We start from the raw sequence: 57026 nt of genomic DNA on the forward strand, positions 1-57026 counted from the left end.
GGGCGAAGAACATCGCGTCATATCGCTCGCGAAACTCATGGGCATAATGGGCGCGGACATCGGGATGCTGGATCGCGTCGGACAGTGCCCTCAGCCGCTGCCTCAGCGCGGCTTTCTGCTCGGGCGTGTCGAGTGGCGAGGCCGTCACCTCATGATGCCACAGCCTGTCGATCAGCGATTGCGCGCCCGCCAGCACATCCTCCATCGCCCGGGGGCCGCTGGCGCGGATCAGGTCGTCGGGATCCTGCCCCGCCGGCAGCGTGGCGAAGCAGAGGCTGTGGCCGGGGCGGAGCAGGGGCAGGGCGCGATTGGCGGCGCGAATGGCGGCCTTCTGCCCCGCTGCGTCGCCGTCGAAGCAGAGGATCGGCACCTCCACCATTTTCCACAGCCGTTCGATCTGATGTTCGGTCAGCGCGGTGCCGAGTGGCGCAACCGCTTCGGGGAAGCCCGCCTGCGCCAGCGCGATCACGTCCATATAGCCTTCGACCACGATGACGCGGCCCTGCCGGCTTGCGGGTGACGCCTTGTCGATATTGTAGAGCGTGCGGCCCTTGTCGAAGAGCGGCGTGTCGGGGGAGTTCAGATATTTGGGCTCCCCCTGTCCGAGGATGCGCCCGCCAAAGGCGATCACCCGCCCGCGAATGTCCCGGATCGGGAACATCAGCCGGCCCCGGAACCGATCATAGCTGTCCCGCCTGGCCTTGCCGCCCTCCGGCTCGGCGCCGTCCGGGTCAATCAGCAGGCCAGCCTCGACCAGCATCGGTTCCCCGAAATCCTTAAGCGCGCCCTTCAATTTTCCACGCGAATCCGGGGAATAGCCGAAACCGAACGCGCGCCGGATCGCATCGCTGATCCCGCGTTTCGCCAGATAGGCGCGCGCCTCGCCACCCTCGATCCCCGCCAACTGATCCTCGAAGAAGCTCTGCGCCGCCGCCATCGCATCGTGCAGGCCCTTCGCCTGCTCGGCCCGTTTCGCCGCACGCGGATCGGCGGCGGGGACGTCCATGCCCGCGCTTGCCGCCAGTTCCTTCACCGCCTCCATGAAGGGCAGGCCGCGATGGTCGGTCATCCACCGGATCGCGTCGCCATGCGCGCCGCAGCCGAAGCAGTGATAGAAGCCCTTTTCGTCGTTGATCGTGAAACTGGGCGTCTTCTCGTTATGGAATGGGCAGCAGGCCTTATATTCGCGCCCTGCCTTCTGCACCTTCACCGTCTTCCCGATCAGGGTCGACAGCGACGTGCGCGCGCGCAGTTCGTCCAGCCATTGCGGGGTGAGGCTCATGAGGCTTCGCGTGCCATAATCGAACGTGCCGCAAAATCCCAGATGAAGGGACCGATGGGCACTTGCCGGTCGAACCAGACGCCGGCGCCCCTTCGGCCACTGATCGCGCGCCACAAGGTTCGCTCGGCTTCCATCGCATCGTAGCGCAGGGCGCGCGCTTTTGCTGTCGGGCGGGCGTAGCCTTTATCCATTGGCCTTGAACATGCCCTCCCCCGACCCCTCCCGCAAGCAGGAGGGGTGCTCATTTGTCAGCCCAAAGCCGCCTTCACCAACCCGCTCGCCTTGCTCATGTCGATGACGCTGCCATGGCGTTCCTTCAGCACGGCCATCACCTTGCCCATGTCCTTGACGCTGGTCGCGCCGACCTCGGCCTTGATGCTCTCGATCGCGGCCCTGGTCTCTTCCTCGCTCATCTGGGCGGGGAGGAAGCTTTCGATCACGTCCAGCTCGGCCTGTTCCTTCGCCGCCAGCTCTTCGCGCCCGCCGCTCTTGAACATGTCGATCGATTCGCGGCGCTGCTTCACCATCTTCTGCAGCACGTCGACCACCACGGCGTCGTCGTCCGGCACGGTCGATGCGGTGCGCAGTTCGATGTCGCGGTCCTTCAGCTTGGCCAGGATCAGGCGTACTGCGGCCAGCCGATCCTTGTCGCCGGCCTTCATCGCACTCACCTGGGCGCTTTTAATCGTGTCGCGAATCATGGCGAACTAATCCTGTGTCTTGCGGAAAGAAGCAGATATAGCGGCAAAAGAGATTTTTAACAGACGTTGACCTTCGTGGCCTGCGGGCATAGGTGACCGGCCGTTTAACCCGCATCAGACGGGTTCCCGCAAAAGCATAAAGGAACCGCAACCATGGCTGACGCCAAGACCCTCACCGTGCCCAAAGGAGCGACAGGGGTCGTGGTTTTCGCCGATGGTTCCGCCGTGTTCGGCCGCGGCTTCGGCGCTGTGGGCGAGGCGGTGGGCGAACTCTGCTTCAACACATCGATCACCGGCTATCAGGAGATCATGACCGATCCCAGCTATGCCGGTCAGATCATCAACTTCACCTTCCCCCATATCGGCAATGTCGGCACGAACCTGGACGATGTGGAGGCGGACAATCCCTACGCGCTTGGCTGCATCGTCCGGCAGGACGTGACCGCGCCCAGCAATTTCCGCAATGTCGAACCCTTCGACCAGTGGATGCGCGAACATGGCCGCATCGGCCTGGCGGGCGTGGACACGCGCGCGCTCACTCGCCTGATCCGGGTGAAGGGCGCACCCAACGTCGTCATCGCCCACGATCCCGAAGGCGCGTTCGATCTCGAAGCGCTGGCGGCCACGGCGGCAAGCTGGCCCGGCCTTGAAGGCATGGACCTTGCCATCGAAGTGACGGGCAAGGAAAGCCGCCTGTGGAAGGACGGCGTGTGGAAGCTCGGCTTCGGCTATGGGGCAGGGGAGGCGACGGAGGAGCGCCCCCATGTCGTCGCGATCGACTATGGCGCGAAGAACAATATCTTCCGCAACCTCGTGAAGGCCGGGGCGCGCGTCACTGTGCTGCCAGCCACCGCCACTTATGAACAGGTGATGGAGCAGAAGCCCGACGGCGTGTTCCTGTCCAACGGTCCCGGCGATCCTGCCGCGACCGGGGCCTATGCCGTCCCCGTGATCGCGGCGCTGCTGACCGAGAATGTGCCTATGTTCGGCATCTGCCTTGGCCATCAGCTGCTGGGGCTGGCCGTGGGCGCGAAGACGATCAAGATGCATCAGGGCCACAGAGGCGCGAACCATCCGGTCAAGCGGCTGAGCGACGGGCTGGTCGAAATCACCAGCATGAACCACGGCTTCGCGGTCGATGTCGACACGCTGCCCGCCAATGCGCGGGCGACCCATGTGTCGCTGTTCGACGGCAGCAATTGCGGCATCGAACTGATCGACAAAAACGCTTTCTCGGTACAGTACCACCCCGAAGCCTCGCCGGGTCCGCAGGACAGCTTCTACCTGTTCAAGCGGTTCGTGGACGGCCTTAAAGGCCCGGTCGCGGCGTGAGCCAGAACCTGCCCCCCGTCGATGAAGCGCGCCTCGCCGCCGAGTGGGAGGCGGACAGGCAAGTGCTCGCCAACCTCGCCGCCAATGGCGATGTCGCGCGGGTCGCGCGGCCCGTGGATGTCAGCTTCCGGGGCAGCGAGCAGGATTTCGAGCGCGTCCTGACCATCGCGAGCCAGTTCGGCATGGTCGAACTGGACCGGGAGGAAGATGAGGAGGGCGACCTGTTCCTGTTCCTCGAATGCGTGCAGCCGGTCGACGAAGCTTCAATCCGTGCGTTGACCAGGAAATGCCTCCAGATCGAAATCCTCTGCGGCGTCGAATATGACGGCTGGGGCTGCGAAGCGCAGGCGGGGGGCGTGCATTGATGGTCGGATCGACCTTCTCTGATCATACCAAGGGCCATATGCTGGGGCCAGTTTTGCGTCATTGGAGCGCGTTGTCTGTTCTGACACTGTCTGCCTGTTTTTTCAGTCCTTCAGATGCCGATATTGCCGCCAAATGCGGAGTGTCTGAAAAGGAATTTGTCGACGGCCAAGCAAATGCGTTGTCGAAGCCGACAGGCGAGTTTGCCAGCATTGGGAAATGCCGGCTGATGAAGACCAAAGACAATACAGTCGTTCTCGCAACGATCGAACAATTTGGATCAAAAAAATAATGCCCAAACGCACCGACATCTCCTCCATCCTCATCATCGGCGCGGGGCCGATCATTATCGGCCAGGCGTGTGAGTTCGATTATTCGGGCACGCAGGCGGTGAAGGCGCTCAAGGAAGAGGGCTATCGCATCATCCTGGTCAATTCCAACCCGGCCACGATCATGACCGACCCGGAATTTGCCGACGCAACCTATGTCGAGCCGATCACGCCCGAAATCGTCGCGAAGATCATCGAGAAGGAGCGGCCGGATGCGGTGCTCCCCACCATGGGCGGGCAGACGGCGCTCAACACGGCGCTGGCGCTGTTCAATGACGGCACGCTGGAGAAATATGGCGTCAAGATGATCGGCGCGGATGCCGAAGCCATCGACAAGGCGGAGGATCGCCTGAAGTTCCGCGACGCAATGGACAAGATCGGGTTGGAGAGCGCCCGCTCCCGCATCGCACATACTATGGAAGAAGCGCTGGAAGCGCTTGAATTTACTGGCCTGCCTTCCATCATCCGCCCCAGCTTCACGCTGGGCGGAACCGGCGGCGGCGTCGCCTACAACCGGGAAGAGTTCAAGCGGATCGTCGCTGAAGGGCTGGACGCGTCCCCCACGACCGAAGTGCTGATCGAGGAATCGCTGCTCGGCTGGAAAGAATATGAGATGGAGGTCGTGCGGGACCGCAACGACAATTGCATCATCATCTGCTCGATCGAGAATGTCGATCCGATGGGCGTCCATACGGGCGATTCCATCACCGTCGCGCCCGCGCTGACGCTGACCGACAAGGAATATCAGATCATGCGCAACGCATCCATCGCGGTGCTGCGCGAAATCGGCGTGGAAACAGGTGGTTCCAACGTGCAGTTCGCGGTCAATCCGAAGGACGGCCGCCTCATCGTGATCGAGATGAACCCGCGCGTGTCGCGCTCGTCGGCGCTGGCGTCGAAGGCGACGGGCTTCCCCATCGCCAAGGTCGCGGCGAAGCTGGCCGTCGGCTACACGCTCGACGAGATCGAGAATGACATCACCGGCGCGACCCCGGCGTCTTTCGAGCCGACCATCGACTATATCGTGACGAAGATCCCGCGCTTCGCCTTTGAAAAGTTCAAGGGCTCCGAACCGCTGCTCGGCACCGCGATGAAGTCCGTGGGCGAAGTGATGGCGATCGGCCGCAACATCCATGAATCGATGCAGAAGGCGCTGCGGGGGCTGGAGACGGGCCTGTCGGGCTTCAACGACGTCGATCATCTGGTCGGCGCGCCGCGGGACGACATCATCGCTGCCCTGGCGACCCCCACGCCCGACCGGCTGCTGATCGCGGCGCAGGCGCTGCGCGAAGGGCTGACCGTCGCGGAAATCCACACCATCGCCAAGTTCGACCCCTGGTTCCTGGACCGGCTCAAGGAAATCGTGGACGCGGAGGGCGAAGTGCTCGCCAACGGCCTGCCGCAGGATGCGGATGGGATGCGTCGCCTGAAATCCATGGGCTTTTCGGACAAGCGGCTCGCCTATCTCGCGCTCAAGTCCGCCAATCTGCGCGGCATGGAACGGGGAATCGCGCGCGGCTCCGGCCTGATCCACGAAGCGGTCAAGGCGATGACCGGCGGCGTCACCGAAGAGGAAGTGCGCAAGCTGCGGCACAAGCTGGGCGTCCGCCCGGTCTTCAAGCGCATCGACACCTGCGCCGCCGAATTCGAGGCGAAGACGCCTTACATGTATTCCACCTACGAAGCGCCCATCTTTGGCGAGGCGGAAAATGAGGCGCAGCCGAGCGCGGCCAGGAAGGTCGTGATCTTGGGGGGCGGCCCCAACCGGATCGGGCAGGGGATCGAGTTCGACTATTGCTGCGTCCACGCCTGCTTCGCGCTCAGCGAAGCGGGCTATGAGACGATCATGGTCAACTGCAACCCCGAAACGGTCTCGACCGACTATGACACGTCCGACCGCCTCTATTTCGAGCCGCTGACGGCCGAGGATGTGCTGGAAATCCTGAGCGTCGAAATGTCGAACGGCACGCTGGCGGGCGTCATCGTGCAGTTCGGTGGCCAGACCCCGCTCAAGCTGGCGCAGGCGCTGGAGGATGCGGGCGTGCCGATCCTGGGCACGTCGCCCGACGCCATCGACCTGGCCGAGGACCGCGAGCGCTTCGCCGCGCTGATCGACAGGCTGAAACTGCGCCAGCCCGCCAACGGCATCGCCCGCAGCCGGGAAGAGGCGATCGCCGTCGCCAACCGCATTGGCTATCCGGTGCTGATGCGCCCCAGCTATGTGCTCGGCGGCCGCGCAATGGAGATCGTGGACGGCCAGGCTCAGCTGGAGGAATATATCGCCACCGCCGTTCAGGTGTCGGGCGATTCGCCGGTCCTGATCGACCAGTATCTTCGCGACGCGGTCGAAGTGGACGTGGACGCCCTCTGCGACGGCGACGATGTCGTCGTGGCCGGTGTGCTTCAGCATATCGAGGAGGCGGGCGTCCATTCGGGCGACAGCGCCTGCTCGCTCCCGCCCTACAGCCTTTCTCCCGATGTCGTTGCCGAGATCGAACGGCAGGCCGACATTCTGGCGCGGGCGCTGTCCGTTCGCGGCCTCATGAACATCCAGTTCGCGGTGAAGGACGGCCCGGAAGGCCAGATAGTCTATCTTATCGAGGTCAATCCTCGCGCCAGCCGCACCGTCCCCTTCGTTGCCAAGGCGATCGGCACGCCCATCGCCAAGATCGCAAGCCGCGTGATGGCGGGCGAAAAGCTGAAAGATCTGCCGAAGATCGACCGCAATGCCATTTCGCATATCGCGGTCAAGGAAGCGGTATTCCCCTTCGCGCGCTTCCCCGGAGTTGATCCTGTCCTTTCACCAGAAATGAAGAGCACGGGCGAAGTCATGGGAATCGATAGCGATTTCGCGACCGCCTTCGCCAAGGCGCAGATCGGGGCGGGCACCATCCTGCCAACCGGCGGCACCGTCTTCATTTCCGTCAAGGACAGCGACAAGCCCGTGATCCTGCCGGCCGCGCGCAAGCTTGCCGGTCTGGGTTTCACCATCATCGCTACCGGCGGCACCGCGACCTATCTGGAACGGCAGGGCATCGGCATCCAGCGCATCAACAAGGTGGCGGAAGGCCGGCCGCACATCGTCGACAAGATCACCGACGGCGAAGTGCAGCTGATCTTCAACACGACCGAAGGCTGGCAGTCGCTGAAAGACAGCAAGGCCATCCGCACGTCTGCGCTGAGGGCCAAGATCGCCAGTTTCACTACAGCGGCGGCAAGCGTGGCCGCGGCTGACGCCATAGAGGCGTTGCGGGGTCATGCCCTTGAAGTGCGGGCGTTGCAGTCCTATTATCCTCAGTCGCACGCTTGATCCCCCGCACAGGAATGAGGTTGCGGACGGCTCCTTGGACGGGGCCGTCAGAGGGAAGTTTTGACGAAGGATTTAGGGAATGGCGACCGTCGAGAAGATGCCGATGTTGCAGGTGGGCTATGACAAGCTCAACGCGCAGCTTCGCGAGCTGAAGGCGGAACGTCCGCTGATCGTGGACGCCATCGAGGAAGCGCGGGCACACGGCGATCTGTCGGAAAACGCCGAATATCACGCCGCCAAGGAACGGCAGGGCCAGGTGGAGGCGACCATCGCCGACCTGGAGGACAAGCTTTCGCGCGCGCAGATCATCGACCCTAAGACCCTTTCGGGTGACCGGATCGTTTTCGGCGCTACCGTCACGCTGCTGGACGAGGATGACAAGCCGATCCGTTATCAGATCGTTGGCCAGGCGGAAGCCGACGCCAAGCTGGGCATGATCAGCTATAATAGTCCGCTCGGCCGCGCGCTCATCGGCCGCGAGGTCGGCGACGAGGTCGAAGTGTCGGTGCCGTCCGGGGACAAATTCTACCTGGTCGACAAGATCGAATTCATCTGATCCCGTGAAACTGCCGTCCGGCCGCACGACCAACAGCATCGCGGCGACCAATGTCGCCATCTTCCTGCTATTGTCCCTTGCCGGACGGATTGACGACGCGGCCATCGTGGGTGGTTTCATCCCGGCGCGATGGGGCGCGCCTGGCTTGCTGGATGGAATGGCGGCGGTGCCTTTCTGGCTGACTCCGGTCAGTTCCGCCTTCATCCATGCGGGCTGGCTTCACATCGGCTTCAATATGCTGATGCTGCTCTTCTGCGGTCGGCAGATCGAACATGTGCTGGGATGGAGCGGGACGCTGATCCTGTATGCAGTGGGCGCGTACGCGGCCTGCCTCGCTCAGTGGATCGCCTATCCGCTGTCCAGCAATCCGATGGTGGGCGCGAGCGGCGCGATCTCCGCGGTGGTCGCCACCTATTCGCTGCTCTACAGCCAGCAACAGGTGCGGCGCATAGGACCGCTATCGTCCAACCTTGTCCGGATGCTGTGGCTGGCGGCAGCGTGGATCGTCATGCAGCTCATGATCGGCTACGCGTCTGGCAGCGACCTGGCCGGCATCGGCCAGATCGCGGTCGCGGCGCACATTGGCGGCTTCATCGCGGGTCTGGTGCTGACCCGCCCGCTGCTCCGCTGGCGCTTTCGCAAACGGCCGCAGGTCATCAACTGACGTCAGATGACCCGGCATCCCCGCATAAGGCAGGATGCCGGGTTCGCTGAAGGCTCAGTCAGGCTTGCGCGTTAATCCTGAGGCAGTTCCGGTTCCAGCAAGCGGTGCAGATGCACGATGACATAGCGCATCTCCGCATCGTCCACCGTGCGCTGGGCCGCCCCGCGCCATGCTTTTTCCGCAGACGCATAATCGGGATAAACCCCGACCAGATCGACGGCGTTCAGATCCTGAAACTCCAGCGTCTGCGGATTGGTAACGCGACCACCCATCACCAGATGCAGCTTGCTCATGGCGTTTTCTATTCTCCTTTGGATGAATGGCAACCCTTAGCAGGGCGCCCACCGGGGTCAAAGGGGATCGAGGATGGGTCTCGATTGCGTTTGACGCAATTGCGATTAACTTTTGTGCAATCGTGCTTTGATCGCCTCGCTCAGCGCATCGACCTTTGCCGCGACGAGCGTGGTGACTTCGTCCGCGATCTTGGACGCCTTTTCCGGCAGATGCGCACTCGCCACGCTGTCCTTTGCATTGGCGGCGGCATCGCCAGCGGCGTTGAGGGCGTTGCTCGCGCTGTTCTTCACCGTTTCCGCGCCATCGGCGGCGACGGCGCGCGCGGCGATCGCCGCTTCGACCAGCTTCGCGCCTGCGGTGGAAGCGATTGCGGGCAACGCCTTCATCGCGCGGCGGCTCTTGGGGAACATCCACGCCACAACGGCCCCGATCGCGACGGCGCCCGCCACTGCGGCGATGGGATGCTCCTGAACGATCTCGTTGGCGCGGGTGGCGGCCCGCTGCGTCCGGTCGCGCACGTCGCCATAGGCGTCACTGGCCTTCTCCCGGCTTGTCTGGATCAGATCGCTGGCGCTTTCGCGGGCTTTTTCAGTACCATCCTTGATCCGGTCGGTCGTGCTGATCGCCACATCATTGGCGGCGTCGCGGACGCGGGTCAGTTGAGCGCGGATATCAGCCATCTTGATTCTCCGATTTCTGTCTATGGGAGTCATGCAACCGAACGTATAGCCGGCCGAAAAGTGCCGCCAGAGGCCGACGGCACAGATAGAGGAGAAATGCGCCAGCCGCCGCGCCTGTCGCGACCGGTCGTTGACGCGCCTTCGCCGTCAGGTTCGTCGCTGCATTGCGCGCCGCATCGACGATCCCGTCTTTCGCGTCCTGTTTGAGCGCTGCGGGGGACAGCCGTTCCTTGACCCGGTTCGCGCTGTCCACCAACTGCTGGCGGGCGGCGTCCGCCCTGTCGCAGGCGGCGCGATAAGCGGTATCGCTCATCGGCTGATCCTTTCCCTCATGCGGGTGATGCTTGCCTTTGCAAGCAGCAGCAGCAGCAGCGCGACGATCAGCGCGCCGCCGACCACGATAAGGGTCGCCCAGAGCGGACCGACATGCACGGCCAGGCCGAACGTCAACCCCACCAGCAGGGCCACGATGGCCCCGAAGACCAGCATGAGAGCGATGAGACCCAGGATCGCGGCGTTGCGGATGCCCGCCGCGACGATGCCGGCGCGCACTTTCTGCCTGTCCATCTCGGCGTTCGCATAGGCACGCCCATCCGCGTAGAGACGGGCCAGCACGTCGCGCACGCTTTGCGCGCGCACATCGTCTTCCTGCCCATCGGCCTCCGGCGTCACCGCCGTTTCCGCTGGCTTATCTATCACTCTTGGCCTCCGCCCCGCCTTGCGGGCCTGCGCATCGGTATGTCGGTAAAGGCGGTGTCAGGCCTTGTCGTCGGAACCCTTGGCAAGCCGCATCAGCACATAGCCCACAACGGCGGCAGCGCCGATCGCCACCGCCGGGCTCTTGCGCACGAAATCGCGCGCTTCGGTCAGCAGTTGATCGACATCCTTGCTGTCAAGCGAATCGGCCGCGCCGGCCACGGTTTCGGCCGCTTGCCGCGCATAATCGCCATATTGCGGACCCAGCTTAGCATCGACCGTGCCCGCCGTGTCGGCGATCAGCTTCGCCAGGCTTTGCATCGCCGTCCCGGTCTTTTCCTTGGCGATGCCGGCCGCTGACAGGGCGGTCTTTCCGGCCTGCTCCTTGATCGGGTCGATCTGCGCCTTCCAGTCGACGGCATTGATCTTGTCCACAGCGGCGCGTGCGGCCTTTTCCGCCTGTTGCTTGAGCGGCGCGACCTGCGCGGTCCAGCTGTGGTCCGACGCGCCGTTGCCGGCCTTGCGCGTGGCGGCGGTCTTTACCGGCGGGCTTTTCACCGGGGCGGGCGCAACCGCGCCAGCAGCCGCGCCCTTCACCGGCTTGGCCTTCGCGGGCTTGTCGGCGGCGGGCTTGCGGCCACGCTTGGCGGGCGGGGTTTCCGGTGTGTCGGCCATCGTCCTAGTCTCCCTTTGTCAAAGGCAATGTCACTGCCTTCCACGGCGAATGTCCTGCTGCCCCCAATGCTTTGGGGCGGGTGCAGTTCCGTTGCCGTTCCATTTAGACCATCGGCATTTTTCGTGCCCGCGCAAGCCCCGCATTGCCAAGGGCAGGGGGGCTGGTTAAGCGGGGCGCGTTTCCGAGGGGCCAGAGGGGCCGCACGTTACGACGCCAAGCGCAGGGAGCGATCATGACCGCCATTCTCGATATTCACGCTCGCCAGATACTCGACAGCCGGGGCAACCCTACGGTCGAGGTCGATGTCATGCTGGAAGACGGCAGTTTCGGCCGCGCCGCCGTCCCGTCGGGCGCCTCCACCGGCGCCTATGAAGCAGTGGAAAAGCGGGACGGGGACAAGGCCAAATATCTTGGCAAGGGCGTGCTTCAGGCGGTCGCCGCCGTGAATGACGAGATTGCAGAGCAGATCATCGGCCTTGATGCAGAGGACCAGGCCGAAGTCGACGCAGCGATGATCGATCTTGACGGCACGGAAAACAAGTCGCGCCTTGGCGCCAACGCCATTCTGGGTGTCTCGCTCGCTGTCGCGAAAGCGGCTGCGGACGCCCGCGGCCTGCCGCTTTACCGCTATGTCGGGGGCGTGTCGGCGCATGTTCTGCCGGTGCCGATGATGAACATCATCAATGGCGGTGAACATGCCGATAATCCCATCGATTTCCAGGAATTCATGGTCATGCCCGTCGGCGCGGAAAGCATCGCCGACGCGGTGCGGATCGGATCGGAAATCTTCCATACGCTCAAGAAGGGTCTGCACGACAAGGGGCTTGCCACCTCGGTCGGCGACGAAGGCGGCTTCGCGCCCAACATCGCCTCCACCCGCGACGCGCTCGACTTCATCCTCGCCAGCATCGAGAAGGCGGGCTACAAGCCGGGCGACGACGTCGTGCTGGCGCTGGATTGCGCCGCGACCGAATTCTTCAAGAACGGCAAATATGAGATTTCGGGCGAGGGCCTGTCGCTCTCCCCGGTCGAGATGGCCGACTATCTTGCCGCGCTGTGCGCCGACTATCCGATCAAGTCGATCGAGGACGGCATGAGCGAGGATGATTTCGAGGGCTGGAAGGCGCTGACCGACAAGATCGGCGGGCAGGTGCAACTGGTGGGGGACGACCTGTTCGTCACCAACCCCGCGCGTCTCGCCATGGGCATCGGCAAGGGGCTCGCCAACTCCCTGCTGGTGAAGGTCAACCAGATCGGCACGCTCACCGAAACGCTGGCCGCCGTCGATCTGGCGCACCGGTCGCGCTACACTGCGGTCATGTCGCACCGTTCGGGCGAAACCGAGGACGCGACCATCGCCGACCTCGCCGTCGCCACCAATTGCGGACAGATCAAGACCGGGTCGCTGGCACGTTCCGACCGGCTTGCCAAATATAACCAGCTCATCCGCATCGAGGAGGAATTGGGTGACGTGGCCGTTTATGCGGGTCGCTCCATTTTTCGCTGAGTCCGTAACGATCTAGCCGGCCGCAAAAAGGCGATTTTTCGCTTGCGGCCGGCCTCTGCCTGTGATTCATCTGGTCCATGGCGCATATTGCGAAATTACGTCTTCTGCTCTTTTCGGCCTTTGGACCCGCGATCGCGCTGCTTCTGCTGCTCTTCTTCGCGGGCTATGTCGTGCTGGGATCGAACGGAGTGCTGGCATGGGGCGATTATTCGCGCCAGCTCCACGCCGCCAAGGGTGAGCTCAAGAAGACCCAGGAGGCGCGCGCGGAGCTCAAGAACCGGGTCGATGCGCTGGATCCCCGCCGTGTCGATCCCGACCTGGCCGACGAACTGATTCGCCGCCAACTGGGCGTCATTCATCATGATGAAGTGGTCGTTCCCCTGAATTAGGGTGAAGGGCGCGTAAGCATGTTTCGCGTGGAAAATGCGGGAAGCAATTTTGCTACGCGATAATGGCAGATCGTTTTTGACCGACAAGATCGGCCTCGTGCAGCCCGGCCAAAACCGCTGATTTTCGTGGCTCCATCGGCCCTGCCCAGTTGCAATATATGCAACAGGGCGGCTATATCGGGCTTCCTTCCATCCTACCCCACGCAAAAGGATAACAGCCTTGGCGAAACCAACGACGCCGCGTCCGACGCGCGCAAAGGCACAGGCGGCTGCACCCGCCGCCGGCGCGGACCATAACCGGCCTCGCCCCGAGACACCTTCCGACTACAAGGCCAGCAAGGAAGAGCTGCTGGAATTCTACCGGCAGATGGTCCTGATCCGCCGTTTCGAGGAAAAGGCGGGCCAGCTTTACGGCCTCGGCCTGATCGGCGGTTTCTGCCACCTTTATATCGGTCAGGAAGCGGTTGCGGTCGGCATCCAGTCGGCTTTGAAGCCCGGCAAGGACAGCGTTATCACGGGCTATCGCGATCATGGCCACATGCTCGCCTATGGCATCGATCCCAAGGTCATCATGGCGGAACTGACCGGCCGCGAAGCCGGCATTTCCCGCGGCAAGGGCGGTTCGATGCACATGTTCAGCGTCGAACATAAATTCTACGGCGGACACGGCATCGTCGGCGCGCAGGTGTCGCTGGGCGCGGGCCTTGGCTTCGCGCACAAATATAATGACGATGGCGGTGTGTGCGTCGCCTATTTCGGCGACGGCGCGGCCAACCAGGGCCAGGTCTATGAAAGCTTCAACATGGCCGAGCTTTGGAAGCTGCCGATCATCTTCGTGATCGAAAACAATCAATATGCCATGGGCACCAGCGTCAACCGCGCTTCGTCGGAGGACCAGCTCTACCGTCGCGGCGAAAGCTTCCGCATTCCGGGGCTTCAGGTCGACGGCATGGACGTGCTCGCGGTGCGCGGCGCGACCGAAGAGGCGCTCAAATGGGTGCAGGACGGCAACGGCCCCATTCTTCTGGAAATGAAGACCTATCGCTATCGCGGCCATTCCATGTCGGACCCGGCGAAATATCGCTCGCGTGAGGAAGTGCAGACCATGCGCGAAAAATCCGACCCGATCGAAGGCGCGAAGAAATATCTCACGGACGCCGGCGTCAGCGAGGAAGAGATCAAGCAGATCGACCAGGACATTCGCAAGATCGTGGCCGAAGCGGCGGACTTCGCCGAAACCTCGCCAGAACCTGAAGCGCATGAACTCTATACCGACGTGCTGGTGGAGCAATATTGATGGGTATCGCAATCAAGATGCCGGCGCTCTCGCCGACGATGGAAGAAGGCACGCTGGCCAAGTGGCTGGTGAAGGAAGGCGATGAGGTGAAGTCCGGCGACATCCTGGCCGAGATCGAGACCGACAAGGCGACGATGGAATTCGAAGCCGTGGACGAAGGCAAGATCGGCAAGATCGTGATCGCCGAAGGCACTGAGGGCGTGAAGGTCGGCACCGTCATCGCGGAAATGGCGGGCGAAGGCGGCGAGGCTGCCGCGCCAGCGCCCAAGGCCGAGGAAAGCGCGCCGCCCGCTGCCCCCGAAGCCGCGCCCAAGAAGGCGGAAAGCGGGACCTCCAAACTGGCCGCCGAAACCAGGGCGTCGGTCAAGGATCCCGCCGTTCCCGAAGGCACCGCCTATGTAAAGACGACCGTGCGCGAGGCATTGCGCGATGCCATGGCGGAAGAAATGCGCAAGGATCCGCGCGTCTTCGTGATGGGCGAGGAAGTTGCGGAATATCAGGGCGCGTACAAGGTGACGCAGGGCCTGCTCGATGAATTCGGTCCCAAGCGCGTCATTGACACGCCGATTACCGAATATGGCTTTGCGGGCGTCGGCACGGGCGCGGCGATGGGCGGCCTGCGCCCGATCATCGAGTTCATGACTTTCAACTTCGCCATGCAGGCGATCGACCACATCATCAACTCGGCCGCCAAGACCAACTATATGTCCGGTGGCCAGATGCGTTGCCCGATCGTCTTCCGCGGTCCCAACGGCGCGGCGAGCCGCGTGGCGGCTCAGCATTCGCAGAACTACGGTCCCTGGTACGCGTCCGTCCCCGGCCTGATCGTTATCGCGCCCTATGATTCGGCGGATGCCAAGGGGCTGCTCAAGGCCGCGATCCGGTCGGAAGACCCGGTCGTGTTCCTGGAAAACGAGCTCGTCTATGGCCGCAGCTTCGACGTGCCGCAGCTGGACGATTATGTCCTGCCCATCGGCAAGGCGCGGATCGTGCGCGAAGGCAAGGACGTGACGCTTGTCAGCTATTCGATCGGCGTGGGCATCGCGCTGGAAGCTGCCGAAGCGCTGGCGGGCGAGGGCATCGACGCGGAGGTCATCGACCTGCGCACGCTGCGCCCGCTCGACACCGACACGGTTCTGGAAAGCCTCAAGAAGACCAACCGCATCGTGGTGGTGGAAGAAGGCTGGCCGACCTGCTCGATCGCGTCGGAAATTGCCGCCGTGGTGATGGAAAAGGGCTTCGACGACCTCGACGCCCCGGTGCTGCGCGTCACCAACGAGGATGTGCCGCTTCCCTATGCCGCAAACCTGGAAAAAGCCGCCCTGATCGACGCGGCCCGCGTCGTCGAGGCAGCGAAGAAGGTCTGCTACAAGTAAGAAAGAAAGGGCGGCTCAGTGGAGCCGCCCTTTTTCGTCCAGGCCTGCCGGATCGGCATTTTATTGCACCAGCCGAGCGGTCTGCAGCGCGGTAGAAAACAGCAGTTGCAGGGCCGTGGTGATGTTGTCATCGGCCGTCACGGTCTGCACCAGCGGGGTCCCGTTGGTTCCGGCGGATGCGCAACTCTTGAGTGCAGTAAGAACCTGATCGGAACTTCCTGCCTTGCCAGCCGGATAGGGGGAGGGCGGAGCGGGCAGAAGCGGAGCTACGTTGTTCTGCGACCAGCTATCGCCGGCCAATGATTCCGGCAGATATTGTGTGTAGAGGATGGCGATCTTGATCCCCTTGGCCTTGATGGCCGTGCATTCCGTAATCTCATTGCTCCGCATCGGTCCGAAATAGCGGCCGCCGCCATTCGGCTGATCCAGCATTCCGTCCGTAATGATGAACAATATCTTTTGCGGCGTTGCCCCCGGTGCGCCCGTTCCCGCCGTGGGAATGAGGTTTTTCATCGTCGTAAGCATGTTCGTGACTTCGGTTGCTTTATCGTCGATGTTCGTGCTGCTGGTGGGCATGGAATTCTTCCACCAATAATCGTCGGCCGGGAACAGGGAGGCAGCCGAAAAACCGCTGCCATAGGACGTGACATCGGTCAGGCTATTGAGTGTCCTCACGGGCGAAGTGTTGCCGGACCGCGTCCAGTCGAACGAAAACATCTGCGCCTGATAGGTCACATGATATTGGGCAGCCTGAGCGGAGGCGAAGGGGATCAATTGCGACGCGGCGGAAACAACGTCGTCCTTGCGCAGCACAAGGCTCGTCGGGCTTCCGTAAATCTGCCCATAATTATGTGTCAGCCAATAACCATCCGCCCAGTATCCGGTGTCGAAATTCACCGTCTGCGCCGCGGCCGATCCCACTTTGGTGGTTTTTTGTATAACAATGGCACCATCCCTATAATCCCAATTAGGGAGTGAATATGTTACAGTTGTCGTGACGCCATTATTTGTTGTTGAGGTATTCATGGAAACGCCGGCGCTATTATAAAGAATTTTCGCCGATTGATCCCACAGATAAAAAACATTCTTGTTGGACGAACTGGAATTATAATATCCTTCGGACAGCAGCACGTGGCGACCGAGCTTGTCCTTGACGTATATATTGTCGCTATGCGGCACCTGCGCATGGCATGCGAAGGCGCAGCCGTTCGCGTTCTCGGACGTCTTGGTGGCCGCGATGATCTTGCTGATGCCGTCCGACGTTGCGGGCAGCAGCATAGAGGGTGAATTGTCCATCGCCAGGTAGAAATCCACATTGGGTGGTTGCGCGGCGCTCGCTGTGGAGGTGCCGCTCACGGTCAGCGTGTCCGCCCCCAGCACGCCACCAAATACGTTGATCGACTTGACCGTGTAGCTGATGCTAACTTTGCGGAAACGGCCTAGAGCACCGCTGCCGCCGCCGGAGGTGCTGCTCGTAACCGTGGGCGTCACCTGGAGATCCTGGTAGCCTGTCAGCAGGGCGGCTTGCGCATTGAACATTTTGGTCGCGGCTGCGCTCGCTTCGCTGTCCGATTGAAGGATCATCGAGGGCGCGACGGCGGCCAGCGCGGCGGCGTCGGCGGCGGCGTTCAATTGCGTCTGGAGGCTCATGGCGCGGGAATAATCGACGCCGAAACCGACCAGGAAGGTCATTGGAACGATCGCTAATCCGGCGATCATCATGAGTCCGCCTTTCTGATCAGCTTTTAACTGGCCAGCAAGCTTGAACAATCCGGCTGAGGGCCTGAACGAGAGGGGCTTCTGCATCATATAATCACCTAGTAAAGGCGAGGGGCCATATAGATAGTGTGGGTCAATGCTTTAGTGCCGATCGGGATAAAGCTAACCGTCGGTGTGAAGTTGTAAGTAATCTTGCTCATGTACAGCCAACCGCCGGCCGTACCGACCTGAGTCTTGTTGTTTGTACCCGGGGCAAGATTTGAACATACGTTGGAGCCGTCCGGCGATGTTGGCACCATTGTCGTGGAGATCATGTTGCCCGGAATGGAGACGACGGTGCTGGCCGTCTGCGCCTCGTTTTTGGGAAGCGTGCCGGCGGTGTGCTCCGATGTCGTTGCGGTAACGGTGCTGCCATCGGCATTCTGCGTCTGGGCCTGGGTCCAGACGACATAGGCGTGAGTAGCATCGCACACCCTGAGCAATGAAATCTGCTCTGTCGCGTTATTGAGCTTGTAGGGCGACAGGACGACTGCACTGGCGCTGAGATATGATTTCGCGTTGACGCTTTGCGGGTCGTTGTAGATGATCGCGGGTGACGTAGTCCGGCTGACGATATCCACCAGCGATCGGGTCGCGATGATGACTTTGCGTCGGCAAGCGATCATGTCGGACAAGCAATATCCGCCCGTGTACAGAAGCAGAAACACCGGCAGGGCGAACGCGAACTCCACGATCACCGCGCCGCGATTGTTCCGTGCGAAGCGCTTCAGCATGATGTCTGCGACCCGCTGCATGAATAGTCTTCCGTCGTGAACACGGACGTCGCAACCAACATGCGGTTGGCATTGGGCTGATTGGTCAGATTCAGGCCCAGCGGTCCCTTTCCTGTCGGCCAAAGGTAGATCAGTTGCAACACGATGATGCGGTTGCTGCCCGCGCCGCCTGACTGGTAATTATATCCGGTGCCCGTTGAGGTCAGTACGCCATTGCTGTCGTAGGTGAATGTCGGCGACGATGTGCTGCCCACATTATAGCTGTTGGCGGTGGCGACATTCACCGTGAGCCGTGAGCATGTCAGCAGCGACGGCAACAGCGAGGGAATCTTGATGGTCTGGCCATTCGCGTCGGTGCCAGTGGTGCCGTTGCAGATGGCGTTCCTGAAGTCGTTCGCGGTCATGCCGACATTGCCATTGGCAAGCGTCACCGTTTGGGCCGCGCCGGTCAGGAACAGGCGCCCTGCGCCCTGGGCTGCGGTTTCCAGCATCTGTTGGGCCAGGAAAATCAGCATTGTGTACAAAATCGCCAGCACCAGCGCGATGAACGCCGGACCCACGATGGCGAACTCCAGAACGGCCATGCCCTTCCGGTCATTCCGCAGGTTCGCGCCAAATTGGCGAACCGCCCTCAACGTGGACCTTATGCTATGCAAAATCGTCACTGGGCCCCCTCCCTTGAGGCTTTTCTCCGCCACCAATGTTCAGCCTTGGCAACCGGTCACCGGTGCCGGGTGCGGGAAGGTGGAGCGCACGAAACGGCGGAGCTTCGCCGTTGCAGCCATATAGTCGCGGCCCATGTCCACCCCGGCGCAGATCAGCGCCGCGAGCGGAAGGATCGCCACGGCGACCAGGACCATGGCACTGCCTGCCAGGCTGCGAAGCAGCCGCCCCTGGAAGCCAGTTTCTTGTCCGTTCCGCTTGCCCATTTGTCCGCAATCACCCATGTCGCGCCCGACGCCCCCACATCCGGGCCGGGCAGCATTTCCACCTATGCAGGCGCACTTGTTAGAATGTGTATGAGGAAGATGGTTAAGGAACCGATAACCGGCGGAACGCGCATCGTCCGGGGAACCGCGCGATGAGCGGCGGGGGCGAGGACGGGTTGCCGCCGCTGGCGCTGCTGCTGGCCGCTCATGCCGGGAGCCGGGCGATGCGGCATCGCGCGATCTGGGCCTTTGACGCGCGGCTGGCGAAGGTTGCCCGCACCACCAGCGATCCCGCCATCGGCCAGATGCGACTGGCCTGGTGGAATGACGTGATCGAGGATGTGGACGCGCGCAAGGGGCGGGGCGAACCGGCCGTCGATGCGCTGCGGGCGACGGGCGCCTGTCGGGCACCGGGGCTGGTGGCGATGATCGACGGTTGGGAAGTGCTGGTGGTCGAGCCCGAGATCGACGCCGATGGCCTGCGGGACTATGCGGTCGGGCGCGGTGGCGGGCTGTTCCGCGCGCTGGCGCAGGCTGGCGCCGATGCGCCCGACTGGCTGACGGCGGCGGGGCAGGTCTGGGCGCTCTGGGATCTGGCCGGCCATGTCGAGGATCCTGCGCTGTCGGATGCGGCCCTGACGCTGGCGCGTGACCTGCTGCCACGGATTGAGGATGCGCGCTGGCCAAGGGCATGGAAGCCGCTGCGCATCGCCTTCACCCTCGCGCGGCAGGACGTTCTGGCGGGGCGGGGCGCGCCGCGCGGCATGCCCAGATCACTGGCTTTGCGGCTGTTGCGGATCGCGCTTGTCGGCCGTTAGCCTGTCGGGATAGGCTGGTGCCGGAAACGGGGGGCTGTGCGGCATGGGACGGATATTGGCAGGTGGCATGGCGGCGCTGTTGCTGGTCGCGGGCGGCTTGTTCTGGTGGCAGGGTCGGGCGGATCGCGCGCCGCTGGCGCAACTCGCCGCCGCAGCACCGCCGCCGCCGGCGGTCGAGGCATTGCCCGAAGGCGATCCCGATGCGGTGGGCGAAGCGCCGCCCATGCCGGGTGAAGCCAGCCCCCAGACCCGCGAGCAGAAACGCTTCGCCCGCTACGACCGGAACCGTGACGGTGTCATCACCCGCGTCGAAATGCTCGGCTCGCGGACCAGGGCTTTCAAGGCGCTGGACAGGGACGGTGACAACCTCCTGTCCTTCGAGGAATGGGCGGTGGCGACGGCGGACCGGTTCGGCGCGGCAGATGCCGACAAGGACGGAAAGCTGACGCCGGCAGAGTTCGCGGCCACCGCGCCCAAGCGAGCGGTGAAGCCGCGGTGTCGATGCTGACCTGGAAACAGCTTCAAGCGATGTTTCCCATCCATTCGCCGAAGGACGCCCGGGCGCGGGCGGTATAGGCTTCCTTCCGGCTCTTCTTCTTGACGTCCACCAGCGGCGGGAAGAGGCCGAAATTGACGTTCATCGGCTGATAGTCGGCGGTTTCGACATTGCCGGTCACATGGCCGAGCAGCGCGCCCATGGCGGTATCGGCAGGCGGCGGGGTCAGCGGCTGGCCCGCCAGCTCCGCCACGGCGAAACGCCCAGCCAGCAGCCCGATGGCCGCGCTCTCCACATAGCCCTCGCATCCGGTCATCTGGCCGGCAAAGCGGATATGCGGCGCGCTTTTCAGGCGCAGCGTGGGATCGAGCAGCTTGGGGCTCTGGATGAAGGTGTTGCGATGGAGCCCGCCCAGTCGCGCGAACTCCGCCTTCTCAAGGCCCGGAATGGTGCGGAACAATTCGACCTGCGCCCCATGTTTCAGCTTGGTCTGGAACCCCACCATGTTCCATAATGTGCCGCTGGCATTGTCCTGCCGCAACTGCACCACCGCATAGGGCCAGCGGCCGGTGCGCGGATCGTCGAGGCCCATCGGCTTCATCGGGCCATGGCGCAGCGTCTCCGGCCCGCGGGAGGCCATCACCTCGATCGGCATGCAACCCTCGAAATAGGGGGTATTCGCCTCCCATTCCTTGAACTGCGTCTTCTCGCCGTCCAGCAGTCCCTGAACGAAGGCCTGATACTGGTCCTTCGTCATCGGACAGTTGATATAGTCCTTGCCCTCGCCGCCGCCGGGGCCGACCTTGTCCCAGCGGTTCGCCATCCAGCATTTGTCCATGTCGATGCTGTCATGATGGACGACCGGAGCGATCGCGTCGAAGAAGGCGAGATGCTCCATGCCCGCCGCCTGGCCGACGCTGTGGGCCAGGGCCGGCGCGGTCAGCGGTCCGGTGGCGACGATGGTCATGCCTTGCGCGGGCAATGCGTCGATTCGCTCGCGCACGATTTCCACATTGGGATGCTGCGCCAGTGCGCGGGTCACGCCGTCGGAAAAGACATGGCGGTCGACCGCGAGCGCGGAGCCGGCGGGCACCTTGGCCGGCTCCGCCTGCGCCATGATGAGCGACCCCAGGCACCGCATTTCCTGATGCAGCAGCCCTACCGCATTCTTGTCCGCGTCATCGGAGCGGAAGCTGTTGGAGCAGACCAGTTCGGCAAGGCCGTCCGTCTGGTGCGCCGGGGTCATGTCTCCTGCGCCCCGCATCTCCGAAAGGCGCACGCGCACGCCCGCCTGCGCCAGTTGCCACGCGGCCTCCGACCCGGCGAGGCCGCCGCCGATGATATGGACCTGATGATTGGACATGGTTCGCTTAACTTCGCACTTTTTCCGCAGAATCGGCAATTTCCGTTCGCCGGTAGGATATATTGCTGCCTGACGCGAGCAGTATAGCGGCGCGCCATTGCTGTTGGACAGTGGCGCTGTTGGACAGTGGCGCTGCTGGACAGGGGCGCTGTGCTTTGGTGCAGTCACGGAACTTCGTGCCGCGCCACCCGGTTGCTTTCCGTCAGACGCAGGAGAGTGACGATGGCGAATCAGTTGAAGAAGGGCGACAAGGTCGAGTGGGATACCAGCCAGGGCACGACCAAGGGCACGGTGGAGAAGAAGCAGACCAGCACCACCCATATCAAAGGGCACAAGGTCGCCGCCACGAAGGATGATCCGCAATATATCGTGAAGAGCGACAAGTCGGGGAAGAAGGCGGCACACAAGCCTTCGGAACTCAAGAAGGCGGGCTGACGGGGCGCCGGTCGCGCGGTTCGGGGCGCGGCCGCTGCCCGCTATTCGGCGGGAACGGCCAGCGCCTCGACCGGGGTTGCGCCATAATAGGCGCTCTCGTCCAAAATCCCCTCCCGCTTGGCGACGATCACACCGACCAGCACCTGGCCCGCCACGTTGACGGCGGTGCGGCCCATGTCGAGGATGGGGTCGATCGCAAGCAACAGGCCCGCGCCTTCCAGCGGCAGGCCGAGGGTGGAGAGGGTCAGGGTCAGCATGACGGTCGCACCGGTCAGGCCAGCCGTTGCCGCCGATCCGAGCACCGATACGAAAACGATCAGCGCATAATCGATGGCGTGCAGCTGGATCCCGTAGAAGCCGGCGACGAAGATGGCGGCGAGCGCGGGATAGATGGACGCGCACCCATCCATCTTGGTCGTCGAGGCGAGGGGAATGGCGAAGGCGGCATAGCCCTTCTCGACGCCCAGCCGTTCCGTCACGCTTTCCGTGACGGGCAGGGTGCCGACCGACGAGCGCGATACGAAGCCGAGCTGGATTGCCGGCCAGGCCTTGGCAAAGAAAGCGCCCGGCTTGAGGCCGTTCGCCATCAGCAGCGTCGGATAGACCACCAGCAGGACGAGCGCGAGGCCAAGATAGACCGCCGCGGTAAAGGCGCCGAGCTGCGCCAGCGCCCCCCAGCCATAGGTGGCGATGGCGGTGCCGATCAGCGCGGCCGACCCGATCGGCGTCAGGCGAATGACCCAGCCGAGCAGCGCGCGCACCACCGCCAGCAGCGAGCGCACGAACGCCAGGAAGGGCTCCGCCCGGTCCCCGACCTTCAGCGTCGCAAGCCCCACGGCGATGGAGATGACCAGCAGTTGCAGGATGTTGAAGCTGACGCTGGTGCTTGCCGATCCATCGGTGATCTTGGTGCTGGCCGATAGCGCCAGGCTGTTCCCGGGAACCAGCCCCTTCAGGAAATCGAGCCAGCCGCCGACCGAATCCGGCGCCTTCGCCGCCAGCGCCGCGCTCGATACGCCGACGCCTGGCTGCACGACGACGCCTATGGTGATGCCGATGGCGACGGCGATCAGCGCGGTGATCGCGAACCAGAGCAGGGTTTGTCCGGCGAGGCGGGCGGCGTTGTCCAGCGCGCGCAGATTGGCGATGGACGCCACGATCGCGGCGAACACCAGCGGCGGCACGATGGCCTTCAGCAGCGACACGAAGATGGAGCCAAGGGTCTTGAGCGTTGTCGCCAGCCAGTTGAGATCGCCATCCGGCCCGGAACCGATCTGCCGCGCGACAAGCCCCAGAGCCAGGCCAACGACCATGCCGGCCAGCACCTGGAAACCGAAACTGCGATAGTTGAGGGCCATGCGTCTTCTTCCTTTGAACGACCGGCTATATCGGACTCGTCAGGTCCGAATGCGCGCAAGCAATTCTTGACGGCTGTATAACATGGATAAGGTGGCCCTCTTTCCATGGCGCATGACCAAACGGATTGGCCGCGCCGATCCACTATGCCACAGATGCCTTGCGATGCCAGCGGGGAGTATGGGCGGATGAGAATGTCGGGCGCGGCGCTGGCGATGGGAATGATGGTCCTGCCGGGGTTGGCCGGCGCGGCCGTGACCGATGCGGACGCCGGGGCGGCCAAGGCGATCCTGTTGCGCTCCATCGGCTTTCGCACGGTCGAGGGTGCGGGCCAGGTGCCGGCGCTCGCGGCCTATTATGCCGATATATTGAAGCGAGCGGGTTTCGCGGACGCGGACATCGTCATCACCCCGATCGGGGAAACCGCCACCCTGGCCGCGACCCTCCCCGGCAGTGACCCCAAGCTCAAGCCGATCGCGCTGATCGGCCATATGGATGTGGTTGCGGCCAACCGGGCGGACTGGACGCGCGATCCCTTCGCGCCGGTGGAGGAGGGCGGCTATATTTTCGGGCGCGGGTCCGAAGACAATAAATATGATGTGGCGATGATGGTCGCCACCCTTGCGCGGTTGAAGCAGGAAGGTTGGAGGCCCCGCCGCACCGTCATCCTGCTCCTGTCGGGAGACGAGGAAACTGACATGAAGACGACGAGGGCGCTGGCGGCCAAATATAAGGACGTCGAACTGCTGCTGAACGGGGATGGCGGCGGCGGGCTGCTGGACGAGGGCGGCAAGCCTGTCCTCTATCAGTTGCAGGCCGGCGAGAAGACCTATGCCGATTTCGAGATCGGCTTCACCGATCCGGGCGGCCACAGCAGCGCGCCGACGCCGGGCAATCCGATCTATCGGCTGGCGCGCGCGATCGACCGCATCGCCGCCTATCGATTCCCGCCGATGCGCAACGAACTCACCAGGGCGTCGCTGTCCCTGTCTGCCGACCGGATCGGCGGCGAGGTGGGGGACGCGATGCGGCGCTATGCTCAGAACGGCGACAGCGCAGCGGCGGAGCTGCTGTCGACCCGGCCTGAATTTGTGGGGCAAGTGCGCACCACCTGCGTCGCGACGATGGTCGCGGGCGGCCATGCGCTCAACGCCCTGCCGCAAAGCGCCAGGGTCAGCGTCAATTGCCGCATCTTCCCCGGCGTGAAGATCGAGGAGGTGAAGGCCGCGCTGTCAAAGGCGGTCGCCGACCCAGGGGCGACCGTCACCACGCTGGGCGATCCATTGGCGAGCGACGCTTCACCGCTGCGGGCCGACGTGCTGGCGGCGGTGCGCGACGCGGTGAAGGCGCGGGGCAAGGACATCGTGGTGATGCCCGCCATGTCTTCCGGCGCGACGGACAGCCTCTATTTTCGGGCGCTGGGCGTGCCCAGCTACGGGGTCTCCAGCCTGTTCATGAAGGCGGAGGACGGCTTTGCTCACGGTCTGAATGAACGGGTGCCGGTCGCCGGCATCCCGGCCTCGCTCGACCAGTGGGACCGGGTGGTGCGGAAGCTGGCGGAATAGGGCCGGGCTTTCCGTTCGTTTCGAGCGAAGTCGAGATACGGCCGATGACGCCATCCGACCAGCTCCAATGAGGTGCTGGCGCTTCTCGATCCGCTCGAAGCGAACGGCCCTTGGCCTAGCCCCGCACCGCCACTCCGTTCGCGGCGGACAGCACCGCCTTGACGGAGGCGGTCGCGACGTCGCTGTCGGTGCCGACGCCAAAGACGGTGCGGCCGTCGGGCGTGCGGCATTCGACATAGGCGGCGGCGTTCACGTTGCTGCCCGCGCCGATGGCATGTTCGCTATAGTCCGCGATCTCCAGCTCGACCCCGAACGCCTCGCGCAGCGCCGCCAGCACGGAAGAGAGCAGGCCGTTGCCGCGCCCGGACACCGACCGCTCGCTCCCCTTGTGGCCGATCTTGCCGGTGAAGATGCGGTCGCCCGCCTGGCCGCCCTCATGATAGTCGATCAGGGCGTAGGGCTGTTCGCCGGTCAGGCAATAATGACTCTCGAACGCCTCGCCGATGTCGGCGGCGTTGAGTTCGCGGCTGCTGCTGTCGGCCAGCGCCTGCACGACCTTGGAAAAATCCGCCTGCATCCGCTTGGGCAGCTTGTAACCCTTGTCCTGCTGTAGCACCCAGGCGACGCCGCCCTTGCCGGACTGCGAATTGACGCGGATCACCGCCTCATAGTCGCGGCCCAGATCCTTGGGATCGATCGGCAGATAGGGCACGTTCCAGATCTGGTCGTTGCGCGCGTCCTGCGCGGCGAAGCCCTTCTTGATCGCATCCTGATGGCTGCCGGAAAAGGCGGTGAACACCAGTTCGCCGGCATAGGGGTGGCGTGGATGGACGGGCAGCTGGTTGCAATATTCGACCGTCTGGATGACCTCGTCTATGTCGCTGAAGTCCAGGCCGGGGTTGATGCCCTGCGTGTACATGTTGAGCGCCACGGTCACGAGATCGCAATTGCCGGTGCGCTCTCCATTGCCGAACAGGCAGCCCTCGACGCGGTCCGCGCCCGCCATGATCCCCAGCTCCGCCGCCGCGACGCCGGTGCCCCGGTCGTTATGCGTATGGAGCGAAATCACCACGCTGTCGCGCTTGCTGATGTTGCGGCACATCCATTCGATCTGGTCGGCATAGATGTTGGGCGTCGCGCACTCGACCGTGGCGGGCAGGTTCAGGATCAGCGGCCGTTCGGGCGTGGGCCGGAGTATTTCCATCACCGCCTCGCAGCATTCCAGGCTGAAATCCAGTTCGGCGGTGGAGAAGGTTTCCGGCGAATATTCGAAATGCCAGTCCGTGTCCGGCTGGGCGGCGGCGTGGTCGCGCAGCAGCTTGGCGGCGTCGATGGCGATCTGACGCACCTCATGCCGTTCCATCTGGAACACGATATTCCGCCACGCCGGCGAGACGGCATTATAGACATGGACGATCGCCTGGCGCGCGCCGCGCAGCGACTCGAACGTGGTGGCGATCAGGTCCGCCCGCGCCTGGGTCAGCACCTGCGGCATCACGTCGTCGGGGATCGCGCCGTCGCGCACCAGCCCCGATATGAAGTCGAACTCGGTCGCGCCCGCGCTGGGGAAGCCGACCTCGATCTCCTTGACGCCGACTTTGACCAGCAGGTCGAAGAAGCGGCGCTTCTTTTCGGCGTTCATGGGATCGATCAACGACTGATTGCCGTCGCGCATGTCGGTCGACAGCCAGCGGGGCGGCGCTGTGATGACGCGCGACGGCCATTGCCGGTCGGGCAGGTCAACCTGCGGGAAGGGGCGATATTTCAAAGACGGTTCGGTCAGCATCATGGCATCTGTTCCTGCGCGGCGCGCGCCTGCGCGTCCGTTGGGTCGACTTGACTATGTGTAGGGTGCCCTTAGGCGGATCGACGCTGCCCTTAGCCGGAAGGCAGCCTAAATGCCACGCCTAAGGGCGTGTAAGTCGTAGCAGGGTAAGAAGCGCCTGGCTGTGCATGGACATGCCCATAACCCTAATGCGGCGGCAGGGTAAAGCCGTTTCTTTCGCACAGCCCGTCAGGAACGACGGAAAATTGCGTCCACCGACAGGTCGACCCGGTCCGCGACGAAGGGTCGGCCAAAGCCCATGCCGAACTCGCTTCGCCGCACGGACATGGTCCCGGTGAAGTGAAGCGTCGACAGGCCGGGGGCTTCGTCAGGCGTTACGCCCACCAGGCGGACGGACAAGGTCACGGGCTGCGTCTGGCCGTGCATGGTGAGCTGGCCTGCGATCTGCATTTCGCCCTGCGCGGTGGCGAGCGGCGCATCCTCGGCATTGAACCGCACGGTCGGATATTGCGCGATGTCGAAAAAGCTGCCGCCCTTCAGCATCGCGTCGGTCGAAGCGTCGCCCGTCGTCATGTTTTCGACGGGGAAGCTGATGTCTATGGCGGCGCGGCCGGGGCGCGCGGGATCGATCGTCACGGCCCCCGATGGGTCGCGAAAATCGCCTTCATATTTGCCGATCGCGGCCTTGACGTGAAAATGCACGCGCGTCGCCTGCGCATCGACGGCATAGCGGCCGGGCTGGTAGAGCGTCGGGGAGGCCGCGGCGGGCGTGAGCAGGATCACACCGATCAGCTTGCCTGCCCGCGCCGCCATGCGCATCGCGCTTACTGCTTTTCGAAGCCGGCTATCACCTTGAGCGCGATGGCGTCGCTGACCAGCGGCACGGCCATGCCCATGCCGAAATCGCTGCGCTTGATCGTGCCGGTGGCGACGAAGCCGATATTTTCCTTCTTGCTCATCGGCTGCGGACCGGCGCCATAGAATTCGGCGTCCAGCGTCACCGGCTTGGTCACGCCGTGCAGGGTGAGGTTGCCCGTAATCTCCGCGCCGGTCGCGCCTTCGGGCTTCACGCTGGTCGATACGAAGGTCGCGGTCGGAAACTTCGCGACATCGAAGAAGTCAGCCTTCATCAGATGCTCGTCCAGCTTCGCGACGCCGGTGCGCAGGTTGGCGATCTGGAAAGTGACCTCCACCTTGGAATTGGCCGGGTTGGCCTTGTCCAGCGTCAGCGTGCCGGTCGGCTCGGCGATGGTGCCGGCGTTGTTGGTGAATCCCATATGATCCCAGGCGAACACGACCTGCGTGTGACCGCCGTCCACCTTGTACGATCCGCCAGTGACCTTTGCCGGATCCTTGGTGCCGGGGGCGGCGGGCATCTGGGCGATGAGGGCGGAGCCGCCGGCAAGCGCAATGAAGGCAGCGGCGGGGATCAGGAATTTACGCATGGATTCAGAGACTCCGAAACGCTCAAGGGACGCCGCACCATAGCAGCGCGCCCCGATTGATCCAGAGCCGTAACGGCGAACGGATCGTTTCCGTTCCGTATCCGCATGGGCAGCGGGCATGGGCGGCGGAGCGCAGGCAGGACAGCCCACGCGAGTGCCGTTTTGTGCGCAATCTGCGGAGCGGGGAGGGAGCGCGCCAGGACGAAGGAGGGGTCGGCAAGACCGGTCATGCCCATGCATGACCGCCCTCCCGACCCCGCATTCAGACCTTACGGCCCATCATTTACCCACAAGGGGAGCAAAGCAAGCTCAGTTCTTTTCCTGATCCACCAGCTTGTTGGCGCTGATCCAGGGCATCATCGCCCGCAGCTTCGCGCCCGTCTCCTCAATCGGGTGACGCTGGGCGGCGATGCGGCTTGCCTTGAGTTCCGGCTGGCCGGCGCGGTTGTCGAGCACGAAGTCCTTGACGAAGCGGCCCGACTGGATGTCGGCCAGAACGCGCTTCATTTCCTTCTTGGTTTCTTCGGTGATGATGCGCGGACCGGTCTTGATGTCGCCATATTCGGCGGTGTTGCTGATCGAATAGCGCATGTTGGCGATGCCGCCTTCATACATCAGGTCGACGATCAGCTTCAGTTCGTGAAGGCATTCGAAATAGGCCATTTCCGGGGCGTAGCCTGCTTCCACCAGCGTTTCGAAGCCCGCCTGCACCAGCGCGGTCGCGCCGCCGCACAGCACCGCCTGCTCGCCGAACAGGTCGGTCTCGCACTCTTCGCGGAAATTGGTTTCAATGATGCCGCTGCGGCCGCCGCCGACGCCCGAAGCATAGGAGAGGGCGATGTCATGCGCGTTGCCGGTCGTGTCCTGATAGATCGCGATCAGGCAGGGAACGCCGCCGCCCTTCAGATATTCGCCACGCACGGTATGGCCCGGCCCCTTCGGCGCGATCATGATGACGTCGACGTCCTTGCGCGGCTCGATCAGGCCAAAATGGACGTTGAGGCCATGGGCAAAGGCCAGCGCCGCGCCGGGGCGCAGATTGTCGTGCACGTCGGCGGCGTAGATCGCCGCCTGATGCTCGTCGGGCGCCAGGATCATGAACACGTCGGCCCATGCGGCGGCTTCGGCGTTGGGCAGCACCTTGAAGCCTGCACCCTCTGCCTTCTTGGCGCTGGGCGATGCCGGGCGCAGCGCGATGGCCACTTCGGCTACGCCGCTGTCGCGCAGGTTCTGCGCATGGGCATGACCCTGCGAACCATAGCCCAGGATAGCGACCTTCTTGCCCTTGATCAGGCCGATGTCCGCATCACGATCGTAATATACTTTCATGTCTTGTCTCTTCCCTCGAACATTGTCCTCGCCCCTTCGGGGAGGATATGAAATCTTGGTTCGGCGAAGCCGGACCTAGATGAAGTTGGAGAGGAGTGCGCCGCCGCCCCCTCTCCGGCTGCGATCAGGCAGCATGCTGCCAAGTCTCGCTTCCCTCTCCCCCCAAATGGGGCGAGGGACCGTCAATTCGCCTCTTTCCCCCGCATCAGGCCGACGACCCCGGTGCGGCCGACCTCGACGAGGCCGATCTGGCGCATAAGCGCGACGAAATTGTCGACCTTTTCCGTGGTGCCGGTCAGCTCGAAAATGAAACTCTCGATCGTCGTGTCGACCACCTTGGCGCGGAACACGTCGGCCAGGCGCAGCGCCTCGATCCGGTCCTCGCCCGTGCCGGCGACCTTCACCAGCGCCAGTTCGCGCTCCACGAACGGCCCCTCGTCGGTCAGGTCCGTCACCTTGTGCACCGGCACCAGCCGGTCGAGCTGGGCGATAATCTGGTCGATCACCTTGGGCGGGCCGCTGGTGACGATGGTGATGCGGCTGACGCCATGATCCGGCGTGATGTCCGCCACGGTCAGGCTGTCGATATTATAGCCGCGCGCGGTGAACAGCCCCGCGATGCGCGCCAATATGCCCGCCTCGTTCGAAACGGTCAGCGACAGGACGTGCCGCTGGCTCAATTCTTCCTGGATATGCATCAGATGGTTCCGTGATCCTGATGGTCGTCGGCCGGCCTGTCGTCCGTTGTCGTGTCCGGGCCGGATTTTTCGTGCCGCTGCGAAATCATCGCCACGAAGGCGAAATGCCATTCGCCGTCGAGCCGATGGGCGAGCCGTACCGGGAAGCCGGCGACCGCGTCGAACATCCGTTCCAATCGCTCCCCCACATAGCGGGGACCGACCAGCAGCGTGGCGATCCTCCCCTTGTTGAAATCGAAGCCATGGTCGAGATGAACCTCCCACTCCTCATTGTCGGGATCGACATGATCGGTGGTCCATCCGGTCAGTTCGGCGGTGCCGGCGTTCCGCTCGAAATCCCATGGCTCCGTCACATGGATGCGGAGCTTCAGATGCTGCGTCACATGCCGGTCCTTACACCAGAGCCTTGGCTTCGTCCGACATCACCCCCGCGATCTGGTTGGGATCGAGCAGCATGTCGGTGTGCGCCGCGCCCGACGGGATCATGGGGAAGCAATTGGAAAGCTTGGCCACCCGGCAATCGACGATCACCGGCCCGTCTGTTTCCAGCATCTGGCGGATGCCGCTCTCCAATTCCTGCGGCCCTTCGATCCGGATGCCGGTCCAGCCATAGGCTTCGCCCAGCTTCACGAAATCGGGCAGGCTGTCGGAATAGCTGTTGGAATAGCGGCTTTCATAGGTCAGCTCCTGCCACTGGCGGACCATGCCCATATATTCATTGTTCAGGATGAAGATCTTGACCGGCAGGCGATACTGGCTGGCCGTTCCCATTTCCTGAATGTTCATCTGGATCGATGCGTCGCCCGCGATGCAGATGGCGGTGCTGTCGGGATTGCCCATCTGCGCTCCGATCGCTGCGGGAAAGCCATAGCCCATCGTGCCGAGCCCGCCGGAGGTCAGCCATTTATTCGGCGCCTCGAACCCGAAATGCTGGGCCGCCCACATCTGGTGCTGGCCGACTTCGGTGGTGATGATGACGTCCTTGCCGGTCGCCCGGCATGCCTTGTAGAGGTCGGTGATCGCGCGTTGCGGCATGATCTCGACGCCATTTTCGGCATAGTCCAGGCTGCGCTTGGCGCGCCAGCCCGCGATCCGCGCCCACCATTCGCCAAGGTCGGCCTTTTGACGGCCTCGCTGCTTCCACAGCGCGATCATATCGTCCAGTGCGCTGCCGACATCGGCGACGATGGCGACCTCGACATCGACGATCTTGTTGATCGAGCTGCGGTCGATATCGACATGGATTTTCCGCGCGTGCGGCGCGAAGGCGTCCAGCCGCCCCGTGACCCGATCGTCGAAGCGCGCGCCGACGCACAGGATCAGGTCCGCCTGGTTCATCGCCCAATTGGCCTCATAGGTGCCGTGCATCCCCAGCATCCCGAGCCACTGGTCGGACGATGCGGGGAAAGCGCCCAGGCCCATCAATGTGGACGTGACCGGCGCGCCGGTCAGCGCCGCCAGTTCGCGCAGCAGCGCGCTGGCTTCCGGCCCCGAATTGATGACGCCGCCGCCGGTATAGAGGATCGGCCGTTCCGCCGCCGCCAGCATTTCCACCGCCGCGTCGATCGCCGCTGCGTCCGCCTTGGTCTGCGGGCGATAGCTCGCATGGACCTTCAGCTCCGGCCGGGCATAGGGCGCGGTCGCGATCTGGACATTCTTGGGAATGTCGATGACGACCGGGCCGGGGCGGCCGGTGGTGGCGATATGGAACGCCTCATGGACGACCTGCGCCAGTCTGGCCGGATCTTTGACCAGATAATTATGCTTGGTGCAGTGGCGCGTGATGCCGACCGTGTCGGCTTCCTGGAAGGCGTCGGTGCCGATCAGCTGCGTCGGCACCTGTCCGGTGATGACGATCATGGGGATCGAATCCATCAGCGCGTCGGTGATGCCGGTGACCGCGTTGGTCGCGCCGGGGCCGGAGGTGACGAGCACGACGCCGGGCTTGCCGGTCGACCGCGCATAGCCCTCCGCCATGTGCGTCGCGCCCTGTTCGTGGCGGACGAGCACGTGCCGGATCGTGGGATGATTGAAGAGCGCGTCATAAATGGGCAGCACCGCGCCGCCCGGATAGCCGAACACGACTTCGACGCCCAGATCGACCAGGCATTCGACCAATATGTCCGCGCCGCTCTTTTCGGCCACGTGGGAACTCCTTCACTGTTGCAGGGTGCGGCTTTGCGCCCCTGTGCCGCCAATGGCAAGGCGCCTGCCTCTAGTGGACATAAAATGGCTGGTCAACCACTATTGTTGTAATTTAATTACTAATTCATTGATTATTTCATTATCAATCTTTCCAGCTTCGCGCGGCCACCCTGCGGGACTCTGGTTCGCGAACCAGGTATATTGCCGCTTGGCATATTGGCGGGTGGCGATGCGGCCGCGTTCGATGCAGCTGTCCACATCGCTGTCTCCCTTGATGTACGCGGCGATCTCCGGCACGCCGATCGCGCGCATCACCGGCAGAGCGGGATCGAGGTTTCGGGCCAGCAACGCCTCGACCTCGGCAACCGCCCCCTGTTCGATCATCAGCGCGAAGCGGCGGTCGCATCTGTCGATCAGCCAATCGCGCGGTGGCAGCAGGATCATCGGGCTGAGGGTGATCCGGTTGCCGATTCCGCCTTCCTTGCGCGCCTGCCAGCTTTTGAGGGTCCGCCCGGTCGACCGCACCACCTCCAGCGCCCGCGCCACCCGCGTCGTGTCTGCGGGGGCGAGGCGAGCGGCGGCATCGGGGTCTTCGCGGGCCAGCGCCGCATGCGCCGCCGCCACCGGCATGGCGCGCACGGCCGCGCGGATGTCCGGGTCGATCTCAGGCACCGGGGCGATGCCGTCCAGCAGGGTGCGGATATAAAGGCCTGTGCCACCGACCAGCACAGGCACCTTGCCTTTGTGGTGCGCCGCCTCGATCTCCGCCTTCGCTTCGGCCGCCCAGCGCGCGGCGGTGCAGGCGTCCGCACCGTCGATATGGCCGAACAGGCGGTGCGGCACGCTGCCCATCTCTGCGGCCGAGGGGCGGGCAGAAAGAATGGCGAGATCGGCGTAAACCTGGCTGGCGTCAGCATTGATGACGACGCCACCGGTGCGCTTTGCAAGCTCTATGGCGAGCGCGCTCTTGCCGCTGGCGGTCGGCCCGGCAATAAGCGCGACCCGTGGGCGGGATTCGCCGGGACTGGGTTCGGGAGTAAGCATGTTCGTCGCGACCTTAGTGGCAAGTGGCTCCATGGGGCAGGGGGATATTGCGCAGGCCACCGGCCGGCTCGCCACCGCCGGCTGCGCGCCCGTCGACGGCGTCTGGCTGGACGAGGGCAAGGCCGCCGACATCTTCTTCGCCATGGACCCCGTCACCGCCCGCGCCGTGTTGACCGAGGTGGGCGACGCCATCGACGTCATCGTCCAGCCCGCCGCCATCCGCGAAAAGGCGCTCATCATCGCTGACATGGATTCGACCATGATCACCGTCGAGTGCATCGACGAGCTGGCCGACTATGCGGGCATCAAGCCGCAGATCGCGGAAATCACCGAGCGCGCGATGCGCGGAGAGCTGGACTTCGCCGGGGCGCTCAACGAACGGGTCGCGCTGCTGAAGGGGCTTCCCGACAGCGCCATCGACCAGTGTCGTGCCGAACGCGTCAGGATCATGCCGGGCGCAAAGGCGCTGGTCCGCACGATGAAGGCGCGGGGCGCGCGCACGCTGCTGGTGTCGGGCGGCTTCACCCGCTTCACCGGTCCCGTGGCGGAAGAGATCGGCTTCGACGCCAATGTCGCCAATGTGCTGGAGATCGCAGATGGCGCATTGCTCGGCACTGTCGTCACGCCCATCGTGGACGCCGCACGCAAGCGGGCGGAGCTGGAGGCGGCGATCGACGGCGGCATCGATCGCGCGCTGACGCTGGCTGTGGGCGACGGCGCGAACGACATTCCGATGATCGAGGGAGCGGGCCTGGGCGTCGCCTATCATGCCAAGCCCAAGACACGCGCGGCCGCCGCGGCCGAGATCGTCCATGGCGACCTTTCCGCGCTGCTCTACGCGCAGGGGATCGCGCGGCGGGACTGGGCCGCTGAATAGGCGATCAGCGCTTCTTGTTCGAACGCGCCTTTTTCGCCGCAGCCTTGCACGGCCAGGCCTTGCGCGTGGCGGCAAACACCTGAGACGAGGCGGAGTTGGCGGCCCGGTCCCTGGGATTTTTGCTCAGATAATCGACCGTGGTCTTGCGCAGGTCGGCGATGGTCACGTCCGCCGGGATGCAGCTTTTGAGGCCGTTCGCTTCCCGCGTCGTATTGAACGCATCGACCGCGCCGCTGATATAGCCGACGCATTCGTAGGACCGTTCGAAATAATCCTTGCTGTCCTTGGGCGTCGAGCAGCTTTCGTACAGCGCGTCGCCGCTGTAGAAGCCGGCCTGCGCGGGCAATGGGAGGAAGGCCAGGCCCGTGACCGCCGCGCCAATGCCCGCCACCGTCGAAATCTTCATGCTTTCACTCCATTCCCGCCACCAGGCCGTCGATCGCGCCCTGAAGGATGTAGCTCGCCGCCAGCTTGTCCACCAGTTCGTCCCGCCGTGCCCGGCTGGCATCCGCCTCCAGCAATGTGCGGGTCACCGCCTGCGTCGACCATCGCTCGTCCCACAGCAGGATGGGGCGGCCAAGGTCCGCGATATTGTGGGCGAAGGCGCGGCTCGCCTGCGCGCGTGGCGAACTGCTGCCATCCAGGTTCAGCGGCAGGCCGATGACGACGCCCCTGACCTGCTGCTGGTCGATGAAGGCGGCGAGGCCGATCTTGTCCTTGCCGAACTTGCCGCGCGTCACCGTGTAGGCGGGGCTGGCGATCGTCCATGCAGCGTCGCACAGGGCAAGGCCGATCGTCTTCGTCCCCACGTCCATGCCGATCAGCCGACCGCCCTGCGGCAGGGCGGCGCGAAAGGCGGCGCGATCCGTCGTCACCAAAGTCATGGGCGCATGCCCTGTCACTTATGGAGGAACGCCGCCAATCTTTTCTGCGCGTCGTCCCGCACATCGCCCCAGAAAAGGGCATAGTCATAGACGTGGTAATTGTTGCCGGGCAGGGTGAAGGGCCCCATGTCCACCGGCTCCCCGATCATCAGCACGCCGCTGGTGTCGCAACGGGCGGGAACCACGCCCTTCAGCAGCCTGGGCGGCTTGCCTTCCTCGCGCGCGTCGAGCGTCCCCTTGTTGGCGCTCGCCGGAGCCGATCCGTTGAACGCGCCGGTGATGGGATTGGTACAGAGCATGTGCGTGCCCTTGCGCGGGCGGCCGGTATAGCCGGTCTTGCGCTCGAAACTTTCCACCACGGCGGACGGATCGGCCGGCTCGGCATAGCTTTGCCAGCTGACGATGCAATGCGCCTGATGCTGATCGGCGCAGGCGGGGAGGCCGAGCGCCGGCAGGTCCGCCTCGACCGACACCGGCCAGCCCACCGCATAGACCGCCGCCAGCCGGTCCGCCACCGGCTTGCCCGCCACCTGCTCGCGCAGCAACCGCAACAGATGGCTCGACCCCTGGCTGTGGCCTGCCAGTATCAGCGGCCCGGTCGGATTGGCTTTCAGGAAGGCGGCGAAGGCCTGCGCCACATCGCGATAGGCGGCCGCCAGCGCTTCCTCGCCCGCGGGCTTGTCGGTCAGGAAGGCGCCGTAATTGGCCTGGCGATAGCGGGGGGCCCACACCGCGCCCGCGCCGTTGAAGGCGCTTGCCTGGCTCGCGACGAAGCGACGGGCGGTGGCGTCCGCATCCTTGTCGTCCAGTCTGGCGTTCCAGTGGGCGTCGCCGAAAGTGGTGATGTAGCTTGTGGGATGGATGAAGAAGATCGCGGCCTTGGGGTCGGTCACTTTCGCCGGGGCAACGCCCTCCGGGGTCCAGAGCGCGGGATTGTTCTTCACAATGTCGGGCCGGGCGATCCACATGCTGGCGTCGGCATAGGCGTCGGCGGGAAGCGGCTGAAGCTGCGAGAAGGGCTCACGCGGCACCATCACCAAGCGGATCAGCTGCATGCCCCAGACGCGGTAAACCAGCAGCGCGGCGATCACCAGCACCACCAGCGTCGCTATGACATAAAGGAATTTCCGCGCCACCTTCCGCTCTCTCCCGGCCAAGCGGATGGACGGCCGATACGGTCCCCCATCCTGCCTTCTGTCTGGCGCATGCGTTCAGCCCGCGCAAGGCCTACGAAAGCCGCTTGAAGCAACGGTGCGCGGATGGTAGCGGCGGCCCATGTCGATAGACCTTCAGACCGTAAAAAAGATCGCCAGCCTGTCGCGCATTTCCGTGACCGAGGCTGAGGCCGAGGCGATGGTGCCCGAACTCAACAACATCCTGGGCTGGGTGGAGCAGCTGGGCGAGGTGGACGTGAGCGGCGTGGAGCCGATGACCGCCGTCATCGCCAATCACCAAAGGCTGCGCGAAGACGTCGTGACGGACGGAAATGTTCGCGACAAGGTGCTCGCGAACGCGCCGCAGGCGGAGCATGGCTTCTTCGCCGTGCCCAAGGTAATCGAATAGGGCGCTGCACCTGTCCGGGCTGAGCTTGTCGAAGCCTGGCCCCTCTAAGGAAAAGAGCAGCCTTTTGGATTGCCTGCCTGCGGCAGTCGCTCAGGACAGGTTTCGACAGGCTTAGGGCGAACGGAAGTTTTCTATGACCAATCTCACTGATCTCACCGTAGCCGAAATTCGCGACGGCTTTCGTGCCGGCGACTTTTCGGCGTGCGAAGTGGCGGAGGCGTTCAACGCCAATGTCGCCGCTGCAAAGGCGCTCAACGCCTTCATCGTGGAAACGCCGGAAAAGGCGCTGGAGGCGGCCGACGCCGCCGATAGGGCGAAGGCTGCCGGCGATCCGCTCGGGCCCCTGGCCGGTGTGCCCATCGGCATGAAGGACCTGTTCTGCACGCAGGGCGTCCAGACCACGGCCGCTTCGCACATGCTGGAAGGTTTCACGCCAACCTATGAATCCACCGTGTCCTGCAAGCTGTGGGCTGCTGGCGCGGGCATGCTGGGCAAGCTCAATCTCGACCAGTTCGCCATGGGATCGTCCAACGAGACCAGCTATTTCGGCAACGTCATATCGCCCTGGCGGCGTGGCGGCGGGGATAATGCGGCGCTGGCGCCGGGCGGGTCTTCGGGTGGTTCGTCGGCCGCCATCTCCGCGCGCCTCTGCCCGGCGGCAACCGGCACCGATACCGGCGGCTCCATCCGCCAGCCCGCCGCCTTCACCGGCATTTCGGGGATCAAGCCGACCTATGGCCGCTGCTCGCGCTGGGGCATCGTTGCCTTCGCCTCGTCGCTCGACCAGGCAGGCCCGATGGCGCGGACGGTGCGCGACAACGCCATCCTGCTGGAAGTGATGTCTGGCTTCGATCCCAAGGATTCGACGTCGCTCGACCTGCCCGTGCCGCAGTGGGAAGCGAATCTTTCCGCCGATCTCAAGGGCAAGACGGTAGGCATCCCGAAAGAATATCGTCCTGACGGCCTCAATCCGGAAATCTCCGCTTTGTGGGATCGCGGCATCGAATGGCTGAAGGACGCCGGCGCCAATGTGGTGGATGTGTCGCTGCCCCACACCAAATATGCGCTGCCGACCTATTATATCATCGCCCCCGCAGAGGCTTCGTCCAACCTCGCGCGCTATGACGGCGTGCGCTATGGCCAGCGCGACCTGCCCGATGGGGCGGGATTGCAGGACATGTATGCCGCGACCCGTGCCGCCGGTTTCGGGCCGGAGGTCAAGCGCCGCATCATGATCGGCACCTATGTGCTGTCGGCGGGCTTTTACGATGCCTATTATACCCAGGCGCAGAAGGTGCGCGCGCTCATCGCCCGCGATTTCGACCTGGCCTTCGAACAATGCGACCTGCTGCTGACGCCGACCGCGCCGAGCGCCTCCTTCGCGCTGGGCGAGAAACAGGCCGATCCGCTCGCCATGTATCTCAACGACGTCTTCACCGTGCCTGCCAGCCTTGCGGGCCTGCCGGCGATGGCGGTGCCTGGCGGGCTGGATTCGGCGGGCCTGCCGATCGGCCTCCAGGTCATCGGCAAGGCGCTGGACGAACAGACGGTGCTGAACGCCGCCCAAGCAATCGAAGAACGCGCGGGCTTCGCGGCGCGGCCGGACAAGTGGTGGTAATATGACTGAATCAACTTATCGCATCCAGGGCGCTACCGGCGAGTGGGAGGTCGTGATCGGCCTTGAGGTCCACGCGCAGGTTACGTCCAACGCAAAGCTTTTTTCCGGCGCGGCGACGGCGTTCGGCGCGGAACCGAACACGCAGGTCAGCCTGGTCGACGCGGCCATGCCCGGCATGCTGCCGGTCCCCAACCGCGAATGCATCCGTCAGGCGGTGCGCACCGGCATGGCGATCGACGCGCAGATCAACAAATGGTCGCGTTTCGACCGGAAGAATTATTTCTACGCCGACCTGCCGCAGGGATACCAGATCAGCCAGCTTTACCACCCGCTGGTGGGCGAGGGGCAGATCGACATCGTACTCGATGAAAAGAATCCCGACAGCAGCACCAAGACCATCGGCATCGAGCGTATCCATGTCGAGCAGGACGCGGGCAAGCTGATGCACGACCAGCATCCCACGCGCTCCTATGTCGATCTCAACCGCTCGGGCGTGGCGCTGATGGAGATCGTGTCGAAGCCCGACATGCGCTCTCCCGCCGAGGCGGGAGCCTATCTGGCGAAGCTGCGTACGATCCTGCGTTATGTGGGGTCGTGCGACGGCAATATGGACCAGGGGTCGATGCGCGCGGACGTGAACGTCTCCGTCCGCAAGCCCGGCGAGGCTTTCGGCACCCGGACCGAAACGAAGAACGTCAACTCCGTCCGCTTCGTAATGGCCGTGGTGGAGCATGAGGCGAACCGTCAGGTGGACGTGCTGGAGGCCGGGGGTACGGTCGTGCAGGAAACGCGCCTCTACGATCCCGACCGCAACGAAACCCGGTCCATGCGGTCCAAGGAAGACGCGCATGATTATCGCTACTTCCCGGACCCGGACCTGCTGCCGCTGGAACTGGACGACGCTTTCCTTGAGGAATGTCGTCAGTCGCTGCCCGAACTGCCGGACGCCAAGCGTCGCCGCTACGAGCAGGTGCTGGGCCTGTCCGCCTATAACGCCGCGACGCTGACCGCGGACGCGGACACCGCCCGCTGGTTCGAAGCACTGCTGGCCGAAGGCGCACGCATTCAGGGCAAGAGCGAGGGCGACGTCGCCAAGGCGTCGGCCAACTGGCTGCTGTCCGAACTTTACGGCGCGCTCAACCGGATCGGCAGGAGCCTGGAAGACAGTCCGGTCAGCCCCGAAGAAGGTGCGGAACTGCTGGCACTGGTCGCAGACGGCACGATCAGTGGTACGATCGCCAAGCAGGTGTTCGAGATCATGCTTGAGACCGGCGACAAGCCCGGCAAGATCGTCGAGGAAAAGGGGCTGAAGCAGACCAGCGACACCGGCGCGATCGAGGCGGCCGTGGCCAAGGTGCTGGCCGACAATGCGGACAAGGTCGCCCAGTATAAGGGCGGGAAGGAAGCGCTGTTCGGCTTCTTCGTCGGCCAGACGATGAAGGCGATGCAGGGCAAGGCCAATCCGCAAGTCGTCAACGAACTGGTGAAGAAGGGGCTGTCGGCCTGATCCGACACTCTGATGAAGGAAAAAGGGGAGCGCTCGGCCGGAGCGCTCCCCTTTTTCATGTCTGCCCGAAAAGGAAGAAGGGGCGCCGCCGACGCGGGTCGGCGACGCCCCTCTTTGATGCTGCGGCTCCCTTTAGGGGGAGGGGGTCGATGCCGCAGCGGGAACAGGCGGACCGGGAGGGTCTCGGGGTGTGGCTCGCCTGTCATGCCCTAGACGTCACAGGACGAAGTTAACCGTCGCACGAAATGACAGGGCGACGTGATTTTGCTGCTCCTCCGCGCCGACCTCGCCGCCGACCCGGAATGTGTCGGTGCCGCCGTAAAGGCGCGCGCGGCCGGTCCAGCCGTTCGTGCGGTCTTCGGACACCAGCGTGAACTGGTCACCGCCCTTGAAATAGGCGACGGTGTCGCCGAGCGATCCGCCGACGATCTGGCGACGGCCACCTTCCAGCTCGAGACGCACCCAGCTGTCCTCCCGGTTGAGGCTGCCGAAATCATAGCCGGCGGTGAGCGTCCCGTTGACGGTGGTTTCGTCGCTGGTGCGGCCAAGCACCGTCAGGTTGAACGCGTCGCCCCCGCCGGTTTCGCTGTAACCGTCCTCCTTCAGGCGATAATAGTCGACCCCTGCGGCGGGCCGCAGGCTGAAGCGGCCCATCTGCAACTGGTAGGACAGGCCGGCGGTCGCGGAATAGAGCTTGCCGTCCCACTCGCCGTCCGCCGTGCGGGCGACCGTGCCATTGTTGAAATGGCGCGAGCCCGAAAAGCTGATCGTCGCGGCCGAAAGGCGAGCGAAGGCCTGCAACGGCCCCCATTGTCCACGCCAATGTGTCGCCAGCTCATATTGGTCGGAATCGACCGCGTTGTCGGACTCGCCTGCAGAATCGCTGCCGTGGAGATAGGCGATGGACCCGCCAAACGCGCCCAGTTCCGACAGATATTCGACGCCGCCACCCGCGCCCCAGCCGGTGATGTCGTAGGATGCCGTGTCCCCGACGCTCTTTGCCCCGCCGAAACCGACCTGCTGCAGCCAGAAGCCCCAGCGCCCGTCCGCGGTGCGATAGATGCCGTTGGGATCGGACAGGATGCGCGCGGTTGCGCGTGACCCGGACGTCACCGCCTCGAACGTGCCGCCGGCATGATCGGGCAGCATCTGACGCAGGCTGGCGTTCAGTGTCGCGCTATCCTGCACCGCCAGATAGGCGCCCGCAACAGCCGCGTCGTTGTCCAGCGCCTGGAAGATGGCGGGATAGGCGCGGGCCAGCGATCCCTGGAGGCCGAGGTCCGACACGCTCTTGGCCGCGATCGACAGGGTTACGTCGCCCGTTGCGGCGTTGCCGCTGACGCTGCCCTTGAACATATAGGGCAGGAGCGTGGCGGTATCGAGCGTCGGCGCGCCGCTCAGCGATCCCGCGCGGACGATGACATAATCTCCGGCCGCTCCGCCGACGCGGGTCAGGTTCACCTGCACCCGCGACCCAGCGGCGAAGCTGGCGGCGCCGGCCACGTCATAGCGGGTATTGGTGCCGTTGGCGGCATCGATCGTGACCCCCAGCGTGGACGTCCCGTTCGCCGTCAGGCTGGCAAGCGCCACGCTGCCGCTGTTGGTTGCGGCCAATTTGCCACCGTTCAGCGTCACCGCGACGTTGCCGGCATTGCTGATGGAGCCGGAGAGGCCGGAAGTGCCAGCCAGCGTCAAGGTGCCCGCGCCACCGCCGAAATCGACATTGCCCGTAACCGTGGCGGTATCGGCAAGGGTCAGCGCCGACGTGCCTGCGCCGAAGGCGATATTGCCGGTCAGCGCCGAGGATCCTGCGAAGCTCACGCTGTCATTGCCCGCGCCAAGGTCGATATTGCCGGTGATCCGACCGGCCGACACGGTCATGTTGTCATTGCCCGACCCCAGATAGACCGCGCCGTTGATCGTGGGCGCAGTCGCAGTGGCCGATGCCAGCGCCTGCGTCAGCGTGACCCCGCCATTGTTGGCGCGCAGATCGATCGCGGTGTTGGCGAGGCCGCCGGTCGCGCTGATGGTGCCGCTGTTCGACAGGGTCGATACGGTTCCGCTATTGTCCAGGATCGCGACCGCCGTGCCCTTGCTGGTGTCGAGCGCCGCCGCGCCGATGCCGCCGGTCACGACGATGCTGTCCACCCGCGCGCCACTGTCGATCAGCAGCCCACGTGCTGCGGTTCCTGTGGAGGCGGACCCGGTCGCCCCGATGCTGCCGCTCACTTCGATCGCCCCGGCGGTCGCGCCGGACCCGACGCGCATCGCAGTGGCATTGCTGTCGTACGAAACCGCGGTGATGGAACCGGCGATCTTGACGCCCTTGGCGATGGACACGTTGCCGCCCAGTCCGCCGATGACCAGGCCGTTCGCGTCCACCCCATCATAGATGCCGTATCCCGCAATGCCGCCATTGACGATCAGGCCATAGCCGGTGCCGCCCGCAGCGACCGCGCCGATCACGCTGTCGCGGTTTGCCGACCCGATCTGCACCGCTGGCGCGCGGCCATAGCTGGTGACGACGGCCGACCCTTCGCTCGCATCGGTCAGTCCGTCATTGTCAACATCGGGCTTGGTCGAATCCAGCGCCGGCGGGATATCGAAGATGATGCCGCCGCTGACATTGCCGGCGATCACCACGGCCGATCCGCCCTGCAACAGGTCGTCCGCGTCCAGCTTGGTCACGTCCGTCGGGCGGGTGGTCGATCGATAGCCGGTGCTGGCGATGCTCCCCTGGATCTTCAGCGCGCCGTTGATGTCGCCCAGCAACGCCGCGCCGATGCTGTTGGCCCCGGTCGCGACCGTCGCGCCGCGCAGCGTGACGTCGCCATTGATGTCGTTGGCGCGGACGCCATAGCTGTTGTCGCCAACGACATTGGCGGACCCGCTGGTGGACAAGGCGCCATTCAGCGTGGCGTCGATGCGGATGGCGGCACTGTTGTTGCCTTCGATAGAGATGGTTCCGTTCTGGCCGATGGCGCCGCTATGGGCTGCGCCCCCTTCCATCCAGATGGCGTTGCGGCCGGTGCCCTTTGCGAAAGGACCGTCGAGGTCGCCGTCATTGTCCGTGTCGGTCGCGGTGTAGTTTTCTGTCAGCGTGATGGTGCCGCTGTTCGTGACCGCGCCGTTCCTGCCTGCCGTCACGAATATGCCGGTTGCATTGTCGGCATCGTTGATGGTGATGGTGCCGGCGTTGGAGACGGCATGGCTGCTGTCCATGGTCACGGCGGTGCCGGAGGGCAGGGTGATCGATCCGGCCGAACTGATCGTGATGCTGTCCCCCGCGCCATTTGCGGCGGTGGACGTGCGGACGGGCGTAGTGGTCGCGGTGCCGATTGTCGTTTCCGCTGCCGCGTCGGCGAGCGTCAGGGCCGCCAACGCGGGGGCGATGGCCGTGCAAGCCAGATAATATCGCATGATGTCTCCTCTGCGTCCCGCGCTGGTTCTTGACCGCGCGTTGACGAAAGGACGGCGCAGAAAGCCGGCTTCCGTGGGCAAAGCCGCAAAAAGTTGATCTAAAAGGCGAAATCGACGCCCAGCCGCACCGTGCGGGGACGCAGCGGCGTATAATAGTCCGTGTTGAGATCGAACGGGGTGCCCAGCGAGAAGCGATTGCCGTTGCTGTCGAGCAGGTTGGTGAGGGACAGGCTGTATTGAACCGCGCCCCGCCGCAAACTGGCCGCAAGGCTGGTATCGACATAGTCGCCCTGCGTCTGGCCAAGAACCGGGCCGACGCCCAGTCGGGACTTGCCCACATAGCGGGCGGCCCCCGACAGGTGCAGCATGCTTCCATCACCCATGGTGGCGCGCCAGTCGACCGCCAGCCGGCCGCCCAGATTGGCCACATTGGGCAGGTCGAGCGACCGGCCTGCAAAGGACAGGGTCCGCAGGAACGCCGCCGGCTGCGTCAGGCGGCTGTCATTGTAGATGATGCTTGCGTCCAGCGTCAGCGGTGCGGCCGGACGCAGCACGACGCGCCCCTCCACCGTGTAGATGCGGCCATCCCCGATATTGGCGGTGGTCGGCAGTCCGATCCGGTCGGTCACGTCCGCCTGGATATTGCGCCAGTCGGTCCAGGCGACATTCGCGCTGGCGGCGAACCGGTCGACGCCAGGCACGCCCTTGCGCGCGCCGACTTCGACAGTGGACACCCTGTCGTTCTGGAAACGGCGGACACGCTGATCGTCGACGGCCAGGCCGCCGGGGCGGAAACCCTGCTGGAACCGGGCGTAAAGCGTCATGTCCGCAAAGGCATCCGTCAGGATCGAGGCCGATGGCAGGAAGATCGTCTCGTTCCGGTTCGCCTGTGCCTCCGCACGGGCGAGGTCGGCGGTCGAAAGCGCCGTGACGGCGTCCAGCGCCTCGCCGGACAGGCGGCTGTTGGTCAGGCGTCCGCCAACGGTGGCGATCACACCGCTCACCGGCTCGAAGGACGCTTCGCCGAACAGGGTCGCTTCCCTGACGCTGTTGCGCACGCCGGTCGCCGCTGCGGAAATGCCCCGGCCATAGATGGGCACGCCGGGGATGATGACCGGCTCCGCCACCGCCGTCCCCAGCGTCCCGTAGCCCGTCAGCGAGCGATGGATTTTGGAACTGCTTTGAAGGTAGGACGCGCCAAGGATCCAGCCCAGGCCGTTGTCCAGATCCCGCACGATCCGGTTTTCGGTCGAAAAGATGTCGACATGATTGCGCTGGGCGAACAGCGCAGGAAATCCTTCCGGCTGCGTCGCGTCGTAACTTTCACCGAGATGATGCCGGACATAGCCGGTGGACGACACGAAGCGCAGCGTGTCCCACTGTCGCTCGATGCGCACATTGCCCAGCAGATAGTCGGACGCATAGGGCTGGGCGACGGCGGACGCGCGCTCCAGCCGGCCGACGGATCGGGACGCATATTGCGCATCGTCGCCGTCGATATGCTGATAGACGCCGTTGAGATCGATGGTCCAGTCTGCGTCCGGTGCGAAGCGTAGAGCCGCGCGACCGCCCCATGTCTGCACCCGGTTGACGTCATCCCTGTCGCGGCGCACGTCGTCGATATAGCCGCCGTCCCGCACGCCATAGCCCACGACCCGCAGCGCCAGCTTCTCCGCCACCAGCGGAATGTTGATCGTGCCGGAAAGGTCTCCGCCCGGCTCGCCATGCTGCGTGGCGCTGAGGCCCGCGGACAGCTGCCCGCCCCATTCGCCGAGGTTGGGTGCGTTGGGCATGATGCGGACGATCCCGCCCAGCGACCCTGCGCCATATAGCGTGCCTTGCGGTCCTTCCAGCACCTCCACCCGGCCGACATCGTAGAGTTTGAGGTCGGGATCGGGCGCGGCGTAGTTGAGCCGCATGTCGCCCAGATATTGGCCGGTGGTGGCCTGCGTCGGCCCGGCGACGCCGGAATCGGCGATGGCGCGGATGAACAGCTTGTTGCGGCCCGCGCCGGCATGGGTGGAACTGAGGCTCGCCACGCGGGAGAGCAGCGTCGCGGTGCCTCCGGCGGCCTCTGCGCTGCTGAACAGGTTGCTGTCCAGCGCTTCGACCACGCCAGCATAGCGCGCCAGCGGCGTGTCCCGCTTGGACGCGGTGACGATGATGTCCGCTTGCGACTGATCCGGCGCGGGTGCCATCGAGGCGGGAATCTGCGCGGGCGGGGATGGCTGCGGCCCGGAGCGCGTGCGCACGATGCGCCAGGCCCCCGCGCCGATGCGCTGCGCCCTTGCGCCTGTACCCTTCAGAAGCGCCTTGAGCGCGGATTCCGTGGAGAGCATTCCACGCACGGCGGGCGTGGGAAGCCGAACGAGAGACTGGTCGGACATGCCGATGCTTGCGCCGGTTTGACGGCCGAGCGCGATCGTCGCCTCCCCGAGCCGGCCGGGGGCGATGTCGATGGCCTGTCTGTCCGCCGCCGAAGCGGGCGTCGCTGTCGCTGCGATGATCGCGATGGCGGGGGCGGCGGCGATCAGGAAGTCAGTCGTGCGACCCATTCCCTCCTTCCAACAGCCAGCCGTCCTTCTGCCGCACGGCGTCAAGGCCCATCAGCGGCGCGGCCTGCGCGAAGAAGCGCGCCGGATCGCGGTCCAGCCGGATCGTGCCGGTAAAGCGCATCGCCGCAGCCTGCGGAGTATAGCGGATCGCGATGCCGAGCGAGCGGGACGCGTCCTGCGCCACCTGGGACACCGGGGCGTTGGCGTAGATCAACTGGCCCTGGCGCCAGCTGGCGACGGAGGCGGGCGCAACGTCCATCACGCGCAATCCGGCGGCATCTTCGGTCAGGCCGCGCCCGGCGGGCAGGGCAATCGCCTCCGCCGCGGGGTTGTAGATGACCTTGCCCTCCGACACGCCGATCCGCGTGGCTTCGCTGCTGCGTACGATGTTGAAGACGGTGCCGGCATCTTCGAATATGTCGTCGCCCACGGTTACGCGGAACGGATGGGCCGTGTCGTGCCGCACCATGAAGGCGGCTTCGCCCCGGTCGAGGGCGGCGAAGCGGGCGTCCTTGCGGTCGAAACGCATCGTCGTACCGCCGTTCATGTGGACGGTCGTGCCGTGGTCCAGCGCGATGGTGCGGGTTTCGCCCGGCCGCGTGGTCACGCTGTAGATGTCGTTGCGATTAAGGACGGAGATCGAGACGGTCGCGACGAGCGCCGCCGCCAGCGCGCCGCCCGCGATCCAGCGGAAGCGGGGACGACGATCGCCGGCGTCGTTCGCGGCTACGGGCATCGCCACCGGTTCAACGGGGATCAGGCTGTCCATGTCGCTGTCCGCCGCCATCAGCGCGTCATAGGCGGACGCATGCGCGGGGTCGGCTTCCAGCCAGGCGGTGAAGCCCGTCCAGTCCGCAAAATCGGGATCGCGGGTGCGGATCACCCAACCCAGGGCCTCCTCGTTCATCATGGTTCCAGCCCTGTTTCCTTGCCCCTTGTCAGGAATGACGCCGCGGTCGTCATCATTCCGTATCCATTTTCTGCTTGAGGGCCAGCATCGCGCGATAGGCCTTCTGCAGATCCTTTTCGACCGTCGTCAGGCTGATGCCCAGTTCTTCGGCTATGGCCCGTTGCCCCACGCCCTCCAGACGGAAGCGGCGGAACACGAATTCCACGCGCGGCCCAAGTTCGCGAAGCACCGCCTGGGCTTCTTCGAGCCGCTGGTTCAGGATCATGCGCTCATCGACCGGCACCTCATCGGTCGGATCGGCCATGACCCCGCCGGCTTCCTTGGCCCAGTCCTGCTCCCGCCGTTCGCGGCGCGACGCGGACCGGTAGCGGTCGAGCATCAGGTTGTTGGCCGTGCGATACAGATAGGGCAGGGGATCGGAGACGGGGCCGATGTCCTTTGCCTGCAGCTTCATCCAGATGTCCTGCAACAGGTCTTCTGCATCCTCGCCCGCGCCGCGCGCGCGCAGGAAGCGGAGCAGGGCGGCGCGATTGGCCATGAATATCTGGGATAGGCCTGTGGCCATGCCGGTGAAGCGTCCAGTCAAGCGGGTCTGGCGTGCGCCATAAAGAAGAGGAAGGGGCTTTGGCAATCGTCAAGCGGTTTACGCAGCCGCCTCGCTCCTCTAGCCATGACGCGCATGGCAACAGGATATGGCGGCGCAGCATGGGGCAGGTGACGGACAGGGCGGCGGCCCAAGCGGCCGGCATGGACGCCGATCGGCTGGACGCGCTGGTCGAGGAACTGGACGCCGCTTATCTCGCAAGCGGGAAACTGCCGCACATGCACATGCTGCTTTCGCGCGACGAGCATATCCTGCTCTCGGTGGTGCGCGGCCGGGCGCGGGAGGATGGCGCTCCGTTACGCGAAGACGCGCTATACCGTATCGCCTCGATGACCAAGCCGGTGACGTCCGTCGCCTTCATGATGTTGGTCGAGGAGGGGAAGGTCGCGCTGGACGATCCCGTCACCGACATCATCCCCGAACTTGCATCGCTGCGCGTGGGCACGACCGACGGCCCGGCGCTTGCCCGGCCGATGCGGATGATCGACCTGATGCGGCATACGTCGGGCTTCACCTATGGCCTTCAGCGGCAGACGCCGATCGACGCGGCCTACCGGGCACTGGGGCTGGACGAGTTCCAGCAACGGCGCACGTCCGACCAGTTCATCGCGTCGCTCGCCGCTCTTCCGCTGGAGTTTTCCCCCGGCGAGCAGTGGAATTATTCCGTTTCGACGGACGTGCTGGGCGTCGCGGTCGAGCGGTTGAGCGGCCTCGACCTCGAAGCTTTCTTTCAGCAGCGCATCTTCGGCCCGCTCGGCATGAAGGACACGACCTTCATGCTGCCGGATGCAAAGGCGGACAGGATGACCGACGCCTGGCGGCTGCAGGAGGGCGGCGGCATCGTCGTGGCGGACCATGGCGCGCGCAGCGGATGGCGGCGCACCGGCTGCTTCCATTCGGGGGGCGGCGGGCTGGTGTCCAGCGTGGCGGACTATCACCGCTTCGCCCGCATGCTGTTGCGCGAAGGCGAACTGGACGGGGCGCGGCTGTTGATGCCGGAGACGGTGCGGCAGATGCGCACCAATCAACTGCCCGGCGGGGGCGATCTTGCCCGCCTGTCCCGCGCGATGTTCAGCGAGGCGGATTATCAGGGCGTGGGTTTTGGCCTGGGCTTCGCCATGGGGCTGGGCAGCGGCGAATATTATTGGGGTGGCGTGTTTTCCACCTATTTCTGGATCGACCCGGTCCAGCGCCTGATCGGCATCTTCATGACCCAGCATCTGCCGTCCAGCACCTATCCCGTGCGCGCTCGGCTCCGGCAGGGGGTGGCCGACGCCATCGTGAAGCGCCGCTGACATAATTGGTGTTAATGGTCGGGACGGATCGAAAGCCCCCCTGACACGTTCGGTTGCTGCAGCGCAAAAATGGCGATGGCGCGGCTTGGGAGGCTGTGCCATCATCGGCCATGTTCAGCAGCAGGGGGTGATTTCGCCATGACGTTCAAGGGGCAAACCGCGCTTCCGACGCCCGTGCCGCGGCGGCTAGACCCGGACGGGATCGCCGTCGAAATCGTCGAGCGCCTGACCTATCGCCTCGGCAAGAATGCGGCGGCGGCCAAGCCGCACGACTGGCTGCACGCGGTCATCATGGAGATACGCGACCGGGTGATCGACGCCTGGATCGCATCGACGCAGAAAACCTATGAAGAACAGGGGCGGCGGGTCTATTATCTCAGCCTTGAATTTCTGATCGGCCGGCTGATGCGGGATGCAGCGTCCAACATGGAAATGCTCGACGACCTTCAGGCAGCGCTCGACAAGCTCGGGGTCGACATCGACCTCATCGCCGCGCTGGAGCCGGACGCCGCGCTTGGCAATGGCGGCCTTGGTCGCCTCGCGGCCTGCTTCATGGAAAGCATGGCGACGGTCGATGTGCCTGCTTACGGCTATGGCATCCGTTATGTGAACGGCATGTTCCGGCAGGAGATTTCCGACGGCTGGCAGGTCGAATTGCCCGAAACATGGCTCGCCCACGGCAATCCCTGGGAGTTCGAGCGGCGCGAGGCGAGCTACGAGGTCGGCTTTGGCGGACGCGTCGATCCGGCGGAGGGCGACGATGCCGGGCCGCACCAGATGCGCTGGCGACCCAATGAGCGTGTCATCGCCACCGCCTATGACACGCCGATCGCGGGCTGGCGCGGCAACCGCGTCAACACGCTGCGACTTTGGGAAGCGCAGCCCATCGACCCCATCCTGCTCGACAAGTTCAATGCGGGCGACCATCTGGGCGCGCTGGCGGAAAGCAATCGCGCCGAAGCGCTGACCCGCGTGCTTTATCCGGCCGACTCTTCGCCCGCCGGGCAGGAGTTGCGGCTGCGGCAGGAATATTTCTTCTCCTCCGCATCGCTGCAGGACATCGTGCGGCGGCATGTGCAATATTTCGGCGACGTCCGCACGCTGCCGGACAAGGCGGCGATCCAGCTCAACGACACGCACCCGGCGGTGTCGGTCGCGGAACTCATGCGCATCCTGGTCGATGACCATGGGCTCGACTTCGACGAGGCATGGGATATTACCCGCCGCACGTTCAGCTACACCAATCACACCTTGCTGCCAGAGGCGCTGGAAAGCTGGCCCGTGCCGCTGTTCGAGCGACTGCTGCCAAGGCACATGCAGATCGTCTATGCCGTCAACAGCCGCCTGCTGGGCGAGGCGCGGCGGTCGGGTCAGTTCGACGATGGCGCGATCGGCGCCATCTCCCTGATCGACGAGGGCGGCGAGCGGCGGGTGCGGATGGGCAATCTGGCCTTCGCCGGGTCGCACAGCGTCAATGGGGTGTCGGCGCTCCATACCGACCTTATGAAGGTCACGGTCTTTTCCGACCTGCACCGCCTCTATCCCGCGCGGATCAACAACAAGACCAACGGCGTCACCTTCCGCCGCTGGCTGATGCAGTGCAATCCGGGGCTGACGGGCCTGATCCGCGAGGCGATAGGCGACGGATTCCTGGACGATGCGGAAGCGCTGCGCGAGCTCGACCGCTTTGCCGACGACAGCGGATTTCAGGACAGCTTCCTTGCCGTGAAGCGCGCCAACAAGGGTGCGCTTTCGGCTCTGCTGCGGCAGCGTGTGGGGGCGCGGATCGATCCGTCGGCCTTGTTCGACATCCAGATCAAGCGCATTCACGAATATAAGCGGCAACTGCTCAACATTATCGAGGCGGTGGCGCTCTACGACCAGATCAGGTCGCATCCCGAAAAGGACTGGGTGCCGCGCGTCAAGCTGTTCGGCGGCAAGGCAGCGCCCAGCTATCACAACGCCAAGCTGATCATCAAACTGGCGAATGACGTCGCTCGCGCGGTCAATCACGACCCGGCGGTGCAGGGGCTGCTCAAGGTGCAGTTCGTGCCCAATTACAATGTCAGCATGGCGGAGGTGATGATCCCGGCGGCCGACCTTTCGGAGCAGATATCGACCGCGGGCATGGAGGCGTCCGGCACCGGCAACATGAAGTTCGCGGTCAACGGTGCGCTCACCATCGGCACGCTCGATGGCGCGAATGTCGAGATGCGCGATCATGTGGGCGAAGAAAATATCGTCATCTTCGGCCTCACCGCGCGGGAGGTGAATGCCCGGCGCATGGACGGTTATGTCCCCCGCGACGTGATCGAGGGCAGCCGGGAACTGGGACAGGCATTGCAGGCGATCGCCGGCGGCGTCTTTTCACCGGACGATCCCGATCGCTACAAGGGGCTGGTGCAGGGGATTTACGATCATGACTGGTTCATGGTCGCCGCCGATTTCGACAGCTATTCCGCCGCGCAGCGTCAGGTGGATGCGCTCTGGGCGGACCAGCGGGCCTGGGCGAAGAAAGCGATCCACAATGTCGCGCGCATGGGGTGGTTCTCGTCCGACCGCACGATCCGCGAATATGCCAATGACATCTGGAAAATCCCGGTATGAGGAGTGCGCTGCTCACGTGTTGACGCCCGAACAGATCGACCGGCTCGTCCAGGGACAGGAGGATGATCCCTTCGCCGCGCTGGGCGTCCATCCGGACGGGGCGGGGTTTTCTGCACGGCTGCTGATGCCGGATGCGGTGGCGGTCAAGGCGCGGACCCTGTCGGGCGAGAGCGTGGGCGATCTGGAAAGCATCCACCCGGCCGGACTATTCGCGGGCCCGGTATCGATCGCGGAGCGGCAGGCGCTGCGCTACGACGTGACCTTCGGCGACGGATCGACCTACAGCCTGATCGATCCCTATGGCTTTGGCCCGGTGCTGGGGCCGATGGACGATTACTATCTGTCGGAAGGATCGCATGGCCGCCTGTTCGACAAGCTCGGCGCGCATATCATGACGCATGAAGGCGTCGCCGGTACGCATTTCGCCGTCTGGGCTCCCAATGCCCGGCGGGTGTCCGTGGTGGGGGACTTCAACCGCTGGGACGGGCGGCGCGGGTTGATGCGGCGGCGCGCCGACGCGGGTTTGTGGGAATTGTTCGTGCCGGAAGTCGGCCCGGGCACGGCGTATAAATATGAGATTGTCGGCGCGGACGGCGCCATGCTGCCCTTGAAGGCCGACCCCTTCGCCTTCCAGGCGGAAATGCGCCCTTCGACCGCGTCGATCGTCGCCGCGCCGCTGGATCAGGACTGGGGCGACGATCGCCATCGGCAATATTGGCGTGAGACCGACGCGCGCCGGCAACCCATGTCCATCTACGAAGTTCATGGCGGCTCCTGGCAGCGGGCGGAGGACGGCGGTTTCCTGAGCTGGGACGAGTTGGCGAACCGGCTGATCCCCTATGTCGTGGGCATGGGGTTCACCCATATCGAATTCCTGCCGATCAGCGAGCATCCCTACGACCCGAGCTGGGGGTACCAGACGCTGGGCCTTTATGCGCCGAGCGCGCGCTTTGGCGATCCGGCCGGCTTCGCGCGCTTCGTCGATGGCGCGCATCGGGCCGGGATCGGCGTCATCCTCGACTGGGTGCCGGCGCATTTCCCCACCGACGAACATGGGCTCGCCCGTTTCGACGGCACCGCGCTCTACGAACATGCCGATCCGCGCAAGGGTTTCCATCCCGACTGGAACACGGCGATCTATAATTATGGCCGGCGCGAAGTGGCGCAGTTCCTGGTCAACAACGCGCTCTACTGGGCCGAGCGTTTTCATGTGGACGGGCTGCGCGTCGATGCCGTCGCATCGATGCTGTACCTCGATTATTCGCGAAAGCCGGGCGAATGGATCCCCAACGACCATGGCGGTCGCGAGAATGTGGAGGCGGTCGCCTTTCTTCAGCAGATGAACAAGGATCTGTACGGCCGGCATCCGAGCGTCATGACCATCGCGGAGGAATCGACCAGCTGGCCGGGGGTGTCGCGGCCCGTGCATGAAGGTGGCCTTGGTTTCGGCTTCAAATGGAATATGGGCTTCATGCACGACACGCTGCGCTATCTGACGCGCGATCCGGTGCACCGCGCCCATCATCATGACGATATTACCTTCGGCCTCGTCTATGCCTTCAGCGAGAATTTCGTCCTGCCCTTGAGCCATGACGAGGTGGTGCATGGCAAGGGATCGCTCCTCAACAAGATGGCGGGCGACGACTGGGAGAAATTCGCCACCCTGCGCGCTTATTACGCGATGATGTGGGGCTATCCCGGCAAGAAGCTGTTGTTCATGGGACAGGAATTCGCCCAGCGGGCGGAATGGAGCGAGGCGCGCGCGCTGGACTGGTGGAGCCTGGATCATGCGCCGCATCGCGGCGTGCAGGCGCTGGTGGCCGATCTCAACCGGATCTATCGCGACCATCCCGCGCTCCATGCGCGCGACTGCGAAGGCGAAGGGTTCGAATGGGTGCTGGCCGATGCGGCTGCAGACAGCCTCTTCGCCTGGGTCCGTCGCGCGCCGGGCGCGCGGCCGGTCGTCGTCATCAGCCATTTCACGCCCATCCTGCGCCACAGCTATCGTCTGCGCTTGCCGTCCAGTGGAAAGTGGCGCGAAATCCTGAACAGCGACGCGCATGACTATGGCGGCAACGGCGCGGGCAATATGGGCCAGGTTCAGGCCGATGAGGAAGGATGGGCCCACATCACCATCCCGCCCTTTGCAACCCTGATGTTGGAACTGGATTATTGAACCGCCAGTCGATCGAGCGGGCATGAAGGAGAGGCCGAAGTGAGCAGCAAATATCAGCCGATCGCCCGTGATGCGATGGCCTATGTCCTTGCCGGCGGACGGGGCAGCCGGCTTGCCGAATTGACGGACAAGCGCGCCAAGCCAGCGGTCCATTTCGGCGGCAAGGCCCGGATCATCGACTTCGCGCTTTCCAACGCGCTTAACAGCGGCATCCGGCGTATCGGCGTCGCCACGCAATATAAGGCGCACTCGCTGATCCGGCACCTGCAGCGCGGCTGGAACTTCTTTCGCCCCGAACGCAACGAAAGCTTCGACATCCTGCCCGCCAGCCAGCGCATATCCGAAAGCCAGTGGTATGAAGGCACGGCCGACGCGGTCTTCCAGAATATCGACATCATCGAAGCCTATGCGCCCGAATATATGGTCATCCTGGCGGGCGATCACGTCTACAAGATGGACTATGAGTTGATGCTCCAGCAGCATTGCGACACGGAAGCCGACGTGACCGTGGGCTGCCTGGAAGTGCCGCGCATGGAAGCGGTCGGCTTTGGCGTGATGCATGTGGACGAGAAGGACAACATCACCGCCTTCGTGGAAAAGCCCAAGGATCCGCCCGGCATCCCCGGCCAGCCCGACATGGCGCTGGCATCTATGGGCATCTATGTCTTCAAGACCAAGTTCCTGATCGAGCAACTGCGCCGGGACGCCGACACGCCGGGCAGCAAGCGCGACTTTGGCGGTGACATCATCCCTTATGTCGTGAAACATGGAAAAGCGGTGGCCCACCGTTTTTCCAGCAGCTGCGTACGTGCCGAAAGCGAGCTGGAACCCTATTGGCGGGATGTCGGCACTATCGACGCCTATTGGCAGGCGAGCATCGACCTGACCGACGTCGTTCCCGCGCTCGACCTGTATGACCGAAGCTGGCCGCTCTGGACCTATTCTGAAGTCACGCCCCCCGCCAAGTTCGTGCACAATGAGGATGGCCGCCGCGGTTCCGCCACATCCTCGCTGGTGGCGGGCGGGTGCATCGTGTCGGGATCGTCGCTGCACCGCAGCCTGTTGTTTTCCGGCGTGCGCACGCACAGCTTCTCCTCCGTCACGGACAGCGTCATCATGCCCAATTGCGAGATCGGGCGCGGCGCGCGGCTGCACAAATGCGTGGTGGACAGCGGCATTATCATACCGACCGGCCTGATTGTCGGCGAAAATCCAGAACATGACGCCCAAAGGTTCCGGGTGAGCGACAATGGCGTCTGCCTCATCACCCAGCCCATGATAGACGCCTTGGCGCGCTGAACCGGGGGCAGGGGGGCATGTCCATCAAACTGCTGTCGGTCGCATCCGAAATCTATCCGCTGGTGAAGACCGGGGGGCTGGCCGATGTCGTCGGCGCGCTGCCGGGCGCGCTTGCGCCGCACGGGATAGAGACCCGGACGCTGGTGCCCGGTTATCCTGCTGTGCTCGCGCGCATCGGCAAGGGCCGGCGGCTCGCGCGCTACACCGATCTGTTTGGCGCGAGCGCTTCGGTGCTGGCGGGGGAGGTGGATGGCCTTTCCCTGCTGGTGCTTGACGCGCCGGCCTTCTTTCAGCGCGACGGCGGCCTTTACGGTGACGCAAGCGGGCAGGACTGGAGCGACAATTGGCGGCGCTTCGCCGCCCTGTCACGAGTGGGCGCGGACATCGCTGCGGGAAGCCTGAAGGACTGGCGGCCGCATGTCGTGCATGTCCATGACTGGCAGGCGGCCATGACGCCTGCCTATATGCGCTATGGCCCGGCGGCTGCCGTTCCCCGGCTGGTGACGATCCACAATCTCGCCTTTCAGGGCCGGTTCGGAGCGGACATATTCCCCGCACTCGACCTGCCGCCCGAAGCATGGGCCGTCGATGGCGTCGAATATTATGGCGGTATCGGTTTCCTGAAGGCGGGTCTCGTGTCGGCGGACGCGATCACCACGGTCAGCCCCACCTATGCGCAGGAAATCCGGTCGCCGATGAACGGCATGGGGCTGGATGGCCTCATCAACGGTCGTGTCGACCGCCTTCATGGCATATTGAACGGGATCGACACGCAGGTCTGGGATCCGGCGACCGACCCGTTGATCCCGAAAAGCTATCAGGCGCGGTCGCTTGCGGCCAGGGGTGTGAACCGGCGCGCGCTGGAGCGGCGCTTCGGCCTCGATTCCGGCGCCGGGCCGATCTTCGTCATCATCAGCCGTCTGACCTGGCAAAAGGGGCTGGACCTGATGGTGGACGCTATCGATCATCTGGTGGGATCGGGCGGCAAGCTGGCCGTGCTGGGATCGGGCGACGCGCCGCTGGAAGGCGCGTTCCTGAGTGCGGCTGAGCGGCATCGCGGCCGTGTCGGGGTCCAGATCGGCTATGACGAGCCGCTGTCGCACCTGATGCAGGCGGGCGGCGACGCGATCCTGATCCCCTCCCGTTTCGAACCCTGCGGCCTCACCCAGCTTTATGCGCTGCGCTACGGCTGCGTGCCGGTGGTGGCGCGGGTCGGGGGGCTGGCCGACACGGTGATCGACGCCAACGAAGCGGCGATTGCCGCCGGCGCGGCGACCGGCATCGTCTTTGCGCCGGCTGATCCGCTGGCTCTGCACGGCGCGATCGATCGGGTGGTGCAGCTTCACGGGGATGGGCCGGTCTGGCTGGGAATGCAGCGAGCCGGCATGCGCGCCGACTTTTCCTGGGGCAACAGTGCGGCCCGCTACGCCGCGCTGTACGCCCGGCTGATCGCGGAGGCGGCGTGACCCTGGGGCCGCTGGTGGGAACCGGGGGCACGCGCTTTTCGGTCTGGTCGCCCGATGCGGCGCAGCTTTGGCTTTGCCTGTTCGGTGCGGGCGACCGCGAAAGCCGCGTACCCATGCTGCGCGATGCGGAAGGGGTCTGGCATGTCGAGTTGGCCGGGGCCGGCGTCGGCACGCGCTACGGACTGCGCGCCGACGGCGCCTACGATCCCGGTGCGGGCCTTTGGTTCGATCCCGACAAGCTGCTGATCGACCCCTATGCCAGGGCGGTCGACCGGCCATTCCTCTACGATCCAATGCTCGCCGCGCGCCGGGGCCACGGGGCGGACACGGCTCCGCTCATGCCCAAGGGCATGGTGATGCCGGCCCTTCCACCCCTATCGGTCCCGCCGCCTGCTTTTGCGCCAGGCGGGCTGATCTATGAAGTGCAGGTGCGCGGTTTCACCATGCTGCATCCTCAGGTGCCGCAGGCCCAGCGCGGGACGATTGCGGCACTTGGGCATCCCGCCATCATTGCGCATCTCAAGGCGCTGCACGTTTCGGCTGTCGAGCTTATGCCGATCAATGCCTGGATCGACGAGCGGCATCTGGGGCCGCTTGGCCTCACCAATGCCTGGGGATATAATCCGGTCAGCTGGTTTGCCCTCGACCCCCGCATCGCGCCGGGCGGACTGGCCGAACTGCGCGGTGCGGTGGAGGCGCTGCACGCCGCAGGGATCGGCGTGATCCTGGACATGGTCTATAATCATGACGGGGAGAGTGACGCCCTTGGCCCCACATTGTCGCTGCGCGGCCTGGATGCGCGGGGATATTTTCGTCACGCTGCCGATGGCAGCCTCATCAACGATACGGGGACGGGCAACAGCATCGCCTGCAACGCGCCTGTAGCGCGGCG

53 protein-coding genes (1 of these 53 running past the window's edge) are annotated in these 57026 nt (G+C 64.5%); 24 read left to right on the top strand and 29 right to left on the bottom strand.

Features of this window, described 5'->3' with window-relative positions; all coding sequences use genetic code 11:
* From dnaG to AX724_RS18325, 3 genes are all read right to left on the bottom strand, one after another.
* Nucleotides 1–1282, bottom strand: a 1282-nt coding sequence (gene dnaG / locus AX724_RS18315; RefSeq protein ID WP_066769295.1) for a DNA primase, incomplete at its 3' end; no start/stop codon positions are given.
* Nucleotides 1279–1473: a DUF559 domain-containing protein gene (locus AX724_RS18320; RefSeq protein WP_066769297.1), complete on the bottom strand. Its 195-nt coding sequence runs from the start codon at nt 1471–1473 to the stop codon at nt 1279–1281. The genes AX724_RS18320 and dnaG, both read right to left, overlap by 4 nt.
* A gap of 57 nt (nt 1474–1530) precedes the next feature.
* Nucleotides 1531–1983: a GatB/YqeY domain-containing protein gene (locus tag AX724_RS18325; protein ID WP_066769300.1), complete on the bottom strand. Its 453-nt coding sequence runs from the start codon at nt 1981–1983 to the stop codon at nt 1531–1533.
* A 153-nt stretch (nt 1984–2136) separates the two neighbouring features.
* On the opposite strand from AX724_RS18325, the gene carA reads away from it, so the two are divergent.
* From carA to AX724_RS18355, 6 genes are all read left to right on the top strand, one after another.
* Nucleotides 2137–3315, top strand: a complete 1179-nt coding sequence (gene carA, locus AX724_RS18330) for a glutamine-hydrolyzing carbamoyl-phosphate synthase small subunit (protein ID WP_066769303.1) — start codon at nt 2137–2139, stop codon at nt 3313–3315.
* Complete coding sequence (locus AX724_RS18335) at nt 3312–3680, top strand: ribonuclease E inhibitor RraB (RefSeq protein WP_066769306.1); 369 nt, start codon at nt 3312–3314, stop codon at nt 3678–3680. The genes carA and AX724_RS18335 overlap by 4 nt, the downstream gene beginning before the upstream one ends.
* Nucleotides 3680–3970, top strand: coding sequence for a hypothetical protein (locus tag AX724_RS18340; RefSeq protein ID WP_066769308.1), 291 nt, complete (start codon nt 3680–3682; stop codon nt 3968–3970). The genes AX724_RS18335 and AX724_RS18340 overlap by 1 nt, the downstream gene beginning before the upstream one ends.
* Nucleotides 3970–7317, top strand: coding sequence for a carbamoyl-phosphate synthase large subunit (gene carB, locus AX724_RS18345; protein WP_066769310.1), 3348 nt, complete (start codon nt 3970–3972; stop codon nt 7315–7317). Before AX724_RS18340 ends, carB begins: the two co-directional genes overlap by 1 nt.
* Before the next feature lie 79 nt (nt 7318–7396).
* Entirely contained in the window at nt 7397–7873 is a 477-nt protein-coding gene (greA, locus tag AX724_RS18350) for a transcription elongation factor GreA (protein WP_066769311.1), read from the top strand.
* A 4-nt stretch (nt 7874–7877) separates the two neighbouring features.
* Nucleotides 7878–8537 (top strand): rhomboid family intramembrane serine protease, encoded by a 660-nt coding sequence (locus AX724_RS18355; RefSeq protein ID WP_066769315.1) that lies wholly within the window; start codon nt 7878–7880, stop codon nt 8535–8537.
* A gap of 71 nt (nt 8538–8608) precedes the next feature.
* On the opposite strand, the gene AX724_RS18360 is transcribed toward AX724_RS18355, so the two are convergent.
* From AX724_RS18360 to AX724_RS18380, 5 genes are all read right to left on the bottom strand, one after another.
* On the bottom strand, nt 8609–8830 hold the full coding sequence (locus AX724_RS18360; protein WP_066769317.1) for a DUF4170 domain-containing protein: 222 nt from the start codon (nt 8828–8830) through the stop codon (nt 8609–8611).
* A gap of 105 nt (nt 8831–8935) precedes the next feature.
* A complete protein-coding gene (locus tag AX724_RS18365) occupies nt 8936–9511 on the bottom strand; it encodes a DUF883 family protein (RefSeq protein WP_066769319.1) in 576 nt (191 codons plus the stop codon).
* Nucleotides 9504–9824: a hypothetical protein gene (locus AX724_RS18370; protein ID WP_066769321.1), complete on the bottom strand. Its 321-nt coding sequence runs from the start codon at nt 9822–9824 to the stop codon at nt 9504–9506. The genes AX724_RS18365 and AX724_RS18370 overlap by 8 nt, the downstream gene beginning before the upstream one ends.
* Complete coding sequence (locus AX724_RS18375) at nt 9821–10210, bottom strand: phage holin family protein (RefSeq protein WP_066769323.1); 390 nt, start codon at nt 10208–10210, stop codon at nt 9821–9823. The genes AX724_RS18370 and AX724_RS18375 overlap by 4 nt, the downstream gene beginning before the upstream one ends.
* Before the next feature lie 57 nt (nt 10211–10267).
* Nucleotides 10268–10882, bottom strand: a complete 615-nt coding sequence (locus AX724_RS18380; RefSeq protein ID WP_066769325.1) for a hypothetical protein — start codon at nt 10880–10882, stop codon at nt 10268–10270.
* 233 nt (nt 10883–11115) lie between these two features.
* On the opposite strand from AX724_RS18380, the gene eno reads away from it, so the two are divergent.
* From eno to AX724_RS18400, 4 genes are all read left to right on the top strand, one after another.
* The gene (eno, locus tag AX724_RS18385; RefSeq protein ID WP_066769328.1) at nt 11116–12390 is read left to right on the top strand and encodes a phosphopyruvate hydratase; all 1275 of its coding nucleotides are present in this window, start codon (nt 11116–11118) and stop codon (nt 12388–12390) included.
* A gap of 77 nt (nt 12391–12467) precedes the next feature.
* Nucleotides 12468–12779, top strand: a complete 312-nt coding sequence (locus AX724_RS18390; RefSeq protein WP_066769331.1) for an FtsB family cell division protein — start codon at nt 12468–12470, stop codon at nt 12777–12779.
* A 220-nt stretch (nt 12780–12999) separates the two neighbouring features.
* On the top strand, nt 13000–14076 hold the full coding sequence (pdhA, locus tag AX724_RS18395; protein ID WP_066769334.1) for a pyruvate dehydrogenase (acetyl-transferring) E1 component subunit alpha: 1077 nt from the start codon (nt 13000–13002) through the stop codon (nt 14074–14076).
* Complete coding sequence (locus AX724_RS18400) at nt 14076–15452, top strand: pyruvate dehydrogenase complex E1 component subunit beta (protein WP_066769337.1); 1377 nt, start codon at nt 14076–14078, stop codon at nt 15450–15452. The genes pdhA and AX724_RS18400 overlap by 1 nt, the downstream gene beginning before the upstream one ends.
* A 60-nt stretch (nt 15453–15512) precedes the next feature.
* On the opposite strand, the gene AX724_RS18405 is transcribed toward AX724_RS18400, so the two are convergent.
* The 4 genes from AX724_RS18405 to AX724_RS18420 form a co-directional block, all read right to left on the bottom strand.
* Nucleotides 15513–17261, bottom strand: a complete 1749-nt coding sequence (locus AX724_RS18405; protein ID WP_082733600.1) for a pilus assembly protein TadG-related protein — start codon at nt 17259–17261, stop codon at nt 15513–15515.
* An 8-nt stretch (nt 17262–17269) separates the two neighbouring features.
* Nucleotides 17270–17965, bottom strand: coding sequence for a TadE/TadG family type IV pilus assembly protein (locus AX724_RS18410; protein ID WP_066769348.1), 696 nt, complete (start codon nt 17963–17965; stop codon nt 17270–17272).
* On the bottom strand, nt 17938–18528 hold the full coding sequence (locus AX724_RS18415; RefSeq protein ID WP_066769353.1) for a TadE/TadG family type IV pilus assembly protein: 591 nt from the start codon (nt 18526–18528) through the stop codon (nt 17938–17940). Before AX724_RS18415 ends, AX724_RS18410 begins: the two co-directional genes overlap by 28 nt.
* 120 nt (nt 18529–18648) lie before the next feature.
* A complete protein-coding gene (locus AX724_RS18420; protein ID WP_066769356.1) occupies nt 18649–18873 on the bottom strand; it encodes a hypothetical protein in 225 nt (74 codons plus the stop codon).
* 152 nt (nt 18874–19025) lie between these two features.
* On the opposite strand from AX724_RS18420, the gene AX724_RS18425 reads away from it, so the two are divergent.
* Both AX724_RS18425 and AX724_RS18430 read left to right on the top strand, forming a co-directional pair.
* Entirely contained in the window at nt 19026–19691 is a 666-nt protein-coding gene (locus AX724_RS18425; RefSeq protein WP_066769363.1) for a hypothetical protein, read from the top strand.
* A 43-nt stretch (nt 19692–19734) separates the two neighbouring features.
* Nucleotides 19735–20199, top strand: a complete 465-nt coding sequence (locus AX724_RS18430; protein ID WP_066769365.1) for an EF-hand domain-containing protein — start codon at nt 19735–19737, stop codon at nt 20197–20199.
* A 13-nt stretch (nt 20200–20212) separates the two neighbouring features.
* On the opposite strand, the gene trmFO is transcribed toward AX724_RS18430, so the two are convergent.
* On the bottom strand, nt 20213–21550 hold the full coding sequence (gene trmFO / locus AX724_RS18435) for a methylenetetrahydrofolate--tRNA-(uracil(54)-C(5))-methyltransferase (FADH(2)-oxidizing) TrmFO (protein WP_066769367.1): 1338 nt from the start codon (nt 21548–21550) through the stop codon (nt 20213–20215).
* Between the two features lie 222 nt (nt 21551–21772).
* On the opposite strand from trmFO, the gene AX724_RS18440 reads away from it, so the two are divergent.
* Nucleotides 21773–21985 carry a DUF2945 domain-containing protein gene (locus tag AX724_RS18440; protein ID WP_066769370.1) on the top strand — a complete coding sequence of 71 codons (213 nt, stop codon included), beginning with the start codon at nt 21773–21775 and terminating at the stop codon, nt 21983–21985.
* A 41-nt stretch (nt 21986–22026) separates the two neighbouring features.
* On the opposite strand, the gene AX724_RS18445 is transcribed toward AX724_RS18440, so the two are convergent.
* Nucleotides 22027–23343, bottom strand: coding sequence for a dicarboxylate/amino acid:cation symporter (locus tag AX724_RS18445; protein ID WP_066769373.1), 1317 nt, complete (start codon nt 23341–23343; stop codon nt 22027–22029).
* Nucleotides 23344–23556: 213 nt separating this feature from the next.
* Between AX724_RS18445 and AX724_RS18450 the strand changes: the two genes are divergently transcribed.
* Nucleotides 23557–24906, top strand: a complete 1350-nt coding sequence (locus AX724_RS18450; RefSeq protein ID WP_443018772.1) for a M20/M25/M40 family metallo-hydrolase — start codon at nt 23557–23559, stop codon at nt 24904–24906.
* A 115-nt stretch (nt 24907–25021) separates the two neighbouring features.
* Here the strand turns inward: AX724_RS18450 and leuA are convergent, their stop codons facing one another.
* The 8 genes from leuA to miaA form a co-directional block, all read right to left on the bottom strand.
* Nucleotides 25022–26695, bottom strand: coding sequence for a 2-isopropylmalate synthase (leuA, locus tag AX724_RS18455; protein WP_066769379.1), 1674 nt, complete (start codon nt 26693–26695; stop codon nt 25022–25024).
* 225 nt (nt 26696–26920) lie between these two features.
* Nucleotides 26921–27505 (bottom strand): YceI family protein, encoded by a 585-nt coding sequence (locus tag AX724_RS18460; RefSeq protein WP_231736757.1) that lies wholly within the window; start codon nt 27503–27505, stop codon nt 26921–26923.
* A gap of 11 nt (nt 27506–27516) precedes the next feature.
* On the bottom strand, nt 27517–28137 hold the full coding sequence (locus tag AX724_RS18465; RefSeq protein ID WP_066769384.1) for a YceI family protein: 621 nt from the start codon (nt 28135–28137) through the stop codon (nt 27517–27519).
* 309 nt (nt 28138–28446) lie between these two features.
* The gene (ilvC, locus tag AX724_RS18470) at nt 28447–29466 is read right to left on the bottom strand and encodes a ketol-acid reductoisomerase (RefSeq protein ID WP_066769387.1); all 1020 of its coding nucleotides are present in this window, start codon (nt 29464–29466) and stop codon (nt 28447–28449) included.
* Between the two features lie 182 nt (nt 29467–29648).
* The gene (ilvN, locus tag AX724_RS18475) at nt 29649–30164 is read right to left on the bottom strand and encodes an acetolactate synthase small subunit (protein WP_066769392.1); all 516 of its coding nucleotides are present in this window, start codon (nt 30162–30164) and stop codon (nt 29649–29651) included.
* Nucleotides 30164–30547 carry a hypothetical protein gene (locus AX724_RS18480; protein WP_066769395.1) on the bottom strand — a complete coding sequence of 128 codons (384 nt, stop codon included), beginning with the start codon at nt 30545–30547 and terminating at the stop codon, nt 30164–30166. The genes ilvN and AX724_RS18480 overlap by 1 nt, the downstream gene beginning before the upstream one ends.
* A 10-nt stretch (nt 30548–30557) precedes the next feature.
* Complete coding sequence (locus AX724_RS18485; protein ID WP_066769397.1) at nt 30558–32309, bottom strand: acetolactate synthase 3 large subunit; 1752 nt, start codon at nt 32307–32309, stop codon at nt 30558–30560.
* A gap of 99 nt (nt 32310–32408) precedes the next feature.
* Nucleotides 32409–33353 carry a tRNA (adenosine(37)-N6)-dimethylallyltransferase MiaA gene (miaA, locus tag AX724_RS18490; protein ID WP_066769399.1) on the bottom strand — a complete coding sequence of 315 codons (945 nt, stop codon included), beginning with the start codon at nt 33351–33353 and terminating at the stop codon, nt 32409–32411.
* Here miaA and serB point away from each other — a divergent pair.
* Nucleotides 33352–34230 (top strand): phosphoserine phosphatase SerB, encoded by an 879-nt coding sequence (gene serB, locus AX724_RS18495; RefSeq protein ID WP_066769402.1) that lies wholly within the window; start codon nt 33352–33354, stop codon nt 34228–34230. The two genes, miaA and serB, sit on opposite strands and share 2 nt — an antisense overlap.
* A 4-nt stretch (nt 34231–34234) precedes the next feature.
* Here the strand turns inward: serB and AX724_RS18500 are convergent, their stop codons facing one another.
* Genes AX724_RS18500 through AX724_RS18510 form a run of 3 tightly spaced genes read right to left on the bottom strand, consistent with a single transcriptional unit; the run spans nt 34235 to nt 36250 of the window.
* Nucleotides 34235–34636: a Rap1a/Tai family immunity protein gene (locus tag AX724_RS18500; RefSeq protein WP_066769404.1), complete on the bottom strand. Its 402-nt coding sequence runs from the start codon at nt 34634–34636 to the stop codon at nt 34235–34237.
* A 4-nt stretch (nt 34637–34640) separates the two neighbouring features.
* Nucleotides 34641–35114, bottom strand: a complete 474-nt coding sequence (gene ruvX, locus AX724_RS18505; protein ID WP_066769406.1) for a Holliday junction resolvase RuvX — start codon at nt 35112–35114, stop codon at nt 34641–34643.
* A 14-nt stretch (nt 35115–35128) separates the two neighbouring features.
* On the bottom strand, nt 35129–36250 hold the full coding sequence (locus tag AX724_RS18510) for a DUF3089 domain-containing protein (protein WP_066769408.1): 1122 nt from the start codon (nt 36248–36250) through the stop codon (nt 35129–35131).
* 139 nt (nt 36251–36389) lie between these two features.
* Between AX724_RS18510 and gatC the strand changes: the two genes are divergently transcribed.
* The 3 genes from gatC (at nt 36390) to gatB (ending at nt 39802) form a co-directional block, all read left to right on the top strand.
* A complete protein-coding gene (gatC, locus tag AX724_RS18515; protein ID WP_066769416.1) occupies nt 36390–36677 on the top strand; it encodes an Asp-tRNA(Asn)/Glu-tRNA(Gln) amidotransferase subunit GatC in 288 nt (95 codons plus the stop codon).
* 133 nt (nt 36678–36810) lie between these two features.
* Entirely contained in the window at nt 36811–38295 is a 1485-nt protein-coding gene (gatA, locus tag AX724_RS18520) for an Asp-tRNA(Asn)/Glu-tRNA(Gln) amidotransferase subunit GatA (RefSeq protein ID WP_066769419.1), read from the top strand.
* A gap of 1 nt (nt 38296) precedes the next feature.
* Nucleotides 38297–39802 (top strand): Asp-tRNA(Asn)/Glu-tRNA(Gln) amidotransferase subunit GatB, encoded by a 1506-nt coding sequence (gene gatB, locus AX724_RS18525; RefSeq protein WP_066769422.1) that lies wholly within the window; start codon nt 38297–38299, stop codon nt 39800–39802.
* 216 nt (nt 39803–40018) lie between these two features.
* Here the strand turns inward: gatB and AX724_RS18530 are convergent, their stop codons facing one another.
* The 4 genes from AX724_RS18530 to AX724_RS18545 form a co-directional block, all read right to left on the bottom strand.
* A complete protein-coding gene (locus tag AX724_RS18530; RefSeq protein WP_066769424.1) occupies nt 40019–43222 on the bottom strand; it encodes an autotransporter outer membrane beta-barrel domain-containing protein in 3204 nt (1067 codons plus the stop codon).
* A gap of 98 nt (nt 43223–43320) precedes the next feature.
* The gene (locus tag AX724_RS18535) at nt 43321–45777 is read right to left on the bottom strand and encodes a TonB-dependent receptor plug domain-containing protein (protein WP_066769426.1); all 2457 of its coding nucleotides are present in this window, start codon (nt 45775–45777) and stop codon (nt 43321–43323) included.
* Nucleotides 45761–46687 carry a FecR family protein gene (locus tag AX724_RS18540; RefSeq protein ID WP_066769429.1) on the bottom strand — a complete coding sequence of 309 codons (927 nt, stop codon included), beginning with the start codon at nt 46685–46687 and terminating at the stop codon, nt 45761–45763. Before AX724_RS18540 ends, AX724_RS18535 begins: the two co-directional genes overlap by 17 nt.
* Nucleotides 46688–46739: 52 nt before the next feature.
* Entirely contained in the window at nt 46740–47252 is a 513-nt protein-coding gene (locus AX724_RS18545; protein ID WP_066769432.1) for an RNA polymerase sigma factor, read from the bottom strand.
* Nucleotides 47253–47392: 140 nt separating this feature from the next.
* On the opposite strand from AX724_RS18545, the gene AX724_RS18550 reads away from it, so the two are divergent.
* The 6 genes from AX724_RS18550 to glgX all read left to right on the top strand — a co-directional run.
* Nucleotides 47393–48586 carry a serine hydrolase domain-containing protein gene (locus AX724_RS18550; RefSeq protein WP_066769434.1) on the top strand — a complete coding sequence of 398 codons (1194 nt, stop codon included), beginning with the start codon at nt 47393–47395 and terminating at the stop codon, nt 48584–48586.
* Between the two features lie 138 nt (nt 48587–48724).
* Nucleotides 48725–51193, top strand: a complete 2469-nt coding sequence (locus AX724_RS18555) for a glycogen/starch/alpha-glucan phosphorylase (protein ID WP_066769438.1) — start codon at nt 48725–48727, stop codon at nt 51191–51193.
* 16 nt (nt 51194–51209) lie between these two features.
* Nucleotides 51210–53369 (top strand): 1,4-alpha-glucan branching protein GlgB, encoded by a 2160-nt coding sequence (glgB, locus tag AX724_RS18560; protein ID WP_066769442.1) that lies wholly within the window; start codon nt 51210–51212, stop codon nt 53367–53369.
* A gap of 39 nt (nt 53370–53408) precedes the next feature.
* The gene (gene glgC / locus AX724_RS18565; RefSeq protein ID WP_156448158.1) at nt 53409–54668 is read left to right on the top strand and encodes a glucose-1-phosphate adenylyltransferase; all 1260 of its coding nucleotides are present in this window, start codon (nt 53409–53411) and stop codon (nt 54666–54668) included.
* 17 nt (nt 54669–54685) lie between these two features.
* A complete protein-coding gene (gene glgA / locus AX724_RS18570; protein WP_066769445.1) occupies nt 54686–56134 on the top strand; it encodes a glycogen synthase GlgA in 1449 nt (482 codons plus the stop codon).
* Nucleotides 56131–57026, top strand: partial view of a glycogen debranching protein GlgX gene (gene glgX, locus AX724_RS18575; protein ID WP_066769448.1) — the 5' end (the start) only. The gene runs 994 nt beyond the window's last position; the window shows 896 of its 1890 coding nt (coding positions 1–896); the start codon lies at nt 56131–56133; its stop codon lies off the right edge, out of view. Before glgA ends, glgX begins: the two co-directional genes overlap by 4 nt.

Origin of the sequence: Sphingobium sp. CCH11-B1, assembly GCF_001556865.1 — a bacterium.
Classification (GTDB): Bacteria; Pseudomonadota; Alphaproteobacteria; order Sphingomonadales; family Sphingomonadaceae; genus Sphingobium.

Excerpts from the sequence above, each read along its gene's own strand:
- AX724_RS18405 (WP_082733600.1), bottom strand. The coding sequence starts at position 17,261 with ATGATGCAGAAGCCCCTCTCGTTCAGGCCCTCAGCCGGATTGTTCAAG.
- AX724_RS18550 (WP_066769434.1), top strand. The coding sequence starts at position 47,393 with ATGGGGCAGGTGACGGACAGGGCGGCGGCCCAAGCGGCCGGCATGGAC.
- AX724_RS18540 (WP_066769429.1), bottom strand. The coding sequence starts at position 46,687 with ATGATGAACGAGGAGGCCCTGGGTTGGGTGATCCGCACCCGCGATCCC.
- trmFO (WP_066769367.1), bottom strand. The coding sequence starts at position 21,550 with ATGTCCAATCATCAGGTCCATATCATCGGCGGCGGCCTCGCCGGGTCG.
- AX724_RS18500 (WP_066769404.1), bottom strand. The coding sequence starts at position 34,636 with ATGAAGATTTCGACGGTGGCGGGCATTGGCGCGGCGGTCACGGGCCTG.
- AX724_RS18320 (WP_066769297.1), bottom strand. The coding sequence starts at position 1,473 with ATGGATAAAGGCTACGCCCGCCCGACAGCAAAAGCGCGCGCCCTGCGC.
- AX724_RS18360 (WP_066769317.1), bottom strand. The coding sequence starts at position 8,830 with ATGAGCAAGCTGCATCTGGTGATGGGTGGTCGCGTTACCAATCCGCAG.
- AX724_RS18410 (WP_066769348.1), bottom strand. The coding sequence starts at position 17,965 with ATGCAGCGGGTCGCAGACATCATGCTGAAGCGCTTCGCACGGAACAAT.
- AX724_RS18440 (WP_066769370.1), top strand. The coding sequence starts at position 21,773 with ATGGCGAATCAGTTGAAGAAGGGCGACAAGGTCGAGTGGGATACCAGC.
- AX724_RS18400 (WP_066769337.1), top strand. The coding sequence starts at position 14,076 with ATGGGTATCGCAATCAAGATGCCGGCGCTCTCGCCGACGATGGAAGAA.
- gatC (WP_066769416.1), top strand. The coding sequence starts at position 36,390 with ATGTCGATAGACCTTCAGACCGTAAAAAAGATCGCCAGCCTGTCGCGC.
- AX724_RS18445 (WP_066769373.1), bottom strand. The coding sequence starts at position 23,343 with ATGGCCCTCAACTATCGCAGTTTCGGTTTCCAGGTGCTGGCCGGCATG.
- AX724_RS18420 (WP_066769356.1), bottom strand. The coding sequence starts at position 18,873 with ATGGGCAAGCGGAACGGACAAGAAACTGGCTTCCAGGGGCGGCTGCTT.
- miaA (WP_066769399.1), bottom strand. The coding sequence starts at position 33,353 with ATGCTTACTCCCGAACCCAGTCCCGGCGAATCCCGCCCACGGGTCGCG.
- AX724_RS18465 (WP_066769384.1), bottom strand. The coding sequence starts at position 28,137 with ATGCGTAAATTCCTGATCCCCGCCGCTGCCTTCATTGCGCTTGCCGGC.
- AX724_RS18555 (WP_066769438.1), top strand. The coding sequence starts at position 48,725 with ATGACGTTCAAGGGGCAAACCGCGCTTCCGACGCCCGTGCCGCGGCGG.
- AX724_RS18545 (WP_066769432.1), bottom strand. The coding sequence starts at position 47,252 with ATGGCCACAGGCCTATCCCAGATATTCATGGCCAATCGCGCCGCCCTG.
- AX724_RS18460 (WP_231736757.1), bottom strand. The coding sequence starts at position 27,505 with ATGGCGGCGCGGGCAGGCAAGCTGATCGGTGTGATCCTGCTCACGCCC.
- gatB (WP_066769422.1), top strand. The coding sequence starts at position 38,297 with ATGACTGAATCAACTTATCGCATCCAGGGCGCTACCGGCGAGTGGGAG.
- AX724_RS18325 (WP_066769300.1), bottom strand. The coding sequence starts at position 1,983 with ATGATTCGCGACACGATTAAAAGCGCCCAGGTGAGTGCGATGAAGGCC.
- serB (WP_066769402.1), top strand. The coding sequence starts at position 33,352 with ATGTTCGTCGCGACCTTAGTGGCAAGTGGCTCCATGGGGCAGGGGGAT.
- carB (WP_066769310.1), top strand. The coding sequence starts at position 3,970 with ATGCCCAAACGCACCGACATCTCCTCCATCCTCATCATCGGCGCGGGG.
- ilvN (WP_066769392.1), bottom strand. The coding sequence starts at position 30,164 with ATGCATATCCAGGAAGAATTGAGCCAGCGGCACGTCCTGTCGCTGACC.
- AX724_RS18390 (WP_066769331.1), top strand. The coding sequence starts at position 12,468 with ATGGCGCATATTGCGAAATTACGTCTTCTGCTCTTTTCGGCCTTTGGA.
- AX724_RS18415 (WP_066769353.1), bottom strand. The coding sequence starts at position 18,528 with ATGGCCGTTCTGGAGTTCGCCATCGTGGGTCCGGCGTTCATCGCGCTG.
- AX724_RS18370 (WP_066769321.1), bottom strand. The coding sequence starts at position 9,824 with ATGAGCGATACCGCTTATCGCGCCGCCTGCGACAGGGCGGACGCCGCC.
- AX724_RS18430 (WP_066769365.1), top strand. The coding sequence starts at position 19,735 with ATGGGACGGATATTGGCAGGTGGCATGGCGGCGCTGTTGCTGGTCGCG.
- ilvC (WP_066769387.1), bottom strand. The coding sequence starts at position 29,466 with ATGAAAGTATATTACGATCGTGATGCGGACATCGGCCTGATCAAGGGC.
- ruvX (WP_066769406.1), bottom strand. The coding sequence starts at position 35,114 with ATGACTTTGGTGACGACGGATCGCGCCGCCTTTCGCGCCGCCCTGCCG.
- AX724_RS18425 (WP_066769363.1), top strand. The coding sequence starts at position 19,026 with ATGAGCGGCGGGGGCGAGGACGGGTTGCCGCCGCTGGCGCTGCTGCTG.
- glgA (WP_066769445.1), top strand. The coding sequence starts at position 54,686 with ATGTCCATCAAACTGCTGTCGGTCGCATCCGAAATCTATCCGCTGGTG.
- AX724_RS18365 (WP_066769319.1), bottom strand. The coding sequence starts at position 9,511 with ATGGCTGATATCCGCGCTCAACTGACCCGCGTCCGCGACGCCGCCAAT.
- greA (WP_066769311.1), top strand. The coding sequence starts at position 7,397 with ATGGCGACCGTCGAGAAGATGCCGATGTTGCAGGTGGGCTATGACAAG.
- carA (WP_066769303.1), top strand. The coding sequence starts at position 2,137 with ATGGCTGACGCCAAGACCCTCACCGTGCCCAAAGGAGCGACAGGGGTC.
- AX724_RS18340 (WP_066769308.1), top strand. The coding sequence starts at position 3,680 with ATGGTCGGATCGACCTTCTCTGATCATACCAAGGGCCATATGCTGGGG.
- AX724_RS18450 (WP_443018772.1), top strand. The coding sequence starts at position 23,557 with ATGGGAATGATGGTCCTGCCGGGGTTGGCCGGCGCGGCCGTGACCGAT.
- AX724_RS18530 (WP_066769424.1), bottom strand. The coding sequence starts at position 43,222 with ATGCGATATTATCTGGCTTGCACGGCCATCGCCCCCGCGTTGGCGGCC.
- leuA (WP_066769379.1), bottom strand. The coding sequence starts at position 26,695 with ATGATGCTGACCGAACCGTCTTTGAAATATCGCCCCTTCCCGCAGGTT.
- eno (WP_066769328.1), top strand. The coding sequence starts at position 11,116 with ATGACCGCCATTCTCGATATTCACGCTCGCCAGATACTCGACAGCCGG.
- AX724_RS18535 (WP_066769426.1), bottom strand. The coding sequence starts at position 45,777 with ATGGGTCGCACGACTGACTTCCTGATCGCCGCCGCCCCCGCCATCGCG.
- gatA (WP_066769419.1), top strand. The coding sequence starts at position 36,811 with ATGACCAATCTCACTGATCTCACCGTAGCCGAAATTCGCGACGGCTTT.
- AX724_RS18380 (WP_066769325.1), bottom strand. The coding sequence starts at position 10,882 with ATGGCCGACACACCGGAAACCCCGCCCGCCAAGCGTGGCCGCAAGCCC.